General features: G+C 45.8%; 44 protein-coding genes and 1 pseudogene (2 of these 45 only partly in view). 24 read left to right on the plus strand and 21 right to left on the minus strand.

Going from position 1 to position 57671, the window contains the following annotated elements; translation table 11 throughout:
• On the plus strand, positions 1 to 3 hold the 3' portion of the coding sequence (locus MJ595_RS10740) for an IS1380 family transposase (RefSeq protein ID WP_263078015.1). Its footprint begins 1335 nt before the window's first position; only the last 3 of its 1338 coding nucleotides appear in the window; its start codon lies off the left edge, out of view; it ends in the stop codon at positions 1 to 3.
• 220 nt (positions 4 to 223) lie between these two features.
• Here the strand turns inward: MJ595_RS10740 and MJ595_RS10745 are convergent, their stop codons facing one another.
• The 3 genes from MJ595_RS10745 to MJ595_RS10755 form a co-directional block, all read right to left on the minus strand.
• Positions 224 to 523, minus strand: a complete 300-nt coding sequence (locus MJ595_RS10745) for a DUF2673 domain-containing protein (RefSeq protein ID WP_263322293.1) — start codon at positions 521 to 523, stop codon at positions 224 to 226.
• 153 nt (positions 524 to 676) lie between these two features.
• Positions 677 to 1714, minus strand: a complete 1038-nt coding sequence (dapD, locus tag MJ595_RS10750; protein ID WP_263322294.1) for a 2,3,4,5-tetrahydropyridine-2,6-dicarboxylate N-succinyltransferase — start codon at positions 1712 to 1714, stop codon at positions 677 to 679.
• Entirely contained in the window at positions 1714 to 2070 is a 357-nt protein-coding gene (locus MJ595_RS10755) for an ArsC family reductase (protein WP_263322295.1), read from the minus strand. The genes dapD and MJ595_RS10755 overlap by 1 nt, the downstream gene beginning before the upstream one ends.
• A 131-nt stretch (positions 2071 to 2201) precedes the next feature.
• Between MJ595_RS10755 and MJ595_RS10760 the strand changes: the two genes are divergently transcribed.
• The 3 genes from MJ595_RS10760 to MJ595_RS10770 all read left to right on the plus strand — a co-directional run bounded on the left by MJ595_RS10760 (position 2202) and on the right by MJ595_RS10770 (position 5670).
• Positions 2202 to 3182 carry a pentapeptide repeat-containing protein gene (locus MJ595_RS10760; protein WP_263322296.1) on the plus strand — a complete coding sequence of 327 codons (981 nt, stop codon included), beginning with the start codon at positions 2202 to 2204 and terminating at the stop codon, positions 3180 to 3182.
• A gap of 172 nt (positions 3183 to 3354) precedes the next feature.
• On the plus strand, positions 3355 to 3525 hold the full coding sequence (locus MJ595_RS10765; protein ID WP_263322297.1) for a hypothetical protein: 171 nt from the start codon (positions 3355 to 3357) through the stop codon (positions 3523 to 3525).
• Positions 3526 to 3549: 24 nt separating this feature from the next.
• A complete protein-coding gene (locus tag MJ595_RS10770) occupies positions 3550 to 5670 on the plus strand; it encodes an N-6 DNA methylase (RefSeq protein WP_263322298.1) in 2121 nt (706 codons plus the stop codon).
• 2 nt (positions 5671 to 5672) lie between these two features.
• Here the strand turns inward: MJ595_RS10770 and MJ595_RS10775 are convergent, their stop codons facing one another.
• Positions 5673 to 6665, minus strand: coding sequence for an IS30 family transposase (locus tag MJ595_RS10775; protein WP_263078067.1), 993 nt, complete (start codon positions 6663 to 6665; stop codon positions 5673 to 5675).
• A 105-nt stretch (positions 6666 to 6770) separates the two neighbouring features.
• On the opposite strand from MJ595_RS10775, the gene MJ595_RS10780 reads away from it, so the two are divergent.
• On the plus strand, positions 6771 to 7841 hold the full coding sequence (locus MJ595_RS10780) for a hypothetical protein (protein ID WP_263322299.1): 1071 nt from the start codon (positions 6771 to 6773) through the stop codon (positions 7839 to 7841).
• 111 nt (positions 7842 to 7952) lie between these two features.
• Here the strand turns inward: MJ595_RS10780 and MJ595_RS10785 are convergent.
• Both MJ595_RS10785 and MJ595_RS10790 read right to left on the minus strand, forming a co-directional pair.
• Positions 7953 to 8526, minus strand: a pseudogene (locus MJ595_RS10785) (integrase core domain-containing protein); the annotation flags it as partial.
• A 23-nt stretch (positions 8527 to 8549) separates the two neighbouring features.
• Positions 8550 to 9044 (minus strand): YbaK/EbsC family protein, encoded by a 495-nt coding sequence (locus tag MJ595_RS10790; RefSeq protein ID WP_263322300.1) that lies wholly within the window; start codon positions 9042 to 9044, stop codon positions 8550 to 8552.
• Between the two features lie 563 nt (positions 9045 to 9607).
• On the opposite strand from MJ595_RS10790, the gene nhaD reads away from it, so the two are divergent.
• Positions 9608 to 10990 (plus strand): sodium:proton antiporter NhaD, encoded by a 1383-nt coding sequence (gene nhaD / locus MJ595_RS10795; RefSeq protein WP_263322301.1) that lies wholly within the window; start codon positions 9608 to 9610, stop codon positions 10988 to 10990.
• Here nhaD and MJ595_RS10800 read toward each other — a convergent pair.
• From MJ595_RS10800 to MJ595_RS10810, 3 genes are all read right to left on the minus strand, one after another.
• Positions 10969 to 14070: an efflux RND transporter permease subunit gene (locus MJ595_RS10800; RefSeq protein ID WP_263322302.1), complete on the minus strand. Its 3102-nt coding sequence runs from the start codon at positions 14068 to 14070 to the stop codon at positions 10969 to 10971. The genes nhaD and MJ595_RS10800 overlap by 22 nt on opposite strands.
• Before the next feature lie 92 nt (positions 14071 to 14162).
• Complete coding sequence (locus tag MJ595_RS10805; RefSeq protein ID WP_263322303.1) at positions 14163 to 17291, minus strand: multidrug efflux RND transporter permease subunit; 3129 nt, start codon at positions 17289 to 17291, stop codon at positions 14163 to 14165.
• A gap of 1 nt (position 17292) precedes the next feature.
• A complete protein-coding gene (locus MJ595_RS10810; RefSeq protein WP_263322304.1) occupies positions 17293 to 18474 on the minus strand; it encodes an efflux RND transporter periplasmic adaptor subunit in 1182 nt (393 codons plus the stop codon).
• Positions 18475 to 19181: 707 nt separating this feature from the next.
• Here MJ595_RS10810 and MJ595_RS10815 point away from each other — a divergent pair.
• The 6 genes from MJ595_RS10815 to MJ595_RS10840 are packed head-to-tail and all read left to right on the plus strand — an operon-like array spanning position 19182 to position 23513.
• Positions 19182 to 19307 carry a hypothetical protein gene (locus MJ595_RS10815; RefSeq protein WP_263322305.1) on the plus strand — a complete coding sequence of 42 codons (126 nt, stop codon included), beginning with the start codon at positions 19182 to 19184 and terminating at the stop codon, positions 19305 to 19307.
• A gap of 7 nt (positions 19308 to 19314) precedes the next feature.
• Entirely contained in the window at positions 19315 to 20010 is a 696-nt protein-coding gene (locus MJ595_RS10820) for a response regulator (protein ID WP_263322494.1), read from the plus strand.
• A gap of 9 nt (positions 20011 to 20019) precedes the next feature.
• Positions 20020 to 21411, plus strand: a complete 1392-nt coding sequence (locus MJ595_RS10825; protein WP_263322306.1) for an ATP-binding protein — start codon at positions 20020 to 20022, stop codon at positions 21409 to 21411.
• A gap of 4 nt (positions 21412 to 21415) precedes the next feature.
• Complete coding sequence (nfi, locus tag MJ595_RS10830) at positions 21416 to 22120, plus strand: deoxyribonuclease V (protein ID WP_263322495.1); 705 nt, start codon at positions 21416 to 21418, stop codon at positions 22118 to 22120.
• Entirely contained in the window at positions 22053 to 22679 is a 627-nt protein-coding gene (locus tag MJ595_RS10835) for a DUF1439 domain-containing protein (protein ID WP_263322307.1), read from the plus strand. The genes nfi and MJ595_RS10835 overlap by 68 nt, the downstream gene beginning before the upstream one ends.
• A 57-nt stretch (positions 22680 to 22736) precedes the next feature.
• Positions 22737 to 23513 (plus strand): hypothetical protein, encoded by a 777-nt coding sequence (locus MJ595_RS10840; protein ID WP_263322308.1) that lies wholly within the window; start codon positions 22737 to 22739, stop codon positions 23511 to 23513.
• Here the strand turns inward: MJ595_RS10840 and MJ595_RS10845 are convergent.
• Together MJ595_RS10845 and MJ595_RS10850 are read right to left on the minus strand one after the other, a co-directional pair.
• Positions 23510 to 24085, minus strand: a complete 576-nt coding sequence (locus MJ595_RS10845) for a pseudouridine synthase (RefSeq protein WP_263322309.1) — start codon at positions 24083 to 24085, stop codon at positions 23510 to 23512. The two genes, MJ595_RS10840 and MJ595_RS10845, sit on opposite strands and share 4 nt — an antisense overlap.
• A gap of 83 nt (positions 24086 to 24168) precedes the next feature.
• Positions 24169 to 24366, minus strand: a complete 198-nt coding sequence (locus MJ595_RS10850) for a DUF2788 domain-containing protein (protein WP_263322310.1) — start codon at positions 24364 to 24366, stop codon at positions 24169 to 24171.
• A 151-nt stretch (positions 24367 to 24517) separates the two neighbouring features.
• Here MJ595_RS10850 and MJ595_RS10855 point away from each other — a divergent pair, with 151 nt between their 5' ends.
• Entirely contained in the window at positions 24518 to 24871 is a 354-nt protein-coding gene (locus MJ595_RS10855) for a hypothetical protein (RefSeq protein ID WP_263322311.1), read from the plus strand.
• 36 nt (positions 24872 to 24907) lie between these two features.
• Positions 24908 to 25870, plus strand: a complete 963-nt coding sequence (locus MJ595_RS10860) for a DUF1521 domain-containing protein (RefSeq protein WP_263322313.1) — start codon at positions 24908 to 24910, stop codon at positions 25868 to 25870.
• A 39-nt stretch (positions 25871 to 25909) separates the two neighbouring features.
• Here the strand turns inward: MJ595_RS10860 and MJ595_RS10865 are convergent, their stop codons facing one another.
• The 5 genes from MJ595_RS10865 to MJ595_RS10885 form a co-directional block, all read right to left on the minus strand.
• Entirely contained in the window at positions 25910 to 26515 is a 606-nt protein-coding gene (locus MJ595_RS10865; RefSeq protein WP_263322314.1) for a YjaG family protein, read from the minus strand.
• A gap of 74 nt (positions 26516 to 26589) precedes the next feature.
• Positions 26590 to 27135, minus strand: coding sequence for a hypothetical protein (locus tag MJ595_RS10870; RefSeq protein WP_263322315.1), 546 nt, complete (start codon positions 27133 to 27135; stop codon positions 26590 to 26592).
• Between the two features lie 292 nt (positions 27136 to 27427).
• Complete coding sequence (gene yeiP / locus MJ595_RS10875; RefSeq protein ID WP_263322316.1) at positions 27428 to 27994, minus strand: elongation factor P-like protein YeiP; 567 nt, start codon at positions 27992 to 27994, stop codon at positions 27428 to 27430.
• Positions 27948 to 28352 carry a DUF3301 domain-containing protein gene (locus MJ595_RS10880; RefSeq protein WP_263322317.1) on the minus strand — a complete coding sequence of 135 codons (405 nt, stop codon included), beginning with the start codon at positions 28350 to 28352 and terminating at the stop codon, positions 27948 to 27950. The genes yeiP and MJ595_RS10880 overlap by 47 nt, the downstream gene beginning before the upstream one ends.
• 104 nt (positions 28353 to 28456) lie before the next feature.
• Entirely contained in the window at positions 28457 to 28723 is a 267-nt protein-coding gene (locus MJ595_RS10885; protein WP_263322318.1) for a hypothetical protein, read from the minus strand.
• Positions 28724 to 28955: 232 nt separating this feature from the next.
• On the opposite strand from MJ595_RS10885, the gene ald reads away from it, so the two are divergent.
• Positions 28956 to 30077, plus strand: coding sequence for an alanine dehydrogenase (ald, locus tag MJ595_RS10890; RefSeq protein WP_263322319.1), 1122 nt, complete (start codon positions 28956 to 28958; stop codon positions 30075 to 30077).
• 78 nt (positions 30078 to 30155) lie between these two features.
• On the opposite strand, the gene MJ595_RS10895 is transcribed toward ald, so the two are convergent.
• The 4 genes from MJ595_RS10895 to MJ595_RS10910 all read right to left on the minus strand — a co-directional run bounded on the left by MJ595_RS10895 (position 30156) and on the right by MJ595_RS10910 (position 35450).
• Complete coding sequence (locus MJ595_RS10895; RefSeq protein WP_263322320.1) at positions 30156 to 31271, minus strand: extracellular solute-binding protein; 1116 nt, start codon at positions 31269 to 31271, stop codon at positions 30156 to 30158.
• 204 nt (positions 31272 to 31475) lie between these two features.
• Complete coding sequence (locus MJ595_RS10900) at positions 31476 to 32822, minus strand: glutamine synthetase family protein (RefSeq protein WP_263322321.1); 1347 nt, start codon at positions 32820 to 32822, stop codon at positions 31476 to 31478.
• A 176-nt stretch (positions 32823 to 32998) separates the two neighbouring features.
• Complete coding sequence (locus MJ595_RS10905; protein WP_263322322.1) at positions 32999 to 33820, minus strand: DUF4922 domain-containing protein; 822 nt, start codon at positions 33818 to 33820, stop codon at positions 32999 to 33001.
• A gap of 136 nt (positions 33821 to 33956) precedes the next feature.
• Positions 33957 to 35450: a CoA-acylating methylmalonate-semialdehyde dehydrogenase gene (locus tag MJ595_RS10910; protein WP_263322323.1), complete on the minus strand. Its 1494-nt coding sequence runs from the start codon at positions 35448 to 35450 to the stop codon at positions 33957 to 33959.
• 296 nt (positions 35451 to 35746) lie between these two features.
• On the opposite strand from MJ595_RS10910, the gene MJ595_RS10915 reads away from it, so the two are divergent.
• The 7 genes from MJ595_RS10915 (at position 35747) to MJ595_RS10945 (ending at position 44071) form a co-directional block, all read left to right on the plus strand.
• Positions 35747 to 37246: an aldehyde dehydrogenase gene (locus MJ595_RS10915; protein WP_263322324.1), complete on the plus strand. Its 1500-nt coding sequence runs from the start codon at positions 35747 to 35749 to the stop codon at positions 37244 to 37246.
• A gap of 17 nt (positions 37247 to 37263) precedes the next feature.
• Positions 37264 to 38565 carry an FAD-binding oxidoreductase gene (locus MJ595_RS10920; protein WP_263322325.1) on the plus strand — a complete coding sequence of 434 codons (1302 nt, stop codon included), beginning with the start codon at positions 37264 to 37266 and terminating at the stop codon, positions 38563 to 38565.
• 180 nt (positions 38566 to 38745) lie between these two features.
• On the plus strand, positions 38746 to 40113 hold the full coding sequence (locus MJ595_RS10925) for a transposase (RefSeq protein ID WP_263078002.1): 1368 nt from the start codon (positions 38746 to 38748) through the stop codon (positions 40111 to 40113).
• A 415-nt stretch (positions 40114 to 40528) separates the two neighbouring features.
• The gene (locus MJ595_RS10930) at positions 40529 to 41104 is read left to right on the plus strand and encodes a hemerythrin domain-containing protein (protein ID WP_263322326.1); all 576 of its coding nucleotides are present in this window, start codon (positions 40529 to 40531) and stop codon (positions 41102 to 41104) included.
• A gap of 296 nt (positions 41105 to 41400) precedes the next feature.
• Entirely contained in the window at positions 41401 to 42081 is a 681-nt protein-coding gene (locus tag MJ595_RS10935) for a hypothetical protein (RefSeq protein WP_263322327.1), read from the plus strand.
• Positions 42082 to 42115: 34 nt separating this feature from the next.
• On the plus strand, positions 42116 to 43789 hold the full coding sequence (locus MJ595_RS10940) for a transposase (RefSeq protein WP_263078486.1): 1674 nt from the start codon (positions 42116 to 42118) through the stop codon (positions 43787 to 43789).
• A 42-nt stretch (positions 43790 to 43831) separates the two neighbouring features.
• On the plus strand, positions 43832 to 44071 hold the full coding sequence (locus MJ595_RS10945; RefSeq protein ID WP_263322328.1) for a cadherin-like domain-containing protein: 240 nt from the start codon (positions 43832 to 43834) through the stop codon (positions 44069 to 44071).
• Here the strand turns inward: MJ595_RS10945 and MJ595_RS10950 are convergent.
• Positions 44045 to 45112: an IS4 family transposase gene (locus MJ595_RS10950; RefSeq protein ID WP_263079463.1), complete on the minus strand. Its 1068-nt coding sequence runs from the start codon at positions 45110 to 45112 to the stop codon at positions 44045 to 44047. The two genes, MJ595_RS10945 and MJ595_RS10950, sit on opposite strands and share 27 nt — an antisense overlap.
• 97 nt (positions 45113 to 45209) lie before the next feature.
• Here MJ595_RS10950 and MJ595_RS10955 point away from each other — a divergent pair, with 97 nt between their 5' ends.
• Together MJ595_RS10955 and MJ595_RS10960 are read left to right on the plus strand one after the other, a co-directional pair.
• Positions 45210 to 50612 carry an Ig-like domain-containing protein gene (locus MJ595_RS10955; RefSeq protein ID WP_263322329.1) on the plus strand — a complete coding sequence of 1801 codons (5403 nt, stop codon included), beginning with the start codon at positions 45210 to 45212 and terminating at the stop codon, positions 50610 to 50612.
• A gap of 42 nt (positions 50613 to 50654) precedes the next feature.
• Positions 50655 to 57671, plus strand: the 5' portion of a protein-coding gene (locus tag MJ595_RS10960; protein WP_263322496.1) for an Ig-like domain-containing protein. Its footprint extends 2283 nt past the window's final position; 7017 of the gene's 9300 nt are visible here — the first part of the coding sequence; its start codon is at positions 50655 to 50657; its stop codon lies beyond the right edge, outside the window.

The following is a 57671-nucleotide window of genomic DNA, read 5'->3' on the forward strand; positions in this document are numbered from 1 at the left end:
TGATTGAATAGCGAGATAGAAAAAAATGCCATAAATGAGAAAGTACTGTATTGATAACGGTAGGGCTTCTTTCAACCTGTCTTCAAGTTTGATGATATTTTGATCAGCATTTATGCTTAAAAACGACATAAAAACACTTCAATCAATAACCCGAGTTATTTTCAAAGGAAAAAATTAATCAGCACATTTTCAAAACTGCCGGGCAAATCAAGAAATCACGGATTCAGGCCATAGTTAATATTTCTTCTATAGTTTTGGTGTGAAATGATAGGCTAACGGCTTCTAAAGCAACAGTTCTATCATCTTTTTCGAGTTTTTTAAGCTCATGGCCGAAATAATCGAATAGGACTTTTCTGCTATCTCTAATATTACTTGTGCTGAATAACCTAGCAACTTCTTCGTATTTTCTTTCTGAAATGAGATGGTATATTTTCTTTGTTATTGATTCTGGTGTTTGTAATTCATCAGCAAAAGCCGGGTTGATAAAAAGCATAATTAGTAATATTTTTTTTATGAAATTCATGTTTTTCTCCGTAAAGTATTTTTTGTTGCCTGTTTGACATTTTTTTATAGGAAAGGTTCATTTAAATTGACTGATTTATTTATAATAAAGAAATATTTAATTGTTTTTTTAATTTATTTTAAAGCCAGGCTATGAACCTGGCTTTAATCATTTTCAATTATGAGCATGAAGCTCTTCGTTCAATGCAATAGCAGACTTATTTGTCAGACACTCTATGGCACCCGTTAGGGAGTTACGGCGGAATAGCAGGCCTGACTTGCCTGATAGCTCTCCGGCCTTGATGGTTTCTACTGGCTGGCGCTTATCGTCCAGGATCTGTACCTTACTACCGGCTGTTAGATACAAGCCTGCTTCAATAGTACAGCGATCTCCCAGGGGGATTCCCAGGCCAGCATTGGCACCAATCAGGCAGTTTTTTCCAACAGAAATCACTAAATTATTGCCACCGGACAATGTGCCCATGGTGCTACAGCCGCCACCCAGGTCTGAGCCCTCAGCCACCATCACACCGGCAGAGATCCGGCCTTCAATCATGCTTTTACCTTCGGTACCGGCATTGAAGTTAATAAACCCTTCATGCATGACGGTTGTGCCTTCACCCACATAGGCTCCCAGTCTGACTCGGGCAGTATGGGCAATACGGACTCCAGCGGGGACAACGTAATCTGTCATTTTCGGGAATTTATCCACGCTATTGACGGATAACAGGCGACCTTCTGCACGGGCTTTCAGTTGGCGTTCAGTCAATTCTTCCAGGTCAATGGCCCCTTCGCTGGTCCAGGCAACATTGGGTAGCAGCGGGAAAATTCCCTGGAGGTTCACCTGGTGAGGCTTCACTAAACGGTGGGACAGTAACTGGAGCTTTAGGTAGGCTTCCGGGGTAGATCCGGGGACATCATCGGTTTCAAGGATGGTAATCAGCCTGGGTTGGGAGCTAACCTCAAGGCTTTTCATTATCTGGGCCAGCTGCTCCTCTCCCTGGGTTTCAAAAAGTTCTTCCAGGGCATGGCAGGTAGCACTATCCAGTTCTATAAAGGTATTTCCGCCACTGTATTTAACCAGGTCGAAAATACTGTCCAGGAAGTTGAAGTCCGGGTGAAGGATAGGGCAAGGATAAAAAGCCTCAAGCCACTCACCTTTTCGGTTTTGGGTACCAATGCCAATGGCGACACTGAAAGGGTGCTTACTCATTAAAATGTCCTTTTGGAAAAGAGACTGCTGTAAAGGGAAGGACTAAAGCCTAGAACTGGCTTGTCGCCCAAGTCAAGTAAAGGCCTTTTGATCATGGCAGGTTGCTCAAGCATCAGCTTGAGTGCCTGCCCGGCGTCCACGGAGGACTTTATGTCCTCGGGTAACTGCCGCCAGGTAGTTCCCCGCTTATTGACCAGCTGTTCCCAGTCAAGCTGCTCGATCCAGTGCTGGAGCATGCTTTCGTCAATGCCCTCTTTGCGGTAGTCATGAAAGTGGTACTCAATCCCGGCATCCTTTAACCAGCGCCTGGCCTTGCGGATGGTATCGCAGTTGCTGATCCCGTATAAGGTAATCATGCCTAATTCCCGTCAGCCATCAAATGGACAACTATGCCTCAAATGATTCTTGCTTTCGAGCCTGTTGTTGCATAAGTAATAAGCTTGCTATTAATGTATTAAAAGGTGAGAGGCCAGGAATAGGTGGGACTATGAATAAACCAGGGGGAAGGTGTGCCTACTCAAGTGATTTGGTAAGCTGCCAGGACCAGCCAATAAATGGCAGCCTTTATTGTTTCTGGCATGCACCCGAGGCAGATAAGACCGGTGCTGATGTCAAGGAAAGGCTTGAAGAAAGAGCGCGAACCGGGGAGCCAATGGATGGTTTTATCCTGAAGGGAAGTTATCTGGAAAACCTTAATCTGGTTAATATTCATGGTGAACCCTATCACCTGACCAATGCCGACCTTAGCCGGGCAAACCTTCATAATGCCCATTTGTATAAAGTGGATTTGAGCGGTAGTCGTTTATTAAAGGCTAATCTGTCGGGAGCCAATCTTCACTGTGCTGACTTATCCGGCTGTAATTTGCTGGGTGTTAATTTAAAGGCATGCCGGTTGGAGCATGTTAACTGGGGAGCACAGATTTGCCAGGCATTAATGGCAAAAGGTATACGGGGGCTGAGGAGGCAGGAAAAGGCCGTTGCCTTATACGAAGAAGCCGAAGAAGTTGCAAGAAATATCCGGAAAAATTGTGAAGGCCAGGGGTTATTTGATGTTGCAGGAGAATTCTTTCATAGGGAGATGATATTCAGGCGGTATCAAATGCCACGGTTCTCCTACCGGAGAATCATGTCGAAGCTGGTGGACCTGGTGAGTGGTTATGGTGAAAAGCCCATTCGGGTGATATTTTTCTCCGCGATTTTTATTCTGGTGTGCTCGGTCTTTTATTTTGTGAACGGTATTAATGACAGTGGTGAGGTAGTCAGGTTTGCTTGGGAGCAGACCTATTTTACAAATTTCAAGGCCTGGCTCGACTGTCTGTATTTTAGTGTTGTGACGTTTACAACCCTTGGTTATGGTGACCTGACTCCGTTAGGCCCATCACGTATCTGCGCTGCACTGGAAGCCTTTACCGGCAGTTTTTCCCTGGCATTGTTTGTGGTGGTATTCGTTAAGAAAATGACACGATGACAACAACGAAGCCAGTAAAATCAATATTGAAATTGGTTATATGCCACCTAGTCGTTCGACAGCTACGCCCTGTGGAGGCTAGCTTTAGCTATTCTCGGACTTGCTAAAACAGTTTAACTCATGCAAGATATGTTATGTGACATCACATAATGTGTTATATGGGGCTGTTATTATGGCAATAGGTAATAGTGGACGAATCGTCATCGAAGTGCCGACTGAGTTGAAGCGTGAAATTCATACAGCATTAAAAGCAAGTGGTTTAACAATGAAAGAATGGTTTTTAAAGCAAGTTGAAGCAGAGTTATTAAAAAAGGCTCAAAAGAATTCAACTGTCAGTGATTAACCATTTTCATAAAGGTTTTAAGTTATGTCCAATGAAGTGTTTGACTACATTGCAGAGCATTTAAAGGATGCTCAAAATGAAGAAGAAGTTAGGCTTGCATGGTATGGGGGTTTAGCATTAAAAAATATATTTCTGAATGCCGAGCGTCAAAAGAATGATGCTTCATTTAATCAAGTAATAATTGAATTTAAAGATAAAGGTTTATTTAGAGGTCGTACCAATAGCCCTAAATTTAAAGAAGCTGTTTATGATAGACTCTGCAAGTATATTAAGCGAAAGTCTTCAGAGCAAGGCTTGCCTGAAGAAGAGTATACAGGCATAGCTACTGATGGGGATCATATTGCATTCTGCTTTATGGTAGATGGTAATATTATTCATCAAAATTTAATGCCGTTAAGTGAAGTGTCAGTTGATAAAGTATATAAATCTTTACAGTCTGACACTCGAAGGGCATTAACACCACAAAATCTAATTGAAGATTTTGGTCATGCCTCCTATGTAGGGCGGTCTTTAATGGGAGCTTTGTCTAATGAATTAACCAAGCACTTTCACGCAACTGAAAATAATAAAATAAAAATGCTTTTTAAAGAGTGGCAGACACTTTTTGGCCAAGTGGCAAGTTTGACTTGTACGCAAAAAGCTCAAATAAAAAAAGCAATTAACTTCAAAGTTCCTGATATCGGGGTTAATGAAGAGTCTGGACTCTTGTTTGTTGTTCATACGTATAATGCCTTGATTATGAAGCTGCTTGGTGCAGAAATAGTTTCATATATTGATTTGACTCAGTATAAAGATTTTTGTGGAAATCTTGCCAGCTCGTCTGACGAAAACATCTTAACTGTTCTAGACAATGATATAGAGAAAAGTGCATTATTTGATTCTGTCGGTATTAAAGGGTTTGTAGAGGAGGCAATTTTTTCTTGGTACTTGGATGCAAAAGAAAAACATGATAAGGCTAATATTATTGCTTCAATTAAAGAGGCTTTGATTCAAATTTCCCTTTATAGAATGGATGATCTTACGGCAGCGAGGTCAAGAGATGTTCTAAAAACATTTTACCAAGCATTAGTGCCTGATGTTTTAAGAAAGAGCCTGGGGGAATTCTATACTCCAGACTGGCTTGTTGATACTACATGTGATAAGGCAGGTATACAAAAGTGGCTTCCAATTAGGGTTCTTGACCCTACATGTGGTTCTGGTTCATTTTTGCTTAATGCTATTTCTAGAAAAAGAAAAGAAGCAGAAGCTATAGGAATGAGTGAGGAAGAAGTATTAGATAATATCATTTCTAATGTATGGGGCTTTGACTTAAACCCATTGGCGGTTCAAGCGGCAAGGGTTAACTTTCTAATAGCAATATCTGACCTTTTTGTTAAATGCAAAGGTAAAGAGATAGAGTTACCTGTTTTGCTTGCTGATAGTGTGTACTCTCCAGCAGAAAGCCCAAAAAATAGCTGTGGTGCAGTTAATTATCGAATAGGTAGTACGCAAGCTGATCTATTAATTTCACTACCTTCAGAATTGGCTTTTGACAGAACTAGGCTGGATTCTGTTTTTGAAATTATGGGGTGTTCTGTTGATGAAAATATTGAATTCAATTCTGTTGAGCAAAAATTAATAAGAAGAAAAGTTGTTTCTGAGCAAGAGCTCCAGGATTGGTATGATGTTCTTGAAAACACTTATAAGCGTGTGCTTAGCCTGCATAGAAAAAACTGGAATGGTATTTGGTTTAGAATAGTAAGAAACTTTTTTTGGTCTGCTACAGCTGGAAGCTTTGATTTAGTGCTAGGTAATCCACCTTGGGTGCGGTGGTCAAATTTGCCAGAGGACTATCGACAAAAGGTTAAACCTACCTGTATGAAATATACTATTTTTTCAAATACAAAGTTTCATGGTGGGAATGAGTTAGATATTTCAGGCATGATTACTTATACGGTATCTGATAAATGGTTAAAAGATAATGGAAAACTTGTGTTTGTGATTACACAAACACACTTTCAGTCCCCTTCATCTCAAGGATTTAGAAGTTTTGAAATAAACAAAGATACTATGCTTGTACCAACTTCAGTTGATGACTTAAAAGAGCTGAAGCCATTTGCAGGTGCTGCAAATAAAACAGCAATAGCCTGTTTTGAGAAAACCTGAATTCAAGTCATAAATGCATAACCCATGACTTTTCTTGCATTCACTCCAGTTAACTCTTTGAATGCCTCATATGGTGTTTTGTAACCGAGGCATTTCCTGGGCCTGCTGTTCAGCTTGTCTACCGCAATGATAACGTCTCTTTCTTTGACGTTATGAAGCTCCATTGATTTGGGAAAGTACTGCCTGAGCAGCCCATTGGCATTCTCATTCTGGCCTCTCTCCCAAGAGTGGTAGGGCACAGCAAAGTAGCTGTCGCAGCTCAAGGCTTTGTTGATTGCTTCATGCTGAGCAAATTCCTTACCGTTGTCGTAAGTGATCGTTTTAACAAACCTTTTCAGGGGCTTGAGTGTATCAATCACTGCCTGTTTAACCGCTTTTGCTTTCTTTCCTGGCAGCGGAACAGCAAGGCGCAGTTTAGTCTTTCGCTCATCCAGTGTGGCAATGGCACCCTTATGGTTTTTGCCGATTACGGTATCCGCCTCCCAGTCACCAACACGCCCCCTGTTGTTGACGATCTCCGGGCGCTCTTCAATACCTACCCGGTTAGGTATGCCTGTTCGGTTATGAGCTGAACCATATCGCTTTCGGTACGTTTTTTTCTGATGGCGCAAGTGTTTATACAGGGTACCGTCAGTGCGCTTATCATCCTCTATGAACTGGTAAATCGTCTCATGATGCAACTTGATTATCCCTTCTTTTTCAAGCCTTCCAGCCACTTGCTCAGGACTCCAGTCAGCCCGGATATCTTGAGCAATCCGTCGCTTAATATCTTCCGTCAACTTCACCGCCTTGGGTTTTTCCTTATGACGCTGTTGAGCCTTACGATGAGCCTGCTGGTGCCTGTAACCACGCTGCCCTGTGTTGCGTCCTAACTCCCGTGACAGCGAACTCTGTGAACGCCCGAGTTTTTCTGCAATTTTATTTTGAGAAGTCCCATTTTTCAGTTCGATTTCGATATAATGTCTCTCTTCAGAGCTAAGGTGCTTAAAGGCCATCCTTGGCGTCCTCTGTTTGGTTTGGTTGCTTAACAGAGTACCCCTGAGTTCTGATTCACTTCAAAGGCTCTGTAACAACCCTCTGGTTACAGAGGTTATGCATTTATGATACAAATTCAGGAAAGATCTATTTCAAAAAGCATTGATAAAGATGCTGTTTATCCTGTGTTGTATAATATTTGGAAAAATAAGAAAGGCTTCAAAAAGGTAATACCAGAATCCCTTTCGAAAGAAACAGTTTTTTCTTCTATTGATATTATAAAGAAGGAAGCAAACCCTGTTGATGACTTTTGTTCACCTTGGGCTATTATGTTGCCGCATAAATTTAAGCAGACTAGCTTGATCCGTGGATGTTCAAAGTGGGTTCAGGGTAGGAAGGGAGTTACTGCTGATCTTAATGGGATCTACATGGTTGAGGTTCTTGAGTGCAATGAAAATAAAAATTTAGTTCTTGTAAGAACTCGGCCTGAAGCAGGTAAGAAGGACATTGGGCCTCAAAAGAAATTCTGGATAGAACCAGACTTACTTTTTCCTTTGGTTAAAGGAGCTAGTGATTTTTCAAAATGCTATTTTAAGCCCAAAAATGAACTTTATGTACTTGTGCCTAACCAAGGTATAACAAAGAAATTTTTGCTGGCAGCAGCAGATCATGTGGAGAACAAATTACCAAAAACATATAGGTATTTCCGTTCTTATAAAGATTTACTTGCAGACAGATCAACATATAAGGCCAGATTGAAAAAATATGATTTTTATATGATTTACAATGTAGGTGACTACACATTTTCGCCTTACAAAGTTATCTGGGCTGAACAGAGTGGTAAGTTTGCAGCAGCTGTTGTTGGTCAAAAAGATACTCCTTTAAAAGGGGAAGTTCCATTTATTCCAGATCATAAAATTTATTTTGTGGATTGTAGCGACAAGGCTCAAGCTCACTATTTGTGTGGCCTATTGGCAGCACCTTTAGTATGTGAATTCATTGAGAGTCACACTATAAGCATCCAGGTTAGTAATATATTTAAACACCTTGATTTGCCTGAATTTGATGCAGAGAATGAAGAGCATATGCTATTAGCTGAGAAGGTAGAAGAAGCTCATAAGGAGCATGATGAAAATGAAAGAAGTAGATTGTTAATGACAATTGGAGAACTGGCAGAAACCATTATAGGGCAATAACTTTAATGAGGTCTGCTTGTGCAGGCCTCGTTTCTTGATAGTTAAGTTGTAGTAGTCACAATCCGACCTAATATTTGCACGACTTTAGTCGTTTGTATTCTTAGGTTAGATTCAGGCTATCTGTTTTTCCTTACAGATCATTTTACCTTCTTCCAAAGTCTGTATAAGTGTTCGGCCATAACACATTTTACTCAGGTGGGTTCGTCTGTTGTTGTACTCATCTATCCAGACATCCAAATCCTTCTGAAGTTCCGTTAAGTCAGTGTAAACCTTCTTTCTGAAGGTGATCTGATAAAATTCATTAAGAATGGTTTTGTGGAAGCGTTCACAGATACCGTTAGCCTGTAAGTGCCTCGCCTTAGTTTTCGTATGTTCTATATCGCAGTCTGCCAGGTAAAGCTCATAGTCGTGACTATCTAACTTGCCACAGTATTCTGTACCCCTGTCAGTTAGCACTCTTAACAGCGGAACCTCCTGCGCTGCAAAAAAGGGCAGCACCCGGTCATTCAGCAAATCAGCTGCGGTAATTGGCATCTTTGTGTATAGCTTGCAATGAGCTACCTTGCTGTATGTGCCCACAAAGGTTTGCTGATAAACACGTCCTATGGCCCTTGAGTGTACCAACAAAAAACGTATCTTGTGATCCCAGATAACCGGGGTGAGCTGTCTCAATTTCACCACAAGCTATACCATTAACCATTCTCCAGACTATGTTAGATACGCCTTGGTTTCTTCCGGATCACAACTGATGGCTGCGTGAGGCTGACCCAGCAGCAGTTTTTTGAACTGTTCTCTGGCAAGGTGGATCAGTTCCCGGTGATTGCCTCCTTCAATATAAAGATCCTGAACTGAATTAAGTTCGTCATCCCAACAGGTGGACATACCATAGGCGGTGCCAATGGCAGGCACTGCACCCTGCTCACAGTCCGGGAATAGCTGTTGTAGTTCCTGTTCTGAGACCAGCCTTAATTGACGGTCAATACGGGTATTGATCCATCGCAGCATCAGTTTATTCATTGATGGCACTATAGCCATGACATAGCCATTGTCATCATTGAGGACAACGGCCTTGGTCATGTTTTTTACGGGAATACAGGCTGAATGGGCTGTGTTTAGCGCCCTTTCCGAATAAGGGTGGCTAACCACTTCGTAATCCACATGGTTCTCATTCAGAAACATCTGTAGTTTCTGGGCAATAGACATAACAAAACCTCGCCTTAATCGCTATGAAATAAAACAATGTTTGAAGACTATGATGAAAGTTTATATGTAAATGGTGCTATGACGAGGGTGCGAAAGAGTCTATTTCAGAAAAAAAAATTATAAGCCATCTATTTTTAGATCCTTATTGGATGAACCTTGGATCGCCTGAAAGGCTTTGACATACTACAGCTGTTCAAGGGGGGGCTCATTGCCTATATAAGGTTGCTTGAAGTTTAGGGGCTGTTGACGTTTGCTCGTGTGCTCAGCCAAAACCAGCGGTTTCGTGGCTAGACGCAGTAGCGCAGGAATAACCTAAAGGTCACGCGTACTCGCGTCTTTCAAGCTACTGCAACGACGGCATTGAATCGCTGGTTTTGGCCCCTTCGGGTGGTTCGTAAAGCGGCTTTCCGACTGCGTTGGACTGGCTTGACGTAGAACAACTATGCCTGCACCAGTCCTCCCGGTGTGCCCCATTGGGTATTGCGGAAAACCGCTTTACGAGCCTCTGAGCTCACGATCAAACGTCAACAGCCCCTAGCTATCTTCGGCAAAACAGGACTTTTATGTTATCAACTAATAAGCTTATTGCGTCAGCTGCGGCGTCAGGTTTGCCATCAATGGCATTTGCCGGTGACAATATCCTAAGGGCTACCACCAGTCCCATTGCATGGGTCTGTATCGTGGTATTTGTGTTGGCCTATTGTGCTGTTATGGCAGAGGAACAACTGCATTTGCGCAAATCCAAGCCGGTGATGCTGGCTGCGGGTATTATCTGGGGACTGATTGCCTGGCTTGCTACCAGTCAGGGGGTTTCCCATCAAGATCTTTCTGCTGCCGTGATGCATGATCTTGAAGAGTATGCGGCCATGTTTCTCTTCTTGCTGGTGGCGATGACTTATATTAACGCCATGGAAGAGCGGCAGGTTTTTGCAGCTCTACGGAGTTGGCTAATAAGGCGAGGATACAATTTTAAAAAGCTGTTCTGGGTCACTGGAATTCTGGCCTTTTTTATTTCCCCGATAGCAGACAATCTAACAACGGCCCTGTTAATGGGGGCTGTTATTATGTCTGTAGGTGCTTGCCGGCCAACTTTTGTTACCCTGGCCATGGTCAATGTTGTTGTGGCTGCCAATGCCGGGGGAGCATTCAGTCCTTTTGGCGATATTACTACCCTGATGGTTTGGCAAGCAGGCAAGGTAGAGTTTTTTAAATTCTTTTCACTCTTTTTACCTTCGGTTGTCAACTTCCTTGTACCTGCCCTGATTATGAACTTTTTTATAGAAGAAGGCCTGCCAGCGGCACAGGACGAGAATTCGGACATTCGCAAGGGAGGGCTCGGTATTTGCCTTCTGTTTCTGATGACCATTGCCCTGGCGGTTTCCTTTGAAAACTTCTTTGGTTTGCCACCGTTTATGGGCATGATGACCGGGCTATCCTTGCTCATGTTCTATACCTGGTATTTGAAGGTGGGGGGACTGACCAGCAGTCGTCGTTTAAGTTCGCTTCATGGCGAGGATATCGATGTCTATAAGCGCGTTGCCCATGCGGAGTGGGACACCCTGTTATTTTTCTTCGGTGTTATATTTTCTGTGGGAGGATTGCGTTATCTCGGCTTTTTGGAGGTGGCCTCGCAGGTTATGTATACCGACCTGGGCCATACCTGGACCAATATCCTGGCAGGTATGATTTCTGCCGTGGTTGATAATATTCCAGTGATGTTTGCTATTTTGGGTATGAGTCCTGATATGGATGTCTTTCAGTGGTTATTGATTACCCTCACTGCCGGGGTGGGCGGGAGTCTGTTATCCGTGGGTTCTGCTGCCGGGGTTGCCTTGATGGGATCGTCAAAGGGCCGTTATACCTTCCTGACACACCTGCGCTGGAGCTGGGCTATTGCGTTAGGTTATGCCGCCAGTATCGCGACTCACTTCCTAGTTAATGGATAGCGAATTTTTCTAACACAGAGATAGAAGGCCGGGGTTAGCAGCGTTGATAAAATAGCCACAGAAATCATCCCCCAAAATACGGGCGTGCCAAGGGAGGCACGCCCGGTTGCACCAGCGCCACTGCTGATTAATAAAGGCATAACTCCCAGAATAAACGACAGTCCCGTCATCATCACTGCCCGGAATCTTAGTTTTGCGGCGGTGAGAGCCGCCTGCTCTGTGGTGCTTCCTTCAAGTTCACGATGCCTGGCAAACTCAACAATCAGAATGGCGTTTTTTGCGGCCAGCCCAACCAGGAGAATAAGGCCAAGCTGGGCATAAATATTATTGTCCAGGCCTGACATGTAGAGGCCTGTCAGGGCACCTGCCAGTGACAGGGGAATGGATACGATAACGGCCAGGGGAAGAATCCAGCTTTCCAGTTGGGCCACCAGAAACAGGTAGGCAAACAGGATAGCGAGGACTAAAACGGCAGCCGTTAGTTTGCCTGATTCCCGCTGCTGGAGAGAGAGTCCTGACCAGTCGAAGTCGTACCCGTCTGGCAGGTTACTGGAGATACGTTCCATTGCCCTCATGGCTTCTTCGGTACTGTATCCTAGTGTGGGCTGACCCGAGATGGAGGCGGTGCGAAAAAGGTTATAGTGCTCAATGGTAGAGGGACTCTGGATTGGCCGGGTTGTTACCAGCGTTGTTAATGGCACCATCTTTCCCTGGTCATTTTTTACATGGATTGCTTCAATATCATCCGGGCTGGCCCGGTAAGAGCTGTCTGACTGGATTTTTATCTGATAAATCCGGCCATATTTGTGGTATTTATCGATATATTTTGAACCCAGGTGGCTGTGCAGTGCATCATGGACAGAAGCCAGGGAAATTCCCTGGTTTCTCAGTTTTTTTCGGTCGACCTCAAGAAGAATTCGGGGTTCATTGGCTCTATAGCTACTGAATGCATAAAGGATTTCTGGCTGCTGTTGTGCTTCATTCAGAACAGAGGTGAGTAATTCTGACAGTTCAGTGGTGGTATGGTTATTTTGATCCTGAAGTTTATAGTCAAAACCGCCCAGGGAGCTAATGGCGGGAATCGCAGAGGGAATAATTGCCAGGGCCATTGCCTCTTCCAGTTCGTACAGTTTTTTCTGAATACGCCCCATGATGGCATCCACGGAGGATTGCCTGCTTTTTCTTTGTTCCCAGGGTTTAAGCATGGCGACCATTAGCGCCGCACTGGGTGAAGCGGTAAACGTTAACAGATTTAAGCCTGTTACCGTGATAGTGTGTTCTATCTCAGGCTCACTCATTAGTAGCTGGTTGATTTTTTTGGCGACCTGGTCGGTGCGATTGAGAGCATGGCTATCAGGTAACTGAATGGCAACGAAAAAGAAACCGCGATCATCGTTAGGAATGAAGCCTTTAGGGAGTGTTTTAAAAAGCCATAGAGTCAGAGCGGAAGCGATAACCAGCAGGGATAGGGCAAGCCATAATTTTTTTAACAGGAAGGCTGTCCAGGATAGATAAACCGAGGAAATACTGGCGAGTATATTATTTAATCCTTGCTGGAGACGATTGGGCTGGTTTGGCTTGCCTAACAAAGAAGCGCTCATGACAGGGCTGAGTGTCAGTGCACACAGGGATGAAATTAAAACAGCGCTGGAAGTGGCAATACCAAACTCTTTGTAAAACTGTCCTGACGTTCCCGGGATAAAGCCAATGGGAAGAAACACGGCGATAAGTACGAGCGTTGTGGCAATCACCGGTGCCGTGACTTCTTTCATGGTGGCCATCACCGCATCATAGGGTTTCAGGTGGTTATCATGAATTTGCCTTTGTACATTTTCTACGACGATAATCGCATCGTCGACGACGATACCCACTGCCAGAACCAGCCCAAATAAAGTGACGGTATTCAGGGAATAACCCAGACTATATAAAATGGCAAAGCTTCCAATGAGCGACACGGGGATGGTGACAATGGGAATCAGTGTGGCTCGCCAATCCGTCAGAAACAGGTAAATGACCAGGCTGACCAGAAGGATGGTTAAAAACAGGGCCACTTGAAGTTCTTTGATGGTTTCCTTCACAAAAGTGCTGATGTCATGGGGGATCATGTAGTGCACCCCACCAGGAAAACGCCCGGATAATCTTTCCATTTCAGCCTTTATAGCCTTTGAAACGTTCAGCCCATTGGCATCAGGCTCCTGGTAAATGGCCAGGTGAATGGCGCTGTGATCATCCAGGCGATTAATAATATTATAGTTGTCGGCTCCCTGCTCTATACGGGCAACGTCGCCCAGTTTGAGTACTTTATCGTTACTGGACTTTCTCAGGATGATATTTTCGAATTCTTCGGGCTGGCCCAGCAGACCATTTACTTCCAGGGCATACTCCAGCTGCTGGTTATTTTTGCCGGGTGACTGGCCTACCTTGCCTGCAATAATCTCCCGGTTTTGATCCCTTACCGCCGCTTCAATATCCGCTGGTGTCAGTCCCAGACTGGTCATCCGGGCTGAATCCATCCAGATTCTCAGGCTGTAATCCTGTTTGCCAAGAATATCAACATTTCCAACCCCGGGTAGTCGTGCCAGTGCGTTTTTTAAATACAGGCTGGCATAGTTGCTTAACCAGGTACTGTTATGTTCCGGATTTGATGAATAGAGGTTAATAAACATCAACTGGGTGCTGTAACTTTTTTGAGTGGTCACTCCATAGTCAAGGACTTCCTGTGGTAGCCAGGGTTTTGCCCTTTCTACCCGGTTTTGCACAGTCAGTGCTGCTATATCTGTATTGGTATGAGGTTTAAACGTTGCCGTCAGGGTCATGGAACCATCGCTGGCGCTTTGTGATGACAGGTAAAGCAGGTTTTCTATGCCATTGACCTCCTGCTCTATGGGGGTTGCTACGGCTCTTTCCACCTGATCGGCAGTGGCACCAATGTAAGTGGCCCTGACTTCGATCTGCGGGGGAGTCACCTGAGGGTATTCAAGGGTGGGTAGCAATGGCAGGCACAGCAGGCCACAGATGACAATAACCAGCGCAATAATCTGGCTAAGCCGTGGATGGTGCAGAAAATAGCGGGTCAACATAGCGTGCCTGCCGGTTAAGGGGGATAACAAATAATAGACAAAAAAAAGCCCCGGGGGTTCCGGGGCTTGATAGTAGTAACTATTTGGTTACATTAGCTGCTTGCTTTTTCAGGCGCGAAATGTTCTCGCATTCTCTGCAGGAGATAGTAGAAAACGGGAACCAGCAAAGTACCAAAAATGGTTGCTGCAATCATGCCGGACATAACGGTGGTACCAATAACCCGTCGACTGGCAGAACCGGCACCGCTGGCAAATACCAGAGGTAATACACCCAGTACAAAAGACAGGGCGGTCATTAGTACTGCCCGGAAACGAAGCCCGGCTGCATCATGGGCCGCCTGAAAGATGCTTTTGCCCTGGGTTCGCTGAACCATTGCGAATTCCACGATCAGTATTGCTGTTTTGGCAGCAATACCAATGAGCAGCACCATCCCTATCTGAGCGTAGATATCATTGGCTATTGATGGAATAAGGTTTCTCATCAAGTTCAGTCCCGTGAGAGCCCCAAAGGAGGCTATAGGAACCGCAGCAATGATAGCCAGCGGCATGGTCCAGCTTTCATACTGGGCTACCAGGAAGAGATAGACAAAGATAAAGGCCAGGCCAAATAAGAGGGGGGCGAGGTTGCCGGCTTCAATTTCCTGGAGGGATTGTCCAGACCAGGAGAAGGTATAGCCCTCAGGCAGTTTACTGGCCAGTTCCTCCATCACTTTCAGGGCATCCCCTGAACTATAGCCATCGGCAGCCTGACCGCTGATATTGGCAGAGCGATAAAGGTTGTAATGACCAATGCTGTTGGGTCCCAGAATAGGCTTAAGTGAGGCCACTGTAGTCAGAGGTACCATTTCATTATCCAGGTTGCGGACATAGAAGCGGCTTAAATCTGACGGAGCAGCCCGGTATTCGCTTTCAGCCATCAGCTTGACCTGATAGGTGCGGCCAAACTTGTTGAAATCATTGACATACAAAGACCCCAGCTGGGTTTGCAGCGTCATAAAGATTTCTGAAAGTGGAATACCCAGGGTTTTTGCCTTGTTACGGTCAACTTCCAGGAAGTATTGAGGTACATTTGCTCGCCAGGAACTGAACACCCGGGATAGCTCAGGGCGTTGATTCGCTTCAAAAACCAGGCCGCCAAGTACTTGCCCCAGCTCCTGTGGAGACCGGCTCATGGTGTCCTGAAGCTTGAAGTCAAAGCCTCCGGATGAACCTAACCCGGGAATGGGCGGGAACGCGAAGGCCATAACCTGGGCATCCTGAAGAGACCAGAGCTTGCCCTGTACTTTATTCATGACAGCCCTTTGATGCTGTTTTCTGTCAGGCCGGTCTGCCCAGTCCTCCAGGACTACAATAGCCATACCACCGTTGGAGTTGTTGCCACTGAAAAAACTAAACCCGGAGATGGATACCACATTCTTAACGCCGTCTTCTTTTTTAATGGTATTGACCACTTTTTCCAGAACCGCATCGGTTCTGTTCAAAGACGCCGCGTCAGGTAGTTGAATATCAACTACAAAGAAGCCCTGATCTTCATCGGGGACGAAGCCGGAAGGGGTACTGCTAAACATCCAGCCGGTCGCTGCGATCATGACACCGAACAGAATGATAGCAATCACTGAACGACGAAGCAGGAGAGTTACCCAGTTGGTATAGCCCCCCGTCATTTTTTTAATGGCGGTATCAACCGGGTGCAGCCATTTGATATGGCCCATTTTGCCCGGCTTGAGCAGAGTGGCACAGAGTGCCGGACTTAAGGTTAAGGCATTGATGGACGATATGAAAACAGCCACCGAAATGGTGAGAGCAAACTGGGAATACAAACCACCGGTGATGCCTGGCATAAAACCAACGGGGACAAATACTGCCAGCAGCACCAGAGTGGTGGCTACAATCGGTCCGGAGACCTCTTTCATGGCTCGCATTGTCGCTTCTTTGGGCAGCATTTTTTCTTTACTTATAAGACGCTCGACGTTTTCGATAACCACAATGGCATCGTCCACCACAACGCCGATAGCAAGCACCAAGCCAAACAGGGTGATGGTATTGATCGAATAACCCAGCCCATTCATTACGGCAAAGGTACCAATCAGGGATACCGGAATGGCGATGGAGGGAATCAGTGTTGCCCGCCAGTTTTGCAGGAACAGGAATACCACCAGAATAACCAGCAAAACAGCCTGGAATAGAGTGGATACTACTTCCTTGATGGATTCATCGATGAACTTGGTGGTGTCAAAAGGAACATCGTAGGACATGCCTTCCGGGAAGTTAACAGATAATTTGTCCATTTCTGCTTTTACATCCGCTGCCACATCCATGGCATTGGCATCAGGTTGCTGGTAAACAACAAGAAATGCCGTTGGACTATTGTCGAGTTTTGCTATTCCACTATAGGATTCAGAACCCATCTCAACCCGGGCAATATCCCTGATACGTACGGTAGAACCATCTGGTTTCGCACGAATGATTATCCGGCCAAACTCATCGGGATCACTTAGACGTCCCTGGGTTTTAATAGTGTATTCAAACTGCTGGTTGGGTAAAGAAGGTCCCTGACCTAGTTTACCCGCAGCAACGATAACGTTCTGCTCCTGAAGTGCATTGGCAATATCACTGGTGGTTATATCCAGGGCAGTCATGCGCTCGGGGTTTAACCAGATTCGCATACTGTAGGTTTGTGCACCCATAACCTGGGCTTTGGCTACACCATTGATCCTGGCAAGAGGTTCCTGTAGATAGTTAGAGGCATAGTTGCTAAGGAAAACGCCATCCATCGCCGGATCCATTGAGACCAGGTTGACCCCCATCAACATGTTGGATGACTGCTTGTTGACCGTAACACCCAAGCGCCTGACATCTTCAGGTAACATGGGGTCTGCCACTGATACACGGTTCTGGACGTTTACCAGAGCCATGTCATCATTGATACCTGACTTGAATGTTACTGTAATGCTGGCACTGCCATCGTTACCGGCGCTGGAATCGATATAGATCATATCCTCAACGCCGTTAACCTGTTCTTCTATTGGGCGGATTACCGCCTTTTCCACCGTTTCAGCATCGGCACCGGGATAGTTGGCATAAATAGTTATTTGTGGTGGTGTGATTTCCGGATACATTGCCACTGGCAGGGTCTGCAGGGAAATCAGACCCACCATGGTAATAACAATGGAAATGACAAAGGCAAACTTGGGCCTGTTGATGAAAAACTGGCTGAACATCTTACTCTCCCTGTGATTGAGGAGAACGCTGAATGGCACCTGTTTCAGGGTCAACAGTGACTATGCTGGGGTTCACTGGAGCACCCACATGCACTTTCTGGAGCCCTTCAACAACAATTTTTTCACCGGATTTTAGGCCACTCTTTACTGCCCACATAGGACCGATACGTCTTCCCATTTCAACCTGACGTGTTTCAGCTTTATTCTCGTTATTAATCACCAGAACAAAGCGTCCTGTCTGGTTTTCCTGAATGGCGGCTTGCGGTATGACCGGCTGTTGCTGCTTGTCAGTGCTTTCGGCAATGAGCGTGACATACAGGCCAGGATAAATAATACCATCAGGGTTAGGGAACTCTGCCCTAAGCGTCAGGGTACCGGTTGTTTCATCAATGGCAGTGTCAGAGAAATTGAAGTCACCTGGCTGATCATAGTCAGAACCATTAGGTAGCCGTAAGCCAAGATTGTACTTGTCACCATTACCCTGTTTGGCTTTTTGGATATGATTCAGCAACTCTTTCTCATTAACCTGAAAGTTGACATAGATTGGATCAACACTGGTGAGGGTGGCCAAGGGTTCGCTTGTTGGCCCAACAAGGCTGCCTACGCTATAGCGCTCCTTACCTACTTTACCGCTGAAAGGTGCGGTAATACGGGTATAGTCAAGGTTGAGCTTGGCTGTATCAATAGTGGCATAAGCTGCCTGAACGGCGGCTGTCGCTTTGTCTTTATTACTGGTTTGGGTATCCAGGTCTGCCTGGCTGATATGCCCTTTCTTGAACAGATCTTTACTGCGCTGTAGATCTTTACTGGCTTTAACCAGCTCTGCCTTGCTGCTTGCCAGGTCGGCTTCTGCTTTTTTCAGGGCTGCCAGATAAGGTTTACGATCCAGTTCGAACAGTAGCTGATTTTTTTTAACATGCTCTCCTTCAACAAAATTTCTTTTGTTGACATAGCCTTCAACCCGGGCGCGGAGATGAACCTGATTCACCGCTTCAGTTCGGGCAACAAACTCCTGGTAAGAACCCACTGCTTGCTCGGGTACTTCAATAACTGATACGCCTGGGGGAGGCATTTTACGCTGTTGTTGTTCCTGGCCACAGCCGGTAAGCATCAGGATGGATGCTGCAAAAGCTCCAGCCATCAGCCACTTGCCTGGTTTTGAACGAGTGATTATCGAGTTCATCGATATCTCCGGTTAGCAGAATCCCACAATTCAAGGTAAAAAAGCTCGGTAGAAGTAACCTGGCAATGAGTAGTGTGACTTTGGGCTCATGCAGGTGTTGTTTTTGTTCGACTGTTAGGGGCTGTTGACGTTTGATCGTGAGCTCAGTGGCTCGTAAAGCGGTTTTCCGCAATACCCAATGGGGCACACCGGGAGGACTGGTGCAGGCATAGTTATTCTACGTCAAGCCAGTCCAACGCAGTCGGAAAGCCGCTTTACGAGCCACCCGAAGGGCTAAAACCAGCGATTCCGTGCCGTCGTTGCAGTAGCTTGAAAGACGTGAGTCTTCCTGCGCTACTGCGTCTAGCCACGAAACCGCTGGTTTTGGCTGAGCACACGAGCAAACGTCAACAGCCCCTAGCCGCATACCGAGAGTTAAATGGGATTTTAGAGGCTTGATCAAGGTATTCCTATGGGGGAAACCGAATTTGGATGCTATTTTACAAAGCTTTTACTGGAAAAGTCATTGAAATCATGCGCTGGTTACAGAGTGACACAGTTTTACAGTCTTTTTACCTGCTATGGTCACCTTGTTGAACCGTAAAGGCATAAAATAAGTCCCAGATTGTTTAGGTCGGGTATTTTATAGATAGGCTTCCGCAAGGTTCGGGGCAGGTTATGAACTATCCGAACTGGTGCAGTGAAGCGTTAAAAGGCGTGCTGTCATTTTGGCGGAAGCTGAAAAAGAGCGAAATAATATCTTGAAAAAATATAGCTTGAATGAGAAAAAGCTTCTGGCTATGCGAGTAGAGGTAAAAGAGACTCGTATAGCAGTATTTTCAGTAATCAGGTGACCCAATGATGAATGAGAGCGTCAAGCTGCTATTAGTGGATGATGATATTGAGCTTTGTGAGCTGTTGATAGAGTATCTTGGTACAGAAGGGTTTGATGTCTGTGCTGTGAATGATGGTGAGTCAGGTGTAAAGGCCGCTTTATCAGGAAAGTACAAACTGGTCTTGCTTGATGTCACCCTTCCAAAACTCAATGGATTTGATGTATTGAAGAAAATACGTCAAGAGTCTGATATTCCGGTGTTGATGTTGACAGCCCGGGGAGATGATGTGGATCGGGTTATTGGCTTGGAATTTGGAGCAGACGATTATTTGCCAAAGCCCTATAACCATAGGGAACTGGTCGCCCGAATTAAAGCTATTCTCCGAAGAGGGCGTCCCGTTCAGGCTGAGGGTGCCGCTAAATTTTTGCAGATGGATGATCTCAGCCTGAATTTATCAAATAGGGAAGCGACTATTGATGGAGCTCCTCTTGAGTTGACTGCCACAGAATTCCAGGTTTTAAAATCCCTGATAGAGAAGGCTGGCGAACTGATTTCCAGGGATGACTTGACGCAAGTAGCCTTAAATCGTCGGCTAACTCCCTATGATCGTGCCATTGACATGCATGTCAGCAATGTACGAAAAAAGATTGGAACACGACAAGATGGTCAGCCGCGAATTAAAACAGTTCGGGGTGCCGGTTATTTTTATATTCGGCCCTGAGGTGAACCAATGACGTATAAGTTTCCCAGGCTAGTGGTTTGGCCCTGGAGAAGCCTGTTCTGGAAGATATTTCTATGGTTTTGGCTAACCATGATAGCCATGATGGTAACGCTGTTTATCGCCTTTGCTATAACGGTGGACCCCTCTGATTTTCTTTCGGAAAGAAGAGCCTTGTTTCGTGAGTTGGAAATAGCCTCCACCAAGATGGAGCATTTGGCTCAATGGTCAGTGCGTTTTCCCAGGCCCCGGTTTCCAGGAAGCAGTTACTTTTTATTCGATATGGAGGGTAATATTCTTGGAGGCTCGGATCTGTCTGAAGAGCTGCAGTCAGCGTATAAAAAAACCAGGGTGACGTCAGAGCCAAGCATTATATTCAGGCGAGGTGTGGTAGTTGTAGGGCCTCGCAAAGTCATACTTAATGGCCAACCCTATGAACTGTATCTGACAAAGGAAATGCCCCGTCTGGTTCATTGGCGGGTTAAGCAGGTTATGGCCAGGCAGTGGCACCTTGTCATTATTGCTTTAGGCGTCAGCTTTTTATTATGCGTCATATTGGCCCGGTATCTGGTTGGACCGATCAGGCATTTGCAGGGAATTTCCCGTAAGCTGGCGAAAGGTGATATGGCAGCCCGTGTGGGCACAAAAGTGATTCAAAGAAAAGATGAACTGGGGGAGTTGGGGCATGACTTTGATGTGATGGCTGCAAAACTGGAGTTTTTGCTTAATACTAAACAACAGCTATTGAGGGATGTTTCCCATGAATTACGCTCTCCTTTAACCCGCCTGCAGCTTTCTTTGGCCCTTGCCAGAAGGAAGAGTCCGGAGGCTACAGCGGAGCATGACCGTATTGAGCGTGAAATAGAAAGACTGGATCAACTGATAGGTCAGATTATACGTTTTTCCAGAATTCAGCATGGGGTTTCAGAGCAGGCATGGGAAGGGGTGGATCTTCAGCAGCTGGTGAAACAGTTGGTGGATGACGGAGATTTTGAAGCCCAGGCTAGAAATAAGGCGGTGATCCTGACCAAAAGCACTGAAATTAACATCATGGCAGTACGAGACTTTGTTTCCAGTGCTATTGAAAACATTATTCGAAATGCTATCCGGTTTACCCCGGAAGAGTCGAGTATTGAAGTCAGCCTTGAGCAGGTGGAACGGGAAGCTGTTATCCGGGTGAGGGATTACGGCCCGGGTGTTCCTGAGGATACACTAGATTCATTGTTTGACCCCTTCTTCAGGGTTGATGAAACCCGGGGCAGGGAGAACAATGGTACAGGGCTAGGCATGGCTATTGCGCATGGTACGGTCTCTTTTCATAAGGGCACTATCAGGGCAAAAAATGCCTCGCCTGGGCTTCAAGTTGAAATCAGATTGCCTCTTGAGAGAAGTCGTTTTGGCTGATGTTATGGCGCCTGTTAATCATAACTGGAATATGAAACCTTCCGAAGCCATTGCTTTGCAAAAGCAATTGGCATTGCAGGTTGATACTCAAGATGGTTTTGCCAAAGTTGACTATGTGGCCGGTGTGGACGTTGGCTTTGAGGCGGGAGGAAGTATTACCAGGGCGGCAGTGGCGGTGCTGAGCTTTCCTGACCTGGTGCTCCGGGAATACCGGATAGCCCGTTTGTCCACGGTTATGCCTTATATCCCGGGAATACTTTCTTTCAGAGAGTGCCCGGGTATTTTAGAGGCATTAAGGCGGCTGACATTAACGCCGGATCTGGTGTTTTGTGATGGTCATGGCCAGGCCCATCCGAGAGGGTTGGGTGTGGCTTGCCATTTGGGGTTAGTCACTGGATTACCGTGTATTGGGGTAGCCAAGAAACGGTTATGTGGAAATCATGGTGAACTCCCTTCCTGGAAAGGTGCTCATACCCCTTTGATACACAAAGAAAAAGTCATAGGAACTGTGCTTCGTTCCAGAGATGGTGTTAAACCGTTATATGTTAGTATTGGCCATAAAATTTCTTTGGAGACGGCTAAATATTATGTTCAGGCCTGCCTCACTCGATACCGGCTTCCCGAAACAACCCGCTGGGCCGATGCACTGGCCTCAAACCGTGGCAGGGCTTTGGAAAAAGCTAAAAGTCTACTCTCGGCTAAACGTTAGTTTAATTGCCATTACAGCCCTGGGGTTGCTGCTTCAGGGGTGCACGCCTAAAAATACAGAAACCCTGTCACAGCAGCAGCTGCAGGGGATGATTAACGAAAGTTTTTTATCCCCTCAGATCCGTCATCTGACTCTGATGCCAGCTGTTGGTGTTCAACTGTATTTAGAGACTCCGGAAGTCACGATTCAACGTGAGAGGGAACCTTTGGCATTCAAATTTAAAGGATATATGGATGCTGATGTTTTAGGAAACTCGGTCACTGCTCGTTTACCCATAACCATTACGGGTTTGGCTGATCTTGCCTACAATCGGGAGGAGCATGCTTTTTACTTTAAGGATATAGAGTTAACAGAGGCTCATGTTGATTTTGATGTGGCTATTTTTGAAGCGCTCATTGTGGATAATTTAAAGAAAGCACTGGTTCGGGAAATAGGTGCATTTTCAATTCTTGATATAGATGAACTTCAAAGTCTTGGGAAGACAGTGGGAGAGCGTTTAGTGACAGTGGTTGTGCAAGAAGGAGAGGTGGTTTTATCCTTAAAGGATAGAGTGCAGTAATAAATAGCACAGTGCTTTCACCGAAACATAACTGGGGCCAATTAAAAGGATTTTGGTATGGGAGTCAGGATAGAGTCAATACGTTGGTTATTAGGGGGTAAACCCCCTACTGAGCAAAGCCAGTTCTATGTTCAGCATCAGAATAGAAATCTGGCAGTGGTTAAGGCTGATTCAACACCGGGTTTAAGTACAGGGGAGGACGTGGAGCCTGCCCCCCTTGCCAGTCGAACCATTAAGAAAATGGGCTTTAAGGAACGCTTGAAATGGAGTTGCAGGCTTTTATTTGCATCTAAAGACAAGTGGCGCGAGTGTTCTTTCAAGTTGTTGAACGAATTTTTAAAAAGAGATGATCAGGAGAGTTTTAAGTTATTGTTTATAAAGTTAAATCAGCTGGATGAAATTCCAGTAACCGGATCTTTAGGCCTGGAAATGAGGCAGTTACTCGAACCGTTTTTAAAACACAGGGAAAAAGAAAAGGAGAGCTTGCTGATTAACCCGGAAAGTTCAGACTCGGATGGTCAGGATTTGAGATTTGCGGAAGCCCTGGATCGGTTTGAGCTGCTTTTTGATGGTGACTCCGGAAGGTTGGAAATCATGGAGCAGCGGCCAGTGAGTTCTCGTGCTCTGGATGATGAGGAACAGAACCCATACCATGATATGATCGTTAACGCCCTTGCCAGGGGAGATTTTGATGCTGCCCATGGCTATATTAAAGCGACTCAAGTAAATGCTACAGAGAGCCTCCGGATTATTGTTCAAGAGGCTAAAGGTAAAGCGAAATCCGAAGAAATCCGTAATAAAATTTCAGGTGAATTTCCTGATGATTTTCTCTAGGTGAGAGTTACCCACTCCCCTTGTTGAATGCCTTCCAGACGCCAGGGGCCAATTTGTATCCGAATAAGCCGCAGGGTTGGGTAGCCCACAGCAGCTGTCATCCGCCGAACCTGGCGATTTTTGCCTTCTTTTATGGTGAGTTCAAGCCAGCTATCGGGTACGGTTTTTCGCTCCCGAACCGGAGGGTTTCTTGGCCATAGAGTTGGGGGGGAGATCCGCTTGACTTTGGCAGGGAGGGTTTTGCCATCTTTTAGCTCAATCCCATTGCGGAGTACATCCAGCGCCTGATCATCAGGAATACCTTCTACCTGAACCCAGTAGGTTTTCGCCATTTTGTGTTTTGGTGAGGTAATTTGATGTTGCAGTTTTCCGCTATTCGTTAGCAGAACAAGCCCTTCGCTGTCCCGGTCCAACCGTCCAGCAGGATAAACATCCCTTATGGAGATAAAGTCTTTCAATGTCCTGCGGTTGTCGGCGTCAGTAAACTGAGTGAGGACATCATAGGGTTTATTAAAAGCTATCAGTATCGGCTTAGGCGTTTTTTTATGCCGCTGAGGAAACGAGGGTCGCATATCAATAACTGGAAACTACAAGGAAACGCTGGATTCTTTCAATAAAACAGGAGCCTGGCAAGGTGAAAATACACCAAGTGTGGTTATAGCAGCATTTCATAGATAACCGTTTTAATGATAAATCCCAAAACGCCTAAAAATAACGCGCCAAAAAGTACTAAAGTTCCCCACTTTCCTGCTTTTGACTTTTTGGCGAGATCATAGACGATAAACCCCATAAATAGCACCAGGCCTGAAACCAGGCATTGAAGTAGCAGCATCTCCAGCGTGTCAATATCCATGTTTTTTCCTTTTAATGGGATTGAGAACCTGTATGGCGCTATTGCCCCCCCGCTGTCCGGAAATATACCGCATTTTTTATAAAAAAGGGGGGGGGCTTGCCGATGACCATGATGGAATCGGAGAGAGATTATTATTTCAGGAGTGTGTTATATGGCTCAAAAGGTCATGCTGGTGGATTTGAAGAAATTAAAAAAATCCAGTGAGTTGGTTAGGAAGGAAGCGGAAGCAATGATCAGTGCTGCTTATGAGTCCATGAGAGCTCAGGCAGATTTTATTGCAAAGGCAGGGGTTAGCCCTGAGGATCTGGATACATTATTGGATAACTATCCTTCCTCTGAAGGAGTTAGGCAAGCACTCGAAATTTGGGAAGCCGAGTTTCGCAATGAGTTAGCCCTTGCCAGGTCTCAAATGAGTAAGGAAATCAAGTTGTCCGGTAAATTACTGGAAACTAAAAGAACCCGGAATAAGAAAACAGCGACAAAGCGCTGTACCCGAATATTTTAGAGAGAATTTGTTTAACCTGATAGGGAGCCTACCGTTATGAGTTCAAAAACCGATGCTGTACCTGCGGCAGCAACGTCATTTGATCCAGCGTTGGATCCTGCGAAAAATCTGACAGATTATGCATCTGATGCCTATCTGCAGAGGGGACGGATGCTAGATAAAGAGGTTAGGGATCTGGTGGAGCAGGTTGATCTCTCTAACAAGTATTTGGATGAAATCAACAAATTGATAGCTGAAGCAAATACCGTTATTTTCGGTACCAGCACTACTTCATCAACGACATGGCAAGCGGATTTCTCAGGAACAGACAAGACCATCACATTGGATAATGGCTATGGGATTGCCATAAAGCCAAATGGAAATATTGTCATTACAGACGCCAGTAATAACTCGGTGACCTATTCGGCAGGTGCGCTGTTCCCAGCCCAGGCAGGTAGTGGACCCGGGAATGGCATAGTGATTGGTAACACTACGCTTGTTTTGGACGATGGGACTAAAATCACGTTTCAGGCAGGTGATAGCAATGTTTTGACTTCAATGGTCCTTACCCGTGGTAATCAAGGACTGTCTGTAACAGGCTTGAATACTACTCCCGTTGCCAGTGGCCCTAATTTAAATGGAATAACTTTAGATAGTGATCATCCGGATGGGGATATTCTGGTTGAGAATAGTGGCTTGCATAACCTGGTTCAGGCAGGAACCAATGTTCCCTTCTATGGAATCGCTTCAGGTACCCTCACTGAGGATCAAAAAACATTCATCAGGGATAAGCTCAAGATTACTAACATTAATCTGGATGGCACTTTGTCTGATGAAACCTGGAATGCCCTTAAGAGCCAACTGATTGCCGCCCGGGATAATTTAACGGGAAGCAACCAGTTACAAACGGTACAGTTGCAAAGTGCCCTGACCCGTTATAATCAGAACTATGATGCTATGTCCAACTCTCAGAACAAGATTTATGCCTTGCTGAAGGATATTTTAGGTAACCTTAAGTAGTTCTGATGCGATAGAGCCCACACCTTGTGGGCTCTGCCTTTAAACACCAATCCCTAATTGGCTACAGCCATCGTTTTTAGCGAACTGCTTGATCATTTTCATGGCTTTATTGCTTGGTTGCTTTTGCGTTTTGAGTATTTCCATAAGCTCATCAATAAAATCCATCTGGGTTAAGTAGAGAGGGTGCTGTTCGATATATTGGTTAAGCTCTGTACCTTTCAGGCCAGGCTCTTCAGAATATTTGATGAACTTGCCAATGGTATTCAGCGAGAGTGTCATGGCACTGGCCGCTTCTTCTTCAGAAGGTACCATGGCACAGTGTAGTGCACAGTTTATACCCACCATGGTATCGAGGGCAGGCTGGACACCATACATGTCAAAGTTTTTTGGGTCGGGTGTGCTATTTTCGATACGCTCAATGAGTCGCTCAAAGTTTTTTGCTGACTGCTGACCGGCAACATGATCCCACAACATATTGAGGCAATGTCTTACTTCACCGGGTTCACCGAAACCTGATAGTTCAGCAAATAAAGCAAAATTAGGCCAGCTTTGTTCGGCTATTGCAGTGGTTATTGCACAAAGTTTCCAGGGAGAAAGTGTGTTGATCTGCTGAATAAATAATGCGTACTGCCTGCGAGTATTCAATGGGGTTATCCGATTGGTTTATAGCAGTTGGTATTGTCGTATTAGTCTTTTATTGATTTCAAGGTGGGGATTACTTAAAGTGACCATTTGAAGTTAAGGGTGACAGAGTTGAGATTATAATCTGACTGAAGCTCAATACTGGACTCTTCACTTAAACAGCTTTCAGCTTTGACTTGGCTGCTTATTTGCACCTTGCCACAGGAGCCGAATTTGAACTGTGTTTTATCTTTGATGTAATCCACGCTTTTCTTCACAGGTTCTGAAAGGCCCATAGCATCTAAACCGGTGAAAATGGTTGTGGCGGTAGCCTGCTGTGCGAACTTTTTTGGATTGTCAAAGGCTTTATATAGAAATGCACCTACTTTTTCTTCGGTAATAGGTCTTCCGAAGCTTAGATCCATCTCTGGCTTATTTTTGCTAACTTTGATGGGTGACTTTTTCTGGGTAAAACGATCAACTAATGCAACATCTTTGGAAAATGGGGTGCTAAAGCCTTTTGGGAAATTTTGAAAGGGTTGCCTGGATTCCGCATAACAAACTGAAGCAAAACCCAGCAGGAAAACATGCTTTAATGAGAAAAACTTTATTATTCGACAACTAATTGACTTCTCAAAGCTCATAGTATCTATCCCTGATAGTTTCTGCAGCTTTCTTCCCTGAAGTAATTGTGTGTCAGTCCATAACTCCTTTTGCTGACAATATCCCTATGATTTAATTAAAGCATATATATGGCTAATTGCTTAATTCGAAAATGATATAAAAAAATAGTTAACCCCGAAGGCTCCTGAAAACAGTTCGTTATTATTGGGTTAAGCTGAATTCTTGAATCTATTGTTTTAAAAGGACTAATCAATTAATTCGGCCACTGCTCCAATAAATTAAGCAGCCGGGTACAGAACCCGGCTGGCTGGGTTAAGCCCGGGACATAAATTTACCGGTTTCAGTATTGATTTTGATGATTTCACCGGTGCTCAGGTATTCCGGCACCTGAACTTCAAGCCCTGTAGACAGCATGGCAGGCTTAGTCCTTGCTGCTGCGGATGCTCCTTTGATGCCAGGGCTGGTTTCGGTGATTTCCAGGGAAACAGACGAAGGAAGCTCAAGGGCCAGCAGCTGGCCATCTACCAGCAGGGCGGTGATACCCTCTAATCCATCAGCAATATAAAGTAACTGTTCTTCAATGGTGCTGGCATTGATCAGATACTGGCTATAGTCTTCCGAGTCCATGAATGTGCACTCATCACCTTCTCTATAAAGGAGAGTGACTGAACGGCGCAGAAGATCAACACCGGTTAGCTGATCATCTCCGGTAAAGGTCTGGTCCAGCTTTTGGCCACCGGGTACAGCACTGAAACGAATTTTGTACAGGGTCTGGGCGCCCCGTGCAGATGGACTTTTGGTTTCCAGCTGACGAACGATGTAATACTGATTGTTAATGGAGACAATCTGACCTTTTTTCAGCTCTCGGGCGTATGGCATCAAAATTCTCTGAATGTGGTACTGATAGAATCAGGGAGTGGGTGTCTTGCTCTTCCGGAAAAGGGTAGTCAATCTCCAGTAATATAAGCTGGTTGCCGCATAACTGAATATGACCTTGCCGCCTTTCTAGACCATCTGCAGTAAATTCAAAATGGTAATAGCGCATCAGGGAAACCTGCCCTTCAGGGTTTCTTGAAACACAGGTTTTGTGTCGAACCACTGAGCCATCAAGAAATTGAACATGCATATCAGCACATGCCCGGCGACCATGGCTAATGGCTATTTCTCGGGCTTTGGCTGTGTCCAGCCAATAAAAGACAGCAATACTGCCTGCTGCAAGCCAGAAGAGGGTATCCATCGTGCTATTTTAGAGGTTTTCCAGACAATAGAAAACTTCCTGGGGTGATTTGGAAAGGAGCCATCGGTGAGGGGATCAAATCGCTCAATGTGTTATCAGCCAGTTTAGTGCAGCAAGTGTCTTGGGTTGGTCGCCTTTCCCACAGGCTTTCCCGTTTTGTCAATCATTTTATCGCGGGCATCCAGTCGGTAAATCCTTCTAAGGTACTCATTTTTTATTGATTGCTCATCAACAAACTGTTTGACGTTGACACCTATCCTATCGAGGTATTCGAGCATGAAAAGTGGGTTGGGCACGGTAACCTCCATTGATTCCAGTCCCCTGTTCAGGCGGGCGTAGGATAGCACTGTTATATTAAGTTTTTTTGACATAGGACAGGTTTTTGTCCGTAAATATCACCAATCTGTAAGTGTAAATACTGTGTCAATTTTATGGGGAAAAATTGTATTTATTTTTTATACAAAGTGAAATTTTGGTGTCAGAAAATGTAAATAATTTAACCACCCTTTGTGAAAGTGAAGTATAAATTTTCATCAAAAGGTTGTAATTTATTAGAACGCAGTTCTCATATCGCTTATTGAAATGATGTACAAGGGAGAGTACATGCAGATTGGCGTCCCAAAAGAAATCAAAAATCATGAGTATCGTGTTGGGCTTTCCCCTGCCGGGGTGAAAGAGCTGGTTCAGGATGGCCATGATATTTTTATTGAAAGTACTGCCGGGAATGGTGCCGGGTTTGGTGATCAGGATTATCAGAAGGCGGGTGCTGTTATTCTGGACACTGCGGAACAGATATTTCTGCAATGCGAACTGATTGTGAAGGTTAAAGAACCTCTGCCGTCTGAGCGAATCCTGCTGCAACCTCATCAGACCTTATTCACTTATTTGCACCTGGCACCTGATCCAGACCAAACAGCGGATTTAATTCAGTCTGGTGCCTGTTGTATTGCTTATGAAACCGTTGTTGACCACCATGGTAAGCTACCTTTGTTGGCACCTATGTCTGAAGTGGCTGGTCGGATGTCTATTCAGGCAGGAGCCCGTTGCCTGGAAAAATCAATGCAGGGTAGGGGGGTGTTACTTGGTGGTGTACCAGGGGTTGAACCTGCCAGGGTGGTTATTATTGGTGGAGGGGTTGTAGGACAGAATGCCATTACTGTTGCGGTAGGAATGGGGGCTCAGGTATCGGTTCTTGATACCTCTGTTGATCAATTACGACGCCTTGACCAGCAATATGGCAATCGTATTTGTACCTTGTATTCTAGTTCTCAAGCCATTGAAGACTTTGTCATAAATGCTGATTTGGTGATTGGTGGGGTATTATTACCGGGGGCCGCAGCTCCCAAACTAGTGAGTTATGAGTTGGTTGGAGCTATGAAAGCGGGTGCTGTGATTGTTGATGTGGCCATTGATCAGGGGGGCTGCGTTGCTACCTCTAAAGCCACGACCCATGATAATCCCACATTTGTGGTTGATGATGTTGTTCACTATTGTGTAGCCAATATGCCAGGTGCTGTTGCCAGAACCTCAACGATAGCCCTGAATAATGCAACCTTGCCTTATATTCTTGAGCTGGCCAATAAAGGTAGCAAGAGATCACTGACTGAAAATCCACAGCTACGGGAAGGAGTGAATATCTGTGGTGGTAAGGTCACTCACAAACCGGTAGCTGATGCCCAGGGGTTGGAATACACGCCAGCTTCAGTTGCCTTGAAATCGATTTGATAGCTTACAGCTTTCACCCGTGAAATGGTTAATGAGAAAAGTATAAAGTTACAGTCCTCATTAATCCTTTCTGTTTCTCTAAATACCACTTTTTATTTTTGTAAATAGTCTTATTCTGGGTTTGTCATCCTTGATATCAAATACGTCAAAGGTAAATAGGTTTTTCTTTGTTTTCAGGTCAGGGTAAATGGCAGGGTTGTTTTTTATGTGATCATCCAGAAAGGGAATTGCCGCTTTATTTGCACTGGCGTAGGAAACATAATTCTGAATATTGGCCATGACTTCAGGTTCCAGTAAGTAATTCAGAAATTGATAGGCTTCGCCAATATTTTGAGCATCTCTGGGCATGGCAACCATGTCAAAGTACATACCACTGCCTTCCTTAGGTATGGAATATTCTATATGAATGCTATTTTTTGCCTCTCTTGCCCGGTCGGCAGCCTGAAAGATATCTCCCGACCATCCCACAGCAACACAGATATCGCCATTGGCCAGGTCTGAAATAAATTTTGATGAATGAAAATAGGTAATATAAGGCCTGACTTTCATCAGCAGTTGTTCAGCTTTTTTATAATCATCACGGTTTCTTGAATTAGGATCCAGTCCCTCGTGAACCAGTGCCGCTGGTATGACTTCATCGTAAGCATCGAGAAAGGCGACACCACAGCGGCTCAGTTTTTTGATGTTCTCTTCATTAAAGACAAGATCCCAGCTGTCAGTGGGAGCATCTGTTCCTAAGTATTTTTTTACCAGATCCGGGTTATACCCAATACCTGTTGTTCCCCACATATATGGAACAGCATATTGGTTACCTGGATCAAACATTTCCACTTTAGCCATTAACTCTCTATCCAGGTTTTCCCAGTTAGAAAGTTTGTTTCTGTCCAGTGGTTGATAAGCTCCGGCTACAATCTGCCTTGCCATATTGCTGGCAGTGGGAAAAACCAGATCATAACCTGTTTTCCCGGAAAGCAGCTTGGCCTCCAGAGTTTCAAGGCTATCAAACACATCATAGATAACCTCTACACCTGTTCTTTTTTCAAAGTTGGCAATAGTGTCTTCAGCAATAAAATCAGACCAGTTATATATATAGAGTTCTTTTTTCTGTGCGTGGGCTGCCGTGATCATTAATGATGAGATAACTGCTGTAGTGAGGCATAACTTCCTGAAGCGCTGAAACAGGCTGAAAGTCATTTTACAGGTTCCTTATTCTCTTGTTTTCAGGGAAAACTTATTTTAAGCCGCCGATTTTATAGCAAAACTTATTACCGGGTTATTTGACACAGGACAGCTTTTTTAGCCAGTCAACAGCCCCTAGTGAACAAGTCAGGAACCTCCGGTTTTCAAACGGGTTTTGGTTTAATTCATTCTGAGTGTGACTATTGTATGCATAGGTGCTTATACAGAAAGTAACAGGTACTCCCTTTCCCACGAACTTATGACACGTTTAAAGTTTTCATATTCTACCCGTTTAACGGCAACATAGGTGTTGACAAAAGATTCACCAAGCATTGCCGTTAGCTCTTTACACTCTTCCATCATATCCAGCGCGGATTCCAGGTTGATGGGAATACTTTGATTTCTGAGTCCATAGGCACTCCCTGTTACCGGTTCTTCGGGAGCCAGCTTTTCCTGAATACCCATATACCCACAAAGCAAGGTGGCAGCAAATGCCAGGTAGGGGTTGGCATCAGCGCCAGCCAGCCGGTTTTCTACTCGCCTGGCCGCTGGGGGAGATTCCGGGACTCGCAATGCCACCGTTCTATTATCTACACCCCAAGAGACATTGACAGGTGCTGATTCCCCGGGGAGAAAGCGTCGATAGGAATTGACGTTCGGGGCAAACAAAGGAACCGCCATAGGGATATATTTTTGTAAGCCGCCAATATAGTGCAGAAAGCGTTCGGAAAATGAACCGTCCCCATCGCTGAAGATATTGTTGCCGCTTTTACAATCAATGATGCTCTGGTGAATGTGCATGGAGCTGCCCGGTTCATTTTCTACCGGCTTAGCCATGAAGGTTGCGGATATCTTATGCTTGAGAGCAGCCTCCCGGACACAGCGCTTGAAGGTGAATACCTGATCAGCCAGAGAGAGGGGGTCACCATGACGGAAATTGATTTCCATCTGGGCCACCCCCTCTTCATGAATCAGGGTATCAATATCCAGTTCCTGGGCTTCACAGTAATCGTAGATATCTTCAAAAAGTGGGTCATATTCATTGGTGGCATCAATACTATACGACTGTCTTCCATATTCCTGCCGGCCGGAACGCCCAACAGGGGGTTCCAGAGGGAGGTCTGGGTCAGTGCATCGCTTGGTAAGGTAAAACTCCAGTTCGGGAGCAATAACCGGACGCCATCCTTTGTCATCATATAGCTTAAGTATATTTTTCAACAGTGTTCTGGGGGCTACACTGACAGCATTGCCTTGTTTGTCGTAACAGTCATGTATGATCTGGGCTGTGGGTTCAGTGGCCCATGGGACAAGATAAACAGCGTTTTCATCCGGTTTGAGAATCATATCAATTTCTGCCGGATTTATGAGGCTGTCGTAGGTTTTATCAGGAAGTGAATCACCTGTAACAGTAGCAATCAGAACCGTCTCTGGCAGACGAATGCCCTTTTCATGACAGAACTTACTTGAAGGCATAATCTTGCCTCGAGCCACGCCTGTGAGGTCTGGAATGACGCACTCAACTTCAGATATTTGATGCTCTTTCAGCCAGGCCTTCAGTTTCTTCATGATACCTGCATTTTTTGTCTATTTATTGTGTTATTAGTGTACTCTGACTTTGAATATCATCCAAACAAGCTGGATCATCGGGGCTTCCCAATAAATCATAATAAAATAGGATACGTTCCCTGACCCGTTTTAGCCTTCTTTTATCAGGGAATGAGGCGCTGCCACTTAAGATGCACTTAACGGCTGGCTTTAGTCAATAAATTGAGTATACCTGCTGTTTTTATATGATTGAACTGCTGCTGATTTTTGGCCAGCATGAATCCGGCATAACCCAGCGCATTAATAGCAACACCATCGGGACGACCCTCACTTCGTGGTACGACCAGCATCCATTGCCGGGTCATCAACAGATTGTAGGGGGCAGGGTTTTCCTGTCCAGAGGTGATCAAGCTCAACGTTGATAACATTTGTTGGTAGAGCGAGAAGAGATAACCGGCATCATCGCTTTTTAAATCAAGTTTGCATGCCAAGTGTTTAAAAGGTAACTGTAGCAGCTGTTCGGGTTGGTAAGAGGGTATTGAGGCCATAATGCCATCAATGGGTAGCTTATCCAGAGGGAGCGCCTGTAAATGCCTGTGGGGCTGGCTGGCTCCAGCCTGTCTGCCGCTATTATAAAAAGACAGTAGGTCCAGCTGGCTGTGGATATCTGCCAGAGCGGTAAACTCATTCAGAGTTAATAATGACTCCTGGGATTCGAATACCGGTGTGACAATAAGAAAATGGTTGGGAACCAGGTTGTATTTATTTAACAGAATGACATGGCCACTGTTCAGGTGTTTAACATACAGGCTTTTTTCATAGGGTAGAAATGGATTTTTGGAAATTGAATACCCTTTCTTTTTTTTTCGGAATCCATTCAGTACACGGACCTGAAATGGAATACCTTGCTCATTAATAGGCTGGATCAGGGTGGGAGCTGTTTCTAATGCCCCTGACTCTGTGGCCAGTTTGCTTACTTGGGATAAGGAATCAATCAGTTCTGTTTCTAAAAATTTCATAATGGGTATTAACAATAGATTCAAAACTGGCAGTTTGAACTATTACTTTAGCTTTTTCGATCATCTGTTACCGCTTTTTTGGAATAGTGTCGTGTTTTAACTCAAGGCTTCTACAGATAGAAGCCTCTTACTGATGTTATTTCATTGTGGGAATAACAAACTCCGTATCTCCGCGAATTCCTGTAGGCCAGCGTGAGGTGATCGCTTTTTTGCGGGTATAAAACCGAACACCATCCTCACCATGCATATGCAGAGGACCAAACAGTGAGCGTTTCCAGCCCCCGAAACTATGGAATGCCATGGGTACAGGGATGGGAACATTAATGCCAACCATGCCTATTTGAATATCGTGCGCAAACTGTCGGGCACTGTCTCCATCCCGGGTAAATATGGCTGTGCCATTGCCATACTCATGGGCATTGATGATATCGACTGCCGTCTTGTAGTCAGGAACGCGGACAACACTGAGTACCGGTCCAAAAATTTCTTCTTTGTAAATGCCCATATCAGTGGTGACATTATCAAATAGGCATCCACCTAAAAAATAGCCTTCTTCATGCCCTGTTATCTTTAGATTTCGACCATCAACAATCAGTGAAGCTCCCTGGGCAACGCCGGAATCAATATGATCCTTAACTTTGCTGCGATGGGCTTTGCTAATTAAAGGACCCATTTCTACGCCGGGTTCCATGCCATTTCCGATTCTCAGTTCCCGAACTCTGGGCGCAAGCTTTTCCACCAGTTTATCAGCGATATCTCCAACGGCCACTGCTACTGAAATGGCCATACAGCGTTCGCCTGCAGAACCATAACCTGCTCCCACTAAGGCATTTACCGCTTGGTCAAGGTCGGCGTCGGGCATGATAACCATATGATTCTTGGCTCCGCCTAGTGCCTGAACCCGCTTCCCTGCATGGGATGCTGTTTGGTAGATATACTCTGCAATGGGCGTAGAACCCACAAAGCTGACCGCCTGAATATCCTGATGGGTCAATAGGGTATCAACGGCTTCTTTATCACCATTGATAACATTGAAAGCGCCGTCCGGTAATCCAGCCTCGTGCATTAGCTCTGCCAGGCGTAACGGTACAGAGGGATCTTTTTCAGAAGGTTTAAGAACAAATGTGTTACCACAAGCCAGGGCAAGGGGAAACATCCACATGGGTACCATGGCTGGAAAGTTAAAGGGGGTAATGCCAGCAACAACTCCCAAAGGCTGTTTTATAGACCAGGCATCCACATCAGTGCCTACGTTTTCAGTATATTCCCCTTTCAGCAGGTGAGGGATACCACAGGCAAACTCTACCACTTCAAGCCCCCGGGTTATTTCGCCCCTGGCATCGTCCAGCACTTTACCGTGTTCGCAGGTGATCAGTTCTGCCAGTTCATTTCGGTGTTGTTCAACCCGTTCTTTAAACTTGAACAGAATCCGTGCCCGGTTAAGCGGGGTGACTTGCTTCCATTCTGTAAAGGCTTTTTGAGCTGCGGTGATGGCTGCTTCAGTTTCATTTTTACTGGCAAGGGAGACGTTGGCAGAGATTTCTCCGGTGGCTGGATTATGGATCGGCTGGCCATGGTCACTGGGTTCAGTGAATTTCCCGGCAATAAAATGAGTCTTGTTTAATGGCATTTGCTTAATCCCTTACTTATTATTGTTGTGATCCTTGGCTTTTTATGACGTTTGCCAGTTTACCTATTAGCCCATCAATATGGATGCTTTTTTTAAAATTAAGGGTGGAAACATTGCCAGAATATCACCAGTCCAGTGAACTCGTGCATCTTTTTTGTAACATCCCTTGAGCACCTTGTATCTTTAAGGCTATTTCTACTGATTCAGAAGCTGATTAGGTAATAAAACCGGGTTGGTAGATTTCAATAGAGCCAGTAATAGTGAATCCTATTGGTTCAATAATAAGTGGAGGCAGTATGACTGATATTAAAAACAGGGATTTTTGGGAAGAGAAAGCCCGAAACCTGAATTTTAATGGCAAGGCGTTTATTGATGGTCACTATGTGGATTCAGCCAGTGGGGACACATTTGATTGTGTTTCTCCTATTGATGGTAAGGTTCTGACCTCAGTTACCAGCTGCTTACAGACCGATGTGGACAAAGCGGTTCTGGGGGCTCGCAGGACATTTGAGTCCGGGGTGTGGTCTCGCCTCTCTCCTGTTGACAGGAAAAAAGTACTACAGGCTTTTGCCGATGAAATCAGTGCTCACCAGGAGGAACTGGCACTGCTCGAAACCCTGGATATGGGCAAGCCTATTACAGACAGTTTTACTGATGATCTTCCCGATGCCATTAACTGTATTCGCTGGTGTGCTGAAGCAGTGGATAAGCTTTATGACGAGGTGGCACCCACAGCAGATAATACCTTGGGACTGATCACCCGAGAGCCTGTGGGGGTGGTGGCTGCTATTGTTCCCTGGAATTATCCCCTTTGTATGGCGGCCTGGAAGTTAGGGCCAGCCCTTGCGGTGGGTAATAGTGTTGTTTTAAAGCCCTCAGAAAAATCACCGTTAACAGCTATTCGTATCGCTGAACTGGCAAAGAAAGCAGGCCTGCCAGATGGTGTGCTACAGGTGTTGCCCGGTTATGGACATACCGCGGGGAAAGCCCTGGCCCTTCACCCTGATGTTGATACCCTGGTTTTTACCGGATCTACCACTACAGCAAGACAGCTAATGGTTTATGCCGGTGAATCCAATATGAAGCGGGTTTGGATAGAGGCCGGTGGGAAGACGCCTAATATTGTGTTTGCCGATGCTCCTGATCTGAAAAAAGCGGCGAAGATTGCGGCGATGGCCATTTTTTGTAATCAAGGAGAAGTTTGTGTAGCAGGTTCAAGACTGTTAGTGGAAGACTGTATTTATGATGATTTTCTACAGTGTGTTGTTGAAGAAGTGAGTAATTGGCAGCCAGGCCATCCTTTGGATCCAAATGCAGTTGCAGGCGCTATTGTTGATGAAATTCAGCTAAAGAGAGTTCTTGGCTATATCGAGAAAGGTCAGTCTGAGGGAGCGAAATTGACGGTTGGCGGGCAGCGAATAATGAAAGACATGGGTGGTTTTTATATAGAGCCAACCATCTTTAATGATGTATCCAATACTATGACCATTGCCCGGGAAGAAATTTTTGGGCCTGTGCTCTCTGTGATTCGATTCAAAACGGAAGAGGAGGCTGTAACTGTAGCTAATGATTCTGTCTATGGCCTGGCGGCTGCATTATGGACTCGTGATTTATCCAGGGCTCATCGTCTTTCCCGTCGCCTTCGTGCCGGTTCAGTATGGATAAATAATTATTTTGGGGGTGATATGACAGTACCTTTTGGTGGCTACAAACAATCCGGCAATGGGCGAGATAAATCCATGCATACCTTTGATAAATACTCTGAGCTAAAAGCGACCTGGATTTCCCTTGAATAACAATAGGGCAATAAACAATGGCTATGTGGAAGAAAGCTCGAAGCTGTTTGGAACATGTGGCCACTTATTATGCAGCAACTGTTAATTCCAGTGTGAATTTTCCTACACTGAATCAACATATGACTGCTGACGTTTGTGTTGTTGGTGGAGGTTTTTCTGGTGTTGCGACAGCATTAGAACTGGCAGAAAAAGGCTACAAGGTGGTATTGCTGGAAGGCCATAGAATAGGCTGGGGAGCATCGGGCCGCAATGGAGGTCAGTTAATTCGGGGTATTGGTCATGGTATAGAGCAGTTTCGCAATGAAATTGGTCAGGAGGGTATTGATGCTATAGCTAACATGGGGATTGAAGCTGTCCAGATTGTTCGTGATAGAGTTACCCGGCATGATATTCAGTGTGACTTGAAAATGGGCTATTTTGATGCAGCCATTAAACCTCGTCATATGAAGGTATTAGAACAGGAAGCTCGCTCTTTACAAAACCAGGGTTACAGTGAAAAGTTACAACTTATTGGATCAGGGCAGGTTGCCAGTGTTGTTGGTTCAAGGCGCTATATTGGTGGCTTGGTGGATATGGGGAGTGGTCATCTTCATCCATTAAATCTTTGTATTAGCGAGGCAAAGATTGCAGAGGCACTGGGGGTTTATATCTTCGAAGGCTCCCAGGTTCAAAAAATTCATTACGGTGAATCAATCAAGGTTGAAACTTCTGATGGTGAAGTTGTTGCTGATCAGTTGGTTCTGTGTGGTAACGCCTATCTTGGTGAATTGGAACCTCGGATAGCAGGAAAAGTGCTGCCTGCCGGGAGTTATATTATTGCCACAGAACCTTTGCCGGAATCTATCTATAAAAAACTGCTGCCTAAAGATATGGCTGTAGCAGATATGAGTATTGCCCTGGATTATTTCCGTCTGTCTGAGGATAAGCGACTTTTGTTTGGGGGAGTATGCAACTACTCCGGGCGAGACCCAGAAAACATTGCCAAGGTATTACAGCCAAAGATGCTTAGAGTATTTCCAGAGCTTGTAAATTATCGTATTGAATACCAGTGGGGAGGTATGCTGGGTATAGGGGCTAATCGAATGCCTCAAATTGGCAGAGTGGAACCTAATGTTTATTATGCACAAGCCTATTCAGGGCATGGTGTCAATGTAACACATATGGCTGGAAGGGTTATTGCTGAAGCCATTTCTGGTAATGCTGAACGGTTTAACGTTTTTAACAGAATTGGTCATATTACTTTTCCTGGAGGAAAGTATTTCAGGTCGATGCTATTGGCTGCCGGGATGCTTTGTTACCGGATAAAAGAGCTATTTTGAAAAAACAAAGTTAGTCAATAGCTTTTCCTATAATACGGTTGGCGCATATTATTGCAGCTATTCCCGTGACATCAATTAAATCACTGCAACAGCAAGGCTTACAGTAAATTCCAAATGGAGTGATTTCGCACAAAATAACGTCTACTTTTGATAGGGATACTTTATCAATGGCTGTCTCTCATGGCTTATCCATTCCAAAAAAGTCGTAAGCATCTTTGTGCAAACAGTTTAATTACTACGATTTCTGAAAGTTATGAGCAAATTCCAGATGTCCGACCAAACAAGGATTCCAGAAAAATAACAATACATGATGCCTCCATGTCCGCTTTTGCCATGATGCATCTCAAGTACCCATCGCTCCTCTCGTTTGAGCGTGATAAAACAGAGCAAGAAGTAAGGCATAACCTTGAGCACCTGTATCAGATAAAAAAACGTGCTCCCTGTGATACCAGTATGCGGGAAATCCTGGATCCAATAGATCCCGTAGAGTTCAAAAAGCCTTTTAAGACATTGCTGTCTAACGTCCAAAGGGGCGGATTACTGAAGGCATTCGAATTTCACTGCGGGAACTTGAAAAATCACTACTTGCTCCCGATCGATGGAACTGGGCTATTTTACTCCTGCAATAATAAAAAACCTTGTCAGGAGTGCTGTACTAAAAATAAGGGAAAGGCCAACGAAGCTCACTACCACCAGTTAATGGCAGCATGCATTGCTCACCCGGATCAAAAAACAGTCTTGCCATTGGCACCGGAAGCCATAGTTTGCCAGGACGGTTCGACCAAAAATGACTGTGAAAAAAATGCCATTAAACGGTTGTTTGCCACCATACGAGAGCATCACCCACGTCTAAAGTTCGTTATTCTTCTGGACAGTCTTTATGCTGACAACCCCACTGTCCAACTGATTAAGAGTTATGGCTGGCATTACATCATTGTCGCGAAAGATGGCAACCATGCCTCGCTGGTTGAAGCGATGGATGAGCTGGATAAAGAAGGAAAAGTTCACCGTGCTGAAAAAGTTAATGAAGAGACTGGAATTAAGTGGTGGTTTCGCTATGCCAATGACGTCAGGCTGAACAAGGCAAAATATGCAGAACAGGTTAATGTGCTTGATTTTGTCGAAACCGATAAAAAAGGTAAACAGCATATCTGGTGCTGGGTGACTGATATTCCGCTTAACGAAGAAACCATAGAACCCGTCATGAAAGGAGGGCGCTGCCGATGGCATATTGAGAACCAGACGTTTAACACCCTGAAAAATCAAGGCTACGATCTCGAACATAACTACGGTCACGGTGAGAAGCACTTAGCCACAAATCTGGCCTATCTGACGATGCTTGCTTTTCTCGTAGATCAAATACAGGAACTGTGCTGTCCCCAGTTTCAGGAAGCTTTAAGAACCCGCTCAAAAGGAGTCCGTATAGCATTATGGAAATGGATACAGGGCTATTTTTTGCATTGGCTGATAAAAACGTGGGAGGGGCTTTTTTACACAGTAACTCATGGTATTGAAGAGAAAAGGGTGATTCCATTCGATACATCATAACCGGCCATATCGTAGCTACGTTCAGGGGTGACATTTTTTCTTTAAAGCTCCGCTTTGTTAATTGGCGGCTCAGTTTTGATCGGCTTCATTATTTTTGCTGCCTTATTGTCAATACCAACGATCATCGACGTTCATCATGCGGGAATAGCTGATATTATTGTTGCCTGGATTGGAAAAATTCAAAAAAGTGTGAAATTAAAATAGATGAGATGAAAAAAACTACTATTAATTGGCAGACTATTTGGGGTGTCTTGATGCCTATCGCTATACTGATTTGGCTATACGCTCTATAGTTATTTAGGCAGACGTTAGTTGACCTGAATCAACACCTTGTTATACATTGCTCTTCAGAATGAAAAAGTAGGGGTTTACGCCAGCTGCTTTTATAATAAAGAAACGACAATGGAGGGGCATTATGTCAAGACTGATCGAGCGAATTATTCAGGATCACGAGCACATTGCCCGCCTGCTCGACTGCCTGGATTATGAAGTAGCTGGTTATCGGGAAGGAGCTGATTACTCGCCCAAGTTGCCAATTATCCAAGATGCCTTGGATTACCTTTATAACTATTGTGATGTATTTCACCATCCTCTTGAGTCAAGGCTAATGGCTCGCCTCAGACCTAAGCTAAAGGAAGTGGAACATAGAGTAAACTTTGAACTGATTGAAGAACAGCATAAACAGATTCGAGACTTAAGCGGTAAGCTTTTGGAAAGCTTTAACCGTATTTCTTTCGATCAGGTTATACCAATTAATTTGCTATTGTCAGAATATCAGCTATATAGCAAGCTGCAGAGAAGCCATATGAGGGCTGAACAGAATTATATGATTCCAGCCATGCAGACCTATCTTACAGGTGAGGACTTGTTGTCTGTAGAAGAAGAAATAAGAGCACATCCTGACCCTTTATTTGGTGCACATATCTGGGAGGCGTATGAAGACCTTTATCAGCATATTTTGAAATACGCCAGGGTAGTTGAGCCAGCTTGATTAGGATAGTGGGTGATGGTGCCTGATGGTTTTTGCTTTAATGCAGCCATCGTCAGGCACAGACTATTATAGCACAACTGATAGTTGTTTTTTTGATTCTATGATTCATTTTATGATAAGTATTTTTTATCAGTTTTTTTTGATTTTTTCATTAACGGCTAGACTCAATAATAAGTGCATCTTCATTTTGTTAGTTGTTTTATAAACTATGCATTTAAAGGTTGTGTTAAAAAATTATTCAGAATAACGAAAAGTCTGCTTGGAGGATTAAAGTCCTTTTTTAGGCAAGGAAGTTTATGGATTCTTCATATGATAAAACGATAATTGGATATATTTCTAAGGCAAATGCCGTTGTTATGGTGGTTGATGAGAATGGCATTGTTAGAATTGCTGATATCGGTGACCCGCTGTATCTTAATGAAAGAGTTATTAATGACTCAACATCAAGTGTGATTATTGAGCTGATTAATGACCAGCTTTTAAATTTGCCTGACAGCCAGCAAGTTACCATGCACGTAGATCTCTTGAATTCACCAGCCCTGGGGAGTTCAGATGAAGATCAAGTAGAGGATGTTCCTGCCAGTGATTATGATCAACCCCAAGAGCAAATCATTCAGCCAGAGCAGGTATTAGCTCCAGAAACTGATGATGGCGATACTGCTGATCAGATAAAACCCGTTGAAGATACGTTTGCTAGAGAGGCTATTATTGATCGCCTGGTTCAAGCCGAGCGTGTGGATTCCAGTACGGATAAGAGCGCTGAAATTGAAAATGATTTTTTGAATCTAAAATCAAACCAAAAAACATTCAATGAAGTTGACCAAAGAGTAGTAGAACATCTTCCTCCTCAGGTCAAAGATTTGTTTTTAACAATCACTGAAGATTTAAATTTTAGTTTTGATGGTGTGCAGTTTTCATCAACATCAACAATACAGTCAATAACGATTATTTGTAAGTTCTCAATAACTGCTGGATAGCTGCAAAATTCTGATATACATCTATCCTTCCCTCATGCAACCCCCAATCAATCAAGAGCAAGTGTACTCACCTGCGAGATTACTGAATCTTGTTGCTCAGCAGCAAGGGCAGATTACTCAGCAGCAAGAGCAGATAGCGAAGCTTCAAGCGCTTGTTGAGGCACTGCAAGCGCAGATTCGTCGTCTTAAAAAACTGCCGCCAAAGCCTGATATCAGACCCAATACAAAACCAAAAGATGATGGTAAAAAGGGTGATAATGGTCCCGGTGATGACAACGAACCGCCTGATAATTCAGGGAAACGTAAGGTTGAGAAGCCTGGCGAACGAACACGAAAAAATCGCCAACAGCCTGATAAGCCAGCAACAGAAAAAATCATCACCGTAGAAGTATCTGATGTCCCGTCTGGTTCGACACCAAACGGATTTAGCTCTTTTTCTGTACAAGAGCTGACTATTCAGGCGTTCACGGTCGAGTATCATTTGGAGCAATGGCAGACGCCCGACGGACAAACCATCACAGCAAAACCTCCCGAAAGCCTGCATGGACATCACTATGGACCACAACTCCAGTCCTATTTGTTGTACCAGCATCACGGTTGCTCGGTGACTCAGCCGCAGCTGTTGGACTGGTTGTGGGATATAGGAATCTCAATGTCCGCGGGAGAACTTCATCGGCTACTCACTGAAGGTCATACTGACTTTCATGAAGAAAAAGACGCTTTGCTGGCAACAGGGTTCAAATGCTCCCGCTACATCCAGACCGATGACACCGGAGCTAGGCATAAAGGACAAAATGGCTACTGTACCATTATCAACAATGAGCTATTTGCCTGGTTTGAGAGCACAGGCAGTAAGAGTAGGGAAAACTTCCTGAGCCTCTTGCATCGCCCCTGGAAGACTTATTCCGTCACGCAGGACGCCTTGGACTATCTGGAAAAATTTGATTACCCGGAGAAGTGGCTAAGCATCATCAGGCAATACATGGGCGTTACGTTTTTAAACCGGGAAGCCTGGGAAGCAGCCCTTAACGACCATGGGCTAACGGGAAAGACCCGGCGCAAGCAAGCAGCAGAAGCGCTTATTTACAGCAGCTTAATGGCTCATGGTATGGGACACCTGACCACATTCAGTGATGGTGCTCAGCAGTTCAACGTATTCAACCATGCTCAATGCTGGGTTCATGCGGAGCGGGGATTGGCTAAAGTCCACCCGGTCAATGAGCAGCAAGCCAGTGCACAGTACTGGTGTCGTACATGGTTCTGGGCTATCTACAACGATTTAAAAGTCTTCAAGGCCAGCCCCGATAAAAGTAAAGCTCAAAACATACGTCGCGATTTCAAGGCCCTGACTAATACCCAGGTAGACTTTCCTGATTTACAGGACGCACTGTCAGGGCTGGTCGTTATAGAGAAGGAATTGCTACAGGTACTCGATGCTCCAAGCCTTCCGCTCCATAACAACCTGAGCGAAAGCCAAATACGGGAATACGTGAAACGACGAAAAATCAGCGGCGGCACAAAAAGCAAAGCGGGAAGAAAGTGCCGGGATACGTTTGCCAGCCTGAAAAAAACTTGCCGGTTGTACGGTTTATCGTTTTGGCATTATCTGAAAGATCGAATCATGGGCAGTGGCAGTTTTCCCTGGTTGCCCGACCTGATAGAACAAGCATCCAGCGACTTTTCGTGTGGGTTAACCAGCAGTTATTGAGAACTTACGATTATTTCTATTCCTGATCTAGGTCGTTTAAAATTGAATGATATTGATGTACTTCCGGGGCAGCAAATTCTTGTTCGGGATTTATCGGATCTGACCTATCAGCCTGCTCAAGATGAATACGGAAAAGATTATTCAAGTTTTAAATTTCAGGTTAGTGATGGTGCCAAGGAAAGTACTATCCAGCAATTAACCTTTAATGTATTGCCTATCAATGATGCTCCAATTCTAGAAGATAAAGTTTTTGCCCTATGTACGGGACAAAACTTTAAGTAAAATCTGAAAATCAATCTGATCACTTTTTGAACATCCATTCTTCAAAACTCTTCGGAGCATATCCAACCCCAGTCGGAACAGGCTTTTGGCTGGTCGCCAGTGCTTATTGAGAGGCAGCCCTTCCGCTTCCCCGTATTTCCAATGCCCTGCTATCAGACACCAGGCAAATGCCAGTGCAAGAACCCCCATCAGCTTATCCATACGGTCAAGCTCAGTCATATGAGTCGATTCAAGGTCAAATCCCCTGCTTTTAAGGCAGCCAAACAGAGTCTCAATAGACCAGCGCTTATAATAGTCTTCGATCATAGTTTCAGGTTTCTTCGTTGCCACTACAATCAAAAGACCTTTTATCGTGCGTCTGGCAGCGATATATAAACAGACACCAGATACTTTACGCTTGGTGAACCAAGTTTCTGTCTGATTGAGTTTTACATTCCTGAATAGTTGTTTGGCATTAATGTCTTTACCACAGCTACCAAGAACAGGAGTGTCTTCCTTTATTCGAAGCCGACAGATAATGCCTTGCTCATCCAGCCACTTAAACCAATCACGGCCAACAAACTCCCGGTCGGCGAGCAGTTCATCAATCTTGTCTGCCGGGATCAACGCCAGCACTCTCTTCATGATGGCTATGCGCTCGGCGGTATTAGAGTTGCCGCCTGACTTATCCAGACATACCCAGGCGATAGGAATGGCAGCACCCTGCCAGGCAATTGAAACCACCAGATAGTTGACGTGATGAGAGCCAAATTTCCAGTTAGTTCTATCCATGCAGAGTGTGTAGGTGGTGAGACTCAGCCAATGTAAAATCAACCGTCCGAGCTGCTCATAGCAATATGTGTAGCCTGAAAAAAATCGTTTTATGCGCCGATAGCTGGAGTCTTCCAGCGCTTTGCTCTGGAACTCTTCTGCCACACGGCAAAGGTTGCAGGAGCGTGCCCTTATGAGAGCAAGTATGAACTGGGCAAGAAATATAATCCGGGCTTGATGCCAGGGGAGATGAGCTTTAAGCTCTTGGGCTAATGAGCTGACGTCTTCCATGTACGACTACGGTAACTGTACGGAGGTTAGAGACCATACAGGTTACTCTACATGGGCGTCAGCTCATACCCCTTGGTTTTTCTAGCTTTCCTGATTTTTGTCCCGTACACAGGTTTTTGCCATTGATGAAAATGTGCTAGCAGATGGTTCCCTGATACCTGGAGTAGTCACAGGAAGTGATACGGACAGTGATCAGCTATTGGCGTATTCAATTATTTCAGGAAATGAAGGTAGCCGGTTTGCCATTGATAGTAATACGGGTGAAATTTCAGTTATAGACTCTTTAGATTATGAAGCCCAGGATAGCTATAACCTGATAATTCAGGCAACAGATAGTGGTGTTCAACCTCTAAGTGATACCGCCACTATTACTATCGATATTAACGACCTTAATGAAGCACCGGTAGTGACTGTGCCAGGCTCGACCTCCTATACAGAGGGTGATGGTGCAGTAACGGTACTTGGGTCGTTAATTTTGAGCGACCCTGAAGGAACCCTGGAAAGTGCAACTATTCAGCTCAATGGGAGTCGTGGGCAAAATCATTTGATAGAAGATCAGCTGGCATTTCAGGATCAAAATGGAATTACCGGTAGTTATGATGCAGCGAATGGTGTGCTTAATCTAAGTGGTACTGCCACGGTCGCACACTACCAGGCAGCTCTACGCAGTATTACCTATACCAATTTGTCAGATGTCCCTGCCACTGATGAGAGGGATTTATCTGTAATTGTTAATGATGGTTTTATAGAAAGCAATACAGCTAGTACCACTCTGAGTGTGTATGCAGTTAATGACGGTCCTGTTATTACAGGTGCAGGGAACTTAATTGATAAAACCATGGATACAGCTAACCAGGAGGGGTTAGCCCAGCATATTCAGATTGTAAAAACAGGGGGGCATGCTTTTTCAGTTGGCGAAAAAATTGAACTCACTTTTATCAATAGTGAAGATAGTAGTGAAAGTTATACCGTTGCCTATACCATCAATGATACTGCCTCACACCGCATCGCAGCAGGTCTGACTAACTCCATTCTTAATAACCCCGGTATTGGAAACTATGTCAGTGTTGTGTCGGAAGGCGGCAACGTTATTAGCTCTCAATACAGAAATGTGATTGGTTTTGATGATCCTAATCAGCCACCCTTTAACTTGAGCACGGTGATTAAGGATGCCAGCGATCAAGTGATTTCAACTGACACGGTTATGATGCAAAACACATCCGGTGTATATGGGGAAAACTATAACGGTATAGGTTCAGCAGGAACAGCACAGATAGAAACCTTGATTGTTCCCGCTGGGTTGCAGGTAGGTCAAACTGTCAAACTATTTATTAATGATCTGGAAGTCAGTCATACAGTTGCTTTAGGAGAAAGTGTTGCGGATATCCGTGATGCCCTATTAGGTCAGTTTTCTGATTTTGATATAAGTCGTGTGGTAACGGTAGAAGTTAATGGTCTTGATAAGATTTCTCTAAGAGCCTTAGAACCGGGTGAACCCTTTGATGCTTATGGTTTAATTACCTCTGCTAATGATCTATTCAACTTGGCTGTAGATGAAAATACTGCTTTGGGTACAGTGGTTGGTACAGTTGGAGCCAATGATCGAGATGGTGATAGTGATACCCTGACCTATGCCCTTATAGAGGATGCAGATGGACGCTTTGCTATAGATAGCAATACTGGCGAGATTACGGTTACTGGATCCCTTGATCATGAAGATATTGACAGCCATACCGTTATAGCTTCAGTCACAGATAGTCATGGGGCTTTATCCCAGCAGCAAGTGACAATTGAGGTGGGTGATGTCAATGATATACCGGTAGCGAGTGCGGATACGCAAACCACTCAGGAGAAGGAAAGCCTGACCCTGGATGTACTGGCTAATGACACGGATGAGGATCACAACGATAACACTGCTAACTTCAGTCTGGACAGTGTGCAGATCGTTGACGGGAATGGAAGTCCAGTTAATGGCCAAGGCTCGGTCAGTATCGTCAATAACCAATTGCAGTTTGTACCGGGCAGTGACTTTGATCGTCTGGCCACCGGTGAAACGGCGACGGTTACCGTACGTTATATAATGTCCGATAACGAGGGGGCAACCTCCGAGTCTACGGCCACTATTACGGTGACCGGCACCAATGATGAACCGGTCGCTCATGTGGATACGGAAACCACTCAAGAGAATGACAGTCTGATTCTGGATGTGCTGGCTAACGACACAGATGTGGATCATAACGATAACGCTGCCAATTTCAGCCTGGACAGTGTGCAGATCGTTGATGTTGATGGCAACCCGGTTAGTGGGCAGGGTACGGTCAGTGTCGTCAATAACCAATTGCAGTTTGTGCCGGGCAGTGACTTTGACAGTCTAGCCAATGGTGAAACGGTGACGGTTACGGTGCGTTATGTAATGTCTGATGACGAGAGGGCGACGTCAGCATCCACAGCCACCCTCATCGTCACCGGTACCAATGATGATCCAATCGCCCGTGCGGATACGGAAACCACTCAAGAGAATGACAGCCTGACCCTGGATGTGCTGGCGAATGACACGGATGCGGATCACAACGATAACTCAACCAACTTCAGCTTGGACAGTGTGCAGATTGTGGATGGCGATGGCAATCCGGTCAGTAGCCAGGGCACGGCCAGCATCGTAAATAACCAATTGCAGTTTGTACCGGGTAGTGATTTTGACAGCTTGGCCACGGGTGAATCGGCGACGGTCATCGTACGTTATATAATGTCCGATAACGAGGGGGCCACCTCAGAGTCTACGGCCACTATTACGGTCACCGGCACCAATGATGCACCGGTGGCCAGCGCAGATACCCAAACCATCCACGAGAATGAAACCCTGACCCTGGATGTACTGGCGAATGACACGGATGAGGATCACAGCGATACCACCGCCAACTTCAGCCTAGACAGTGTGCAGATCGTTGATGGCGATGGTAATCCAGTCAGCGGCCAGGGCACGGTCAGTATCGTTAATAACCAATTACAGTTTGTGCCGGGCAGTGACTTTGACAGCCTGGCCAAGGGTGAAACGGCGACGGTCACGGTGCGTTATGTAATGTCTGATAACGAGGGGGCGACCTCCGAGTCTATAGCCACCATCACGGTCACCGGTACCAATGATACACCGGTGGCCAGCGCAGATACCCAAACCATCCACGAGAATGAAACCCTGACCCTGGATGTACTGGCGAATGATACGGATGAGGATCACAGCGATACCACCGCCAATTTCAGCCTAGACAGTGTGCAGATCGTTGATGGCGATGGTAATCCAGTCAGCGGCCAGGGCACGGTCAGTATCGTTAATAACCAATTACAGTTTGTGCCGGGCAGTGACTTTGACGGCCTGGCTACGGGTGAAACGGCGACGGTCACCGTACGTTATGTAATGTCCGATAACGAGGGAGCAACGTCAGAATCAACCGCTACCATCACAGTCACCGGAACCAATGATGCACCGGTGGCCAGTGCGGATACACAAACCATCCATGAGAATGAAACCCTGACCCTGAATGTACTGGCTAATGACACAGATAAGGATCACAACGATAGCGCTGCCAACTTCAGCCTGGACAGTGTGCAGATCGTTGATAGTGATGGCAATTCTGTCAGCGGCCAGGGTACGGTCAGTGTCGTCAATAACCAGTTGCAGTTTGTTCTGGGTAGTGACTTTGACAACCTGGCTAATGGTGAAAGTACGACGGTGAGTGTGCGTTATGTAATGTCTGATAACGAAGGGGTGACCTCAGAGTCAACAGCCACCATCACAGTAACCGGCAGCAATGATGCGCCCGTTGCTACTGATAGCACGCTTACCTTAGTTGAGGATAACAGTTACGCCTTTTCTATCGCAGATTTCGGTTTCAGTGATGTTGATGGTGACAGCCTCGACTCTGTCACTATAACGCAGGCACCAACCGCCGGTGAACTTAAACTGAATGGAGTCGTTGTTAGTGACGGGCAGGTTATTGACTTCAGTGATATCGGATCACTGGTCTTTACACCGGCTGCTGATGCCAGTGGAGATGATTATGCAGACATTCAATTCACTGTTAATGATGGATTGACTAGCAGTGCTACACAGGTGCTCACCTTTGATGTCAGTGCTGTAGATGACGCCCCCATAGTGGTGGACAGTACTCTGACACTTGATGAAGACAGTCCGCACAGTTTTGCAGCAGCGGATTTTGGTTTCACCGATGTGGATGCTGGCGACAGTCTGGCGTCTGTAACAATCATTCGTCTGCCTGATGCAGGTAGTCTGACGTTTAATGGCGAGCTAGTCACTGTAAATCAAGTGATTGCTGCGGCGGATTTAGGCAATCTGGTATTTACAGCGGTTGAACATGCCCACGGCAATGATTATGCCAATTTAGTTTACAAGGTGACCGATAGCAGTGGCCTTGAGAGTGGGCTTGGTAGGCTGGATATTGATGTTAATGCGGTCAATGATGCACCGGAAATTGGCAGCTTGGCTTACACACTACAAGAAGATGGCTCTTTATTACTTACTGCTGCCGACCTGTTGGCTACCAGTCATGATGTGGATAACCGGAAGCAGGAGCAGGCAGGTAGTGCCCTGACCAGTCGTTCACATAATGATACCGCCAGGGGTTATTCCTTTGTTCAGCTTGATCCGATCAGTCTGGAAGGCGCAGTGGAGTCCTGGAGTTTCTATTCAAGCAGGGGGGAGGGTAAGCAAGTCACACCATTGCTGATTGAAGAAGTGGGTGGGGAGTATTTTATCCGGGGAGTTGGTACCACAAGGGTCAATACCGCAGAGGGTATTCAAAGCCATGACTTTGATTTGGTATCTGGTACCAAAGAGGTGGGTAGCGGCAATTTTTATATTGGCTGGAAAGATGGCAGTACAACGTCTGGTAATACCGGCGTAGTTGAAGCGGATATGGGCTCAGAACTCACCTCCTCTTCTGTACGCTGGTTTTCAACAACAAGTAGCTCCACTATAAGCGCTGATATGAATCTGGGTGGAGGGAGTTTCGGGTATCGGGACTATTCGATCCAGTTTACGATTTCCGCAGTGGAGCCGGTGGATGAGCTAAGTATTGAGTCAGTTAGTTACAGTGGTAGTGATGGGGTGCTGATAGATAATGGCGACGGGACTTGGCGTTTCACACCAAATGAACACTTTAACGGTGATGTGGATCTGCAAGTCACTGTCACCGACGGGGCGCTTTCGGATACCGCTGCAGCAACACTGACAGTTACACCAGTAAATGATGCACCAGAAGTGTCGGACCAGAGCTTCAGCGTTAATGAAAATGTATTGACAGATGGCTCTGTCATAGTTGGGCAGGTAGAGGCTTCAGACGTCGATATAGACCAGGATAAAAGTTATGCCATTGTGGGTGGCAATGGTGATGGTAAATTTGCCATTGATAGCACCACGGGTGAGATTACGGTAGTCGGTGGGTTGGATTATGAGGCAGTGGATAGCTATAACCTGACTGTGTAGGTCACCGATAATGGCAATCCGGCGCTAAGCGATACGGCAACCATCACTATTGGGATTAATGACCTGAATGATGCTCCAGTGGCCACTGCTGATACCGAAACAGGCCATGAGAACCAGATACTAACCCTTGACGTTCTGGCTAACGATACCGATGAGGATCATAACGATAACACGGCTAATTTAAGCCTGGATAATGTGCAGATTGTTGATGGCGATGGAAATCCGGTCAGTGGACAAGGCACGGTCAGTATCGTCAATAACCAATTACAGTTTGTGCCGGGTAGTGATTTTGACAGTCTGTCTACGGGCGAAAGTACGACGGTGACTGTGCGTTATGTGGTGTCTGATAATGAGGGAGCGACCTCCGAGTCCACAGCCTCTATTACACTCACCGGCACCAATGATGATCCGGTAGCCCATGCGGATACGCAAACCATTCAAGAAAATGAAACCCTCACCCTGGATGTGCTGGCTAATGACACGGACGTAGATCATAACGATAGTTCTGCCAACTTTAGTCTGGACAGTGTGCAGATTGTTGATGGTGATGGAAACCCAGTCAGCGGCCAGGGCACGGTCAGTATCGTTAATAACCAATTACAGTTTGTGCCAGGTAATGATTTTGACAGCTTGGTCAATGGTGAAACGGCAACTGTTACTGTACGTTATGTAATGTCCGATAACGATGGAGCCACATCAGAGTCTACGGCCACTCTCACGGTAACTGGTAGCAACGATGCCCCATTAGTCGCGAACCAAAGCTTTAATGTAAATGAAAATGTGGATACGGATGGTTCGTTCGTTGTGGGTACAGTCGCAGCCAGTGATGTGGATGCTGGTCAGAGCAAAGCCTATACCATTACCGCAGGTAATGATGATAGTAAGTTCGCGATTGATAGCACCACGGGTGAAATCACAGTGGTGGGTGGACTCGATCATGAGGTTGCGGATAGTTATAACCTGACCGTACAGGTCGCTGATGATGGCAGTCCTTCGTTAAGCGATACGGCCACCATCACCATTGGTGTTAATGACCTGAACGAAGCACCGGTAGATATTGCTTTGGCAGCGGATGCGGGAGTAAAGCCTGCAACACCTGAAGTTCAGGCGAGCTGGGAGTTTGATAATAATTACAACAGTGAAAGCGGTGAAAACAGTTTTTCTGGATCTTCTCCAGCATTCATAGCAGGACCCAATAGTCGTTTTAGCAATGCAATCACTTTTGATGGTTCTGCCAGTGATTTTAAAGTGCCTCTGGATGTGTCTGAAACAGCTTATACCGTTTCGTTCTGGTTTAAAGCAGATAATGCTGGTGGGTTGTTGCAAATCCAGAGTAGTGCCCATACTTCTCATGACCGCAATATTTTCCTGAATGCTAATGGCACAATCTCTTCGCGGCTCTGGAGTGAGGAAACGGTTACCAGTACACCAGGAGAAGACTATAACGATGGTCAGTGGCACCATGTGGCCCATACCTTTGGTGGTTCTGTGGGTGGGCAGGTGCTGTATGTGGATGGTAGCGAGGTGGCCAGTGGTTCTAAAGTATCTTCTAATTTCACAAGTCAGAGCCACTTAAGGCTTGGCTATTCAACATCTGGTAATACTTATTTAGACGGTGCTATTGCTGGCCTACAAGTCTTTGATGAAGCTGTTACAGGTAGCCAGATTCCAGATTTGATGGCTGGTGTTGCAGGTGCAGATGCCATTATTAATGAAAGCAGCACAACGGCAGTGTCAATTGGTGCTCTGACAGTATCAGATCAGGATAATACCGCTGAGGCCTTTGGCCAGCATACTTATACAGTTTCTGATAGTCGTTTTGAAGTAGCGGCAGGAGAGTTAAGGCTAAAAGCAGGACAGGCACTTGATTATGAAACAGAGCCAACAATATCTGTCAATGTTACAGCTACAGATGAAAATGGTAGTGGCTTTTCTTTCAGTAAAAATTTTACCATTCAAGTGCGGGATAATAATGATGTACCGATCGCCAGTGCAGATACCCAAACCATCCACGAGAATGAAACCCTGACCCTGGATGTACTGGCGAATGACACGGATGAGGATCACAGCGATACCACCGCTAACTTCAGTCTAGACAGTGTGCAGATCGTTGATGGCGATGGTAATCCAGTCAGCGGCCAGGGCACGGTCAGTATCGTTAATAACCAATTACAGTTTGTGCCGGGCAGTGACTTTGACAGCCTGGCCACGGGTGAAACAGCGACGGTTACCGTACGTTATGTAATGTCCGATAATGAGGGAGCAACGTCAGAATCAACGGCTACCATCACGGTCACCGGCACCAATGATGCACCGGTGGCCAGCGCAGATATCCAAACCATCCACGAGAATGAAACCTTGACCCTGGATGTACTGGCCAATGACATGGATGAGGATCATAACGACAGTACAGCCAATTTCAGCCTGGACAGTGTGCAGATTGTTGATGGGGATGGTAATCCAGTCAACGGCCAGGGCACGGTCAGTATCATCAATAACCAATTGCAGTTTGTGCCGGGCAGTGACTTTGACAGCCTGGCCACCGGTGAAACGGAAACGGTCACGGTGCGTTATATAATGTCTGATGACGAGGGGGCGACGTCAGAATCCACAGCCACCCTCACCGCTACCGGTACCAATGATGCACCGGTCGCTAGTGTGGATACCCAAACCATCCATGAGAATGAAACCCTGACCCTGGATGTACTGGCTAATGATACGGATGGAGATCACAACGATAACACCGCCAACTTCAGCCTGGACAGTGTGCAGATCGTTGATGGCGATGGCAATCCGGTCAGTGGCCAGGGCACGGTGAGTATCGTCAATAACCAGTTACAGTTTGTGCCGGGCAGCGACTTTGACAGCCTGGCCACGGGTGAAACGGCGACGGTTACGGTGCGTTATATAATGTCTGATGACGAGGGGGCGACGTCAGAATCCACAGCCACCTTCACCGTCACCGGCACCAATGATGATCCAATCGCCCGTGCGGATACGGAAGCCACTCAAGAGAATGAAACCCTCACCCTGGATGTACTGGCGAATGACACGGATGAGGATCACAGCGATACCACCGCCAACTTCAGCCTAGACAGTGTGCAGATTGTTGATGGCGATGGCAATCCGGTCAGTGGCCAGGGCGCGGTGAGTATCGTTAATAACCAATTGCAGTTTGTGCCGGGCAGTGACTTTGACAGTCTGGCCACCGGTGAAACGGCGACGGTCATCGTACGTTATGTAATGTCCGATAACGAGGGATCCACCTCCGAGTCCACGGCCACCATCACTGTGACCGGCACCAATGATGCCCCGGTAGCCAGTGCAGATACCCAAACCATCCACGAGAATGAAACCCTGACCCTGAATGTACTGGCTAATGACACAGATAAGGATCACAACGATAGCGCTGCCAACTTCAGCCTGGACAGTGTGCAGATCGTTGATAGTGATGGCAATTCTGTCAGCGGCCAGGGTACGGTCAGTGTCGTCAATAACCAATTGCAGTTTGTGCCGGGCAGTGACTTTGACAGTCTGGCCACCGGTGAAACGGCGACGGTCATCGTACGTTATGTAATGTCCGATAACGAGGGAGCCACCTCCGAGTCCACGGCCACCATCACTGTGACCGGCACCAATGATGCCCCGGTAGCCAGTGCAGATACCCAAACCATCCACGAGAATGAAACCCTGACCCTGGATGTACTGGCGAATGACACGGATGAGGATCACAGCGATACCACCGCTAACTTCAGCCTAGACAGTGTGCAGATCGTTGATGGCGATGGTAATCCAGTCAGCGGCCAGGGTACGGTCAGTGTCGTCAATAACCAATTGCAGTTTGTGCCGGGCAGTGACTTTGACAGCCTGGCCACCGGTGAAACGGCGACGGTCATCGTACGTTATGTAATGTCCGATAACGAGGGAGCCACCTCCGAGTCCACGGCCACCATCACTGTGACCGGCACCAATGATGCCCCGGTAGCCAGTGCAGATACCCAAACCATCCACGAGAATGAAACCCTGACCCTGGATGTACTGGCGAATGACACGGATGAGGATCACAGCGATACCACCGCTAACTTCAGCCTAGACAGTGTGCAGATCGTTGATGGCGATGGTAATCCAGTCAGCGGCCAGGGTACGGTCAGCATTGTCAATAACCAGTTACAGTTTGTGCCGGGTAGTGACTTTGACAGTCTGGCCACGGGTGAAACGGCGACGGTCACCGTACGTTATGTAATGTCCGATAATGAGGGAGCAACGTCAGAATCAACCGCTACCATCACAGTCACCGGCACCAATGATGCACCGGTGGCCAGTGCGGATACCCAAACCATCCATGAGAATGAAACCCTCACCCTGGATGTGCTGGCTAATGACACGGATGCGGATCATAACGATAACACCGCCAACTTTAGCCTGGATAGTGTGCAGATCGTTGATGGGGATGGGAATCCGGTCAGTGGTCAGGGTACGGTCAGCATCGTCAATAACCAATTACAGTTTGTACCGGGCAGTGACTTTGACAGCCTGGCTACGGGTGAAACGGCGACGGTCATCGTACGTTATGTAATGTCCGATAATGAGGGAGCAACGTCAGAATCAACGGCTACCATCACAGTCACCGGCACCAATGATGCACCGGTCGCCAGGGCAGATACCCAAACCATCCATGAGAATGAAACCCTGACTCTGGATGTACTGGAAAATGATACGGATGAGGATCATAACGATAACACCGCCAACTTTAGCCTGGATAGTGTGCAGATCGTTGATGGGGATGGGAATCCGGTCAGTGGTCAGGGTACGGTCAGCATCGTCAATAATCAGTTACAGTTTGTGCCGGGCAGTGACTTTGACAGCCTGGCCACGGGTGAAACAGCGACGGTTACCGTACGTTATGTAATGTCCGATAATGAGGGAGCAACGTCAGAATCAACGGCTACCATCACGGTCACCGGCACCAATGATGCACCGGTGGCCAGTGCGGATACCCAAACCATCCACGAGAATGAAACCCTGACCCTGGATGTACTGGCGAATGACACGGATGAGGATCATAACGATAACACCGCCAACTTCAGCCTGGAGAGTGTGCAGATCGTTGATGGCGATGGCAATCCGGTCAGTGGCCAGGGCACGGTGAGTATCGTCAATAACCAGTTACAGTTTGTGCCGGGCAGTGACTTTGACAGCCTGGCCACCGGTGAAACGGTGATGGTCACCGTACGTTATGCAATGTCCGATAACGAGGGAGCCACCTCAGAGTCTACGGCCACCATTACGGTGACTGGTACCAATGATGCACCGATGGCCAGCAATAACTCGTTTACTCTAGAGGAAGATAATAGTTATACCTTCTCTGTCACTGATTTTGGGTTTAGTGATGTGGATGGCGATAGTCTCCATTCTGTCACTATTAGTCAGATTCCTGCTACTGGTGAACTCAAGCTGAATGGGCTAGTGGTGAGTGATGGGCAGGAGGTTGCGGCTGCTGATATTAGCTCTCTGGTATTTACACCAGTGGTCAACGCCCATGGTGATGATTATGCCGATATACAGTTTACAGTCAGTGACGGAACGATCAATAGTGCAATACAGACGCTGACATTTGATGTGTCCTCAGTCAATGACGGTCCCATAGCACTGGCAGATGGCAACATAACAAATCCGACCATCCCGATCCTGACATCCAATACTGATCAGGGTTTTGTAGTTAGTGCCAGTGGAGAAGTTAATAATTATTATGAGGCTTATAAAGCATTTGATGGAGTTGATGCCAGCAGTGCAAATAATACGAACTCCTGGGCTGTTGCAGGGAACTCTGGCTGGTTACAGGTGTATACCGGTGAACCCATTACGATTTGGCGCTATGACCTAAAGGCCATCGGTCGTGACCAGGGGCGTGAGCCTAGAGATTGGCAGTTACTAGGCAGTAATGATGGTGTGAACTTTGAAGTTATTGATAGCCACAACAGTGTTACTGACTGGTCACTGCGAGAGGTCAAGGACTTCGAGCTGGATGAGCCCGCCACCTTCCGTTATTTCAAGCTTGATATCAGCTCTAATAATGGAGATGGCTATACCGGTATTGATGGTTTTCAGTTGTTTCAGGTGGCAACGGCGGATGAGGGCGATAGCCTGGCGTTGGATGTACTTGCCAATGATATAGATGTTGATATCGATGATGGCCCAGCAAACTTCTCACTGGATAGCGCAGAAATTGTGGATGCTGATGGCAACGCCGTAACAGGTCAGGGTACGGTTAGCATCGTTAACAATCAGCTCCAGTTCGATTCTGGCAGTGATTTTGATTACCTTGGTGCTGGTGATAATGCGACTGTCCAGATCCGCTATACAATGAGTGATAATGAAGGTGCATCGTCGTCTGTTGAAACAACGATTGCTGTTAATGGTACGAATGATGTGCCGGTGGCCAGCGTTGATGTGGCTACTAGTCATGAGAATCAGAATCTGACCGTGAATGTGCTGGCCAACGACACCGATATGGATCATAACGATAGCTCTGCCAATTTTAGTCTGGACAGTGTGCAGATCGTTGATGGCGATGGCAATCCTGTCAGCGGCCAGGGTACGGTCAGTGTCGTCAATAACCAGTTGCAGTTTGTGCCGGGCAGTGACTTTGACAGCCTGGACACGGGTGAATCGGCGACGGTCATCGTACGTTATGTAATGTCCGATAACGAGGGGGCGACCTCCGAGTCTACGGCCACCATCACGGTCACCGGCACCAATGATACACCGGTGGCCAGCGCAGATACCCAAACCATCCACGAGAATGAAACCCTGACCCTGGATGTACTAGCCAATGATACTGATTTAGATCATAACGACGGTTCGGCTAATTTCACTCTGGACAGTGTGCAGGTTGTCGACGGCGATGGTAATCCGGCAACAGGTCAAGGCTCGGTGAGAATCGTCAACAACCAGCTGCAGTTTGTGCCGGGCAGTGATTTTGACAGTCTGGGCACGGGTGAAACGGCAACCGTCACTGTACGTTATGTCATGTCGGACAACGAAGGGGCAACATCAGAA

It is taken from the genome of Endozoicomonas sp. Mp262 (assembly GCF_025643335.1).
In the GTDB taxonomy this organism is placed as follows: Bacteria; Pseudomonadota; Gammaproteobacteria; order Pseudomonadales; family Endozoicomonadaceae; genus Endonucleibacter.

Coding starts and splice junctions, on each gene's coding strand:
- MJ595_RS10775 (WP_263078067.1), bottom strand. CDS start 6,665: ATGGCCTTTAAGCACCTTAGCTCTGAAGAGAGACATTATATCGAAATC.
- MJ595_RS10840 (WP_263322308.1), top strand. CDS start 22,737: ATGGGAGTCAGGATAGAGTCAATACGTTGGTTATTAGGGGGTAAACCC.
- MJ595_RS10900 (WP_263322321.1), bottom strand. CDS start 32,822: ATGAAGAAACTGAAGGCCTGGCTGAAAGAGCATCAAATATCTGAAGTT.
- MJ595_RS10800 (WP_263322302.1), bottom strand. CDS start 14,070: ATGTTGACCCGCTATTTTCTGCACCATCCACGGCTTAGCCAGATTATT.
- MJ595_RS10880 (WP_263322317.1), bottom strand. CDS start 28,352: ATGGATACCCTCTTCTGGCTTGCAGCAGGCAGTATTGCTGTCTTTTAT.
- MJ595_RS10895 (WP_263322320.1), bottom strand. CDS start 31,271: ATGACTTTCAGCCTGTTTCAGCGCTTCAGGAAGTTATGCCTCACTACA.
- nfi (WP_263322495.1), top strand. CDS start 21,416: ATGGCGCCTGTTAATCATAACTGGAATATGAAACCTTCCGAAGCCATT.
- MJ595_RS10780 (WP_263322299.1), top strand. CDS start 6,771: ATGATACAAATTCAGGAAAGATCTATTTCAAAAAGCATTGATAAAGAT.
- MJ595_RS10755 (WP_263322295.1), bottom strand. CDS start 2,070: ATGATTACCTTATACGGGATCAGCAACTGCGATACCATCCGCAAGGCC.
- MJ595_RS10940 (WP_263078486.1), top strand. CDS start 42,116: ATGCAACCCCCAATCAATCAAGAGCAAGTGTACTCACCTGCGAGATTA.
- MJ595_RS10860 (WP_263322313.1), top strand. CDS start 24,908: ATGAGTTCAAAAACCGATGCTGTACCTGCGGCAGCAACGTCATTTGAT.
- MJ595_RS10920 (WP_263322325.1), top strand. CDS start 37,264: ATGGCTATGTGGAAGAAAGCTCGAAGCTGTTTGGAACATGTGGCCACT.
- MJ595_RS10770 (WP_263322298.1), top strand. CDS start 3,550: ATGTCCAATGAAGTGTTTGACTACATTGCAGAGCATTTAAAGGATGCT.
- MJ595_RS10765 (WP_263322297.1), top strand. CDS start 3,355: ATGGCAATAGGTAATAGTGGACGAATCGTCATCGAAGTGCCGACTGAG.
- dapD (WP_263322294.1), bottom strand. CDS start 1,714: ATGAGTAAGCACCCTTTCAGTGTCGCCATTGGCATTGGTACCCAAAAC.
- MJ595_RS10805 (WP_263322303.1), bottom strand. CDS start 17,291: ATGTTCAGCCAGTTTTTCATCAACAGGCCCAAGTTTGCCTTTGTCATT.
- MJ595_RS10950 (WP_263079463.1), bottom strand. CDS start 45,112: ATGGAAGACGTCAGCTCATTAGCCCAAGAGCTTAAAGCTCATCTCCCC.
- ald (WP_263322319.1), top strand. CDS start 28,956: ATGCAGATTGGCGTCCCAAAAGAAATCAAAAATCATGAGTATCGTGTT.
- MJ595_RS10850 (WP_263322310.1), bottom strand. CDS start 24,366: ATGGATATTGACACGCTGGAGATGCTGCTACTTCAATGCCTGGTTTCA.
- MJ595_RS10905 (WP_263322322.1), bottom strand. CDS start 33,820: ATGAAATTTTTAGAAACAGAACTGATTGATTCCTTATCCCAAGTAAGC.
- MJ595_RS10745 (WP_263322293.1), bottom strand. CDS start 523: ATGAATTTCATAAAAAAAATATTACTAATTATGCTTTTTATCAACCCG.
- MJ595_RS10820 (WP_263322494.1), top strand. CDS start 19,315: ATGAATGAGAGCGTCAAGCTGCTATTAGTGGATGATGATATTGAGCTT.
- MJ595_RS10845 (WP_263322309.1), bottom strand. CDS start 24,085: ATGCGACCCTCGTTTCCTCAGCGGCATAAAAAAACGCCTAAGCCGATA.
- MJ595_RS10930 (WP_263322326.1), top strand. CDS start 40,529: ATGTCAAGACTGATCGAGCGAATTATTCAGGATCACGAGCACATTGCC.
- yeiP (WP_263322316.1), bottom strand. CDS start 27,994: ATGCCATACGCCCGAGAGCTGAAAAAAGGTCAGATTGTCTCCATTAAC.
- MJ595_RS10810 (WP_263322304.1), bottom strand. CDS start 18,474: ATGAACTCGATAATCACTCGTTCAAAACCAGGCAAGTGGCTGATGGCT.
- MJ595_RS10835 (WP_263322307.1), top strand. CDS start 22,053: ATGCACTGGCCTCAAACCGTGGCAGGGCTTTGGAAAAAGCTAAAAGTC.
- MJ595_RS10855 (WP_263322311.1), top strand. CDS start 24,518: ATGGCTCAAAAGGTCATGCTGGTGGATTTGAAGAAATTAAAAAAATCC.
- MJ595_RS10825 (WP_263322306.1), top strand. CDS start 20,020: ATGACGTATAAGTTTCCCAGGCTAGTGGTTTGGCCCTGGAGAAGCCTG.
- MJ595_RS10915 (WP_263322324.1), top strand. CDS start 35,747: ATGACTGATATTAAAAACAGGGATTTTTGGGAAGAGAAAGCCCGAAAC.
- MJ595_RS10925 (WP_263078002.1), top strand. CDS start 38,746: ATGGCTTATCCATTCCAAAAAAGTCGTAAGCATCTTTGTGCAAACAGT.
- MJ595_RS10790 (WP_263322300.1), bottom strand. CDS start 9,044: ATGTCTATTGCCCAGAAACTACAGATGTTTCTGAATGAGAACCATGTG.
- MJ595_RS10935 (WP_263322327.1), top strand. CDS start 41,401: ATGGATTCTTCATATGATAAAACGATAATTGGATATATTTCTAAGGCA.
- MJ595_RS10870 (WP_263322315.1), bottom strand. CDS start 27,135: ATGAGCTTTGAGAAGTCAATTAGTTGTCGAATAATAAAGTTTTTCTCA.
- MJ595_RS10885 (WP_263322318.1), bottom strand. CDS start 28,723: ATGTCAAAAAAACTTAATATAACAGTGCTATCCTACGCCCGCCTGAAC.
- MJ595_RS10760 (WP_263322296.1), top strand. CDS start 2,202: ATGAATAAACCAGGGGGAAGGTGTGCCTACTCAAGTGATTTGGTAAGC.
- MJ595_RS10910 (WP_263322323.1), bottom strand. CDS start 35,450: ATGCCATTAAACAAGACTCATTTTATTGCCGGGAAATTCACTGAACCC.
- nhaD (WP_263322301.1), top strand. CDS start 9,608: ATGTTATCAACTAATAAGCTTATTGCGTCAGCTGCGGCGTCAGGTTTG.